The sequence below is a fragment of the Pseudomonas sp. PS01298 genome (assembly GCF_029959745.1).
Lineage (GTDB): Bacteria > Pseudomonadota > Gammaproteobacteria > Pseudomonadales > Pseudomonadaceae > Aquipseudomonas > Aquipseudomonas aylmerensis.
Genome location: NZ_JASCPP010000006.1, coordinates 1 through 56234, shown reverse-complemented (window position 1 = coordinate 56234; position 56234 = coordinate 1). Strand labels below are relative to the sequence as shown.

At 62.1% G+C, this 56234-nt stretch carries 52 protein-coding genes and 5 tRNA genes (1 of these 57 running past the window's edge); 38 read left to right on the top strand and 19 right to left on the bottom strand.

Annotated features, from left to right (window positions below; all coding sequences use genetic code 11):
• A protein-coding gene (gene cysN / locus QMX97_RS04605) for a sulfate adenylyltransferase subunit CysN (protein ID WP_282396216.1) crosses the window boundary here: on the top strand, positions 1-208 show its end. The gene continues 1691 nt to the left of window position 1, outside the view; 208 of the gene's 1899 nt are visible here — the last part of the coding sequence; its start codon lies beyond the left edge, outside the window; its stop codon occupies positions 206-208.
• A gap of 174 nt (positions 209-382) precedes the next feature.
• Here cysN and QMX97_RS04600 read toward each other — a convergent pair whose 3' ends face one another.
• The 3 genes from QMX97_RS04600 to QMX97_RS04590 all read right to left on the bottom strand — a co-directional run bounded on the left by QMX97_RS04600 (position 383) and on the right by QMX97_RS04590 (position 3752).
• Complete coding sequence (locus tag QMX97_RS04600; protein WP_282396215.1) at positions 383-1282, bottom strand: acyltransferase; 900 nt, start codon at positions 1280-1282, stop codon at positions 383-385.
• Entirely contained in the window at positions 1283-3382 is a 2100-nt protein-coding gene (pta, locus tag QMX97_RS04595; protein ID WP_065900536.1) for a phosphate acetyltransferase, read from the bottom strand.
• 79 nt (positions 3383-3461) lie between these two features.
• A complete protein-coding gene (locus QMX97_RS04590) occupies positions 3462-3752 on the bottom strand; it encodes a DUF3565 domain-containing protein (protein ID WP_282396283.1) in 291 nt (96 codons plus the stop codon).
• On the opposite strand from QMX97_RS04590, the gene QMX97_RS04585 reads away from it, so the two are divergent.
• The gene (locus QMX97_RS04585) at positions 3751-4236 is read left to right on the top strand and encodes a peptidylprolyl isomerase (RefSeq protein ID WP_003188398.1); all 486 of its coding nucleotides are present in this window, start codon (positions 3751-3753) and stop codon (positions 4234-4236) included. The genes QMX97_RS04590 and QMX97_RS04585 overlap by 2 nt on opposite strands.
• 364 nt (positions 4237-4600) lie before the next feature.
• Here the strand turns inward: QMX97_RS04585 and rpsT are convergent, their stop codons facing one another.
• The gene (gene rpsT / locus QMX97_RS04580; RefSeq protein WP_016976313.1) at positions 4601-4879 is read right to left on the bottom strand and encodes a 30S ribosomal protein S20; all 279 of its coding nucleotides are present in this window, start codon (positions 4877-4879) and stop codon (positions 4601-4603) included.
• 253 nt (positions 4880-5132) lie between these two features.
• Here rpsT and murJ point away from each other — a divergent pair, with 253 nt between their 5' ends.
• From murJ to ispH, 6 genes are all read left to right on the top strand, one after another.
• Positions 5133-6671 carry a murein biosynthesis integral membrane protein MurJ gene (murJ, locus tag QMX97_RS04575; protein ID WP_065900539.1) on the top strand — a complete coding sequence of 513 codons (1539 nt, stop codon included), beginning with the start codon at positions 5133-5135 and terminating at the stop codon, positions 6669-6671.
• A 119-nt stretch (positions 6672-6790) separates the two neighbouring features.
• Complete coding sequence (gene ribF, locus QMX97_RS04570; protein WP_065900541.1) at positions 6791-7729, top strand: bifunctional riboflavin kinase/FAD synthetase; 939 nt, start codon at positions 6791-6793, stop codon at positions 7727-7729.
• 14 nt (positions 7730-7743) lie between these two features.
• Complete coding sequence (gene ileS / locus QMX97_RS04565; RefSeq protein WP_282396211.1) at positions 7744-10575, top strand: isoleucine--tRNA ligase; 2832 nt, start codon at positions 7744-7746, stop codon at positions 10573-10575.
• Positions 10568-11077, top strand: a complete 510-nt coding sequence (gene lspA / locus QMX97_RS04560; RefSeq protein ID WP_065900545.1) for a signal peptidase II — start codon at positions 10568-10570, stop codon at positions 11075-11077. The genes ileS and lspA overlap by 8 nt, the downstream gene beginning before the upstream one ends.
• 7 nt (positions 11078-11084) lie before the next feature.
• Entirely contained in the window at positions 11085-11522 is a 438-nt protein-coding gene (gene fkpB, locus QMX97_RS04555; protein ID WP_173390393.1) for an FKBP-type peptidyl-prolyl cis-trans isomerase, read from the top strand.
• Between the two features lie 120 nt (positions 11523-11642).
• Positions 11643-12590, top strand: coding sequence for a 4-hydroxy-3-methylbut-2-enyl diphosphate reductase (ispH, locus tag QMX97_RS04550; protein ID WP_065900550.1), 948 nt, complete (start codon positions 11643-11645; stop codon positions 12588-12590).
• Here ispH and QMX97_RS04545 read toward each other — a convergent pair.
• Positions 12544-13125, bottom strand: a complete 582-nt coding sequence (locus QMX97_RS04545) for a GspH/FimT family pseudopilin (RefSeq protein WP_282396205.1) — start codon at positions 13123-13125, stop codon at positions 12544-12546. The genes ispH and QMX97_RS04545 overlap by 47 nt on opposite strands.
• A gap of 204 nt (positions 13126-13329) precedes the next feature.
• Between QMX97_RS04545 and pilV the strand changes: the two genes are divergently transcribed.
• From pilV to thiO, 5 genes are all read left to right on the top strand, one after another.
• A complete protein-coding gene (gene pilV / locus QMX97_RS04540; protein WP_065900554.1) occupies positions 13330-13803 on the top strand; it encodes a type IV pilus modification protein PilV in 474 nt (157 codons plus the stop codon).
• Entirely contained in the window at positions 13800-14501 is a 702-nt protein-coding gene (locus QMX97_RS04535) for a prepilin-type N-terminal cleavage/methylation domain-containing protein (RefSeq protein ID WP_282396204.1), read from the top strand. Before pilV ends, QMX97_RS04535 begins: the two co-directional genes overlap by 4 nt.
• Before the next feature lie 7 nt (positions 14502-14508).
• Positions 14509-15024, top strand: a complete 516-nt coding sequence (locus QMX97_RS04530; protein ID WP_282396203.1) for a PilX N-terminal domain-containing pilus assembly protein — start codon at positions 14509-14511, stop codon at positions 15022-15024.
• An 11-nt stretch (positions 15025-15035) separates the two neighbouring features.
• Positions 15036-15437, top strand: coding sequence for a type IV pilin protein (locus QMX97_RS04525; RefSeq protein WP_282396202.1), 402 nt, complete (start codon positions 15036-15038; stop codon positions 15435-15437).
• Between the two features lie 62 nt (positions 15438-15499).
• Positions 15500-16609, top strand: coding sequence for a glycine oxidase ThiO (thiO, locus tag QMX97_RS04520; RefSeq protein WP_065900560.1), 1110 nt, complete (start codon positions 15500-15502; stop codon positions 16607-16609).
• Here thiO and QMX97_RS04515 read toward each other — a convergent pair.
• A complete protein-coding gene (locus QMX97_RS04515; RefSeq protein ID WP_065900562.1) occupies positions 16596-16829 on the bottom strand; it encodes a PP0621 family protein in 234 nt (77 codons plus the stop codon). The genes thiO and QMX97_RS04515 overlap by 14 nt on opposite strands.
• A 126-nt stretch (positions 16830-16955) precedes the next feature.
• A complete protein-coding gene (locus tag QMX97_RS04510) occupies positions 16956-17981 on the bottom strand; it encodes an outer membrane protein assembly factor BamD (RefSeq protein ID WP_065900564.1) in 1026 nt (341 codons plus the stop codon).
• A 149-nt stretch (positions 17982-18130) separates the two neighbouring features.
• Here QMX97_RS04510 and rluD point away from each other — a divergent pair, with 149 nt between their 5' ends.
• The 7 genes from rluD (at position 18131) to QMX97_RS04475 (ending at position 23266) form a co-directional block, all read left to right on the top strand.
• Positions 18131-19093 (top strand): 23S rRNA pseudouridine(1911/1915/1917) synthase RluD, encoded by a 963-nt coding sequence (gene rluD, locus QMX97_RS04505; protein ID WP_010213248.1) that lies wholly within the window; start codon positions 18131-18133, stop codon positions 19091-19093.
• Entirely contained in the window at positions 19090-19815 is a 726-nt protein-coding gene (gene pgeF / locus QMX97_RS04500; protein WP_282396201.1) for a peptidoglycan editing factor PgeF, read from the top strand. Before rluD ends, pgeF begins: the two co-directional genes overlap by 4 nt.
• A gap of 170 nt (positions 19816-19985) precedes the next feature.
• Positions 19986-22550: an ATP-dependent chaperone ClpB gene (gene clpB / locus QMX97_RS04495; protein ID WP_065900568.1), complete on the top strand. Its 2565-nt coding sequence runs from the start codon at positions 19986-19988 to the stop codon at positions 22548-22550.
• A 302-nt stretch (positions 22551-22852) separates the two neighbouring features.
• Positions 22853-22928: transfer RNA gene (locus QMX97_RS04490), tRNA-Asn, on the top strand.
• Between the two features lie 9 nt (positions 22929-22937).
• Positions 22938-23014: transfer RNA gene (locus tag QMX97_RS04485), tRNA-Pro, on the top strand.
• A 5-nt stretch (positions 23015-23019) separates the two neighbouring features.
• Positions 23020-23095, top strand: a tRNA-Lys gene (locus QMX97_RS04480).
• A 94-nt stretch (positions 23096-23189) separates the two neighbouring features.
• Positions 23190-23266 (top strand) — tRNA-Pro (locus tag QMX97_RS04475).
• Between the two features lie 213 nt (positions 23267-23479).
• Here the strand turns inward: QMX97_RS04475 and QMX97_RS04470 are convergent.
• From QMX97_RS04470 to QMX97_RS04460, 3 genes are all read right to left on the bottom strand, one after another.
• The gene (locus QMX97_RS04470; RefSeq protein ID WP_065900570.1) at positions 23480-24778 is read right to left on the bottom strand and encodes an NAD(P)/FAD-dependent oxidoreductase; all 1299 of its coding nucleotides are present in this window, start codon (positions 24776-24778) and stop codon (positions 23480-23482) included.
• A 60-nt stretch (positions 24779-24838) separates the two neighbouring features.
• Entirely contained in the window at positions 24839-25012 is a 174-nt protein-coding gene (locus tag QMX97_RS04465; RefSeq protein WP_048724181.1) for a DUF3094 family protein, read from the bottom strand.
• 89 nt (positions 25013-25101) lie between these two features.
• On the bottom strand, positions 25102-25731 hold the full coding sequence (locus QMX97_RS04460; RefSeq protein ID WP_010213242.1) for a DUF1780 domain-containing protein: 630 nt from the start codon (positions 25729-25731) through the stop codon (positions 25102-25104).
• 102 nt (positions 25732-25833) lie between these two features.
• Here QMX97_RS04460 and QMX97_RS04455 point away from each other — a divergent pair, with 102 nt between their 5' ends.
• The 3 genes from QMX97_RS04455 (at position 25834) to QMX97_RS04445 (ending at position 27267) form a co-directional block, all read left to right on the top strand.
• Positions 25834-26301: an FAD/FMN-containing dehydrogenase gene (locus tag QMX97_RS04455; RefSeq protein WP_282396194.1), complete on the top strand. Its 468-nt coding sequence runs from the start codon at positions 25834-25836 to the stop codon at positions 26299-26301.
• Entirely contained in the window at positions 26298-26987 is a 690-nt protein-coding gene (locus QMX97_RS04450) for an energy-coupling factor ABC transporter permease (protein ID WP_065900572.1), read from the top strand. The genes QMX97_RS04455 and QMX97_RS04450 overlap by 4 nt, the downstream gene beginning before the upstream one ends.
• Positions 26988-27051: 64 nt before the next feature.
• On the top strand, positions 27052-27267 hold the full coding sequence (locus tag QMX97_RS04445) for a hypothetical protein (protein ID WP_003171680.1): 216 nt from the start codon (positions 27052-27054) through the stop codon (positions 27265-27267).
• Here the strand turns inward: QMX97_RS04445 and yacG are convergent.
• The 4 genes from yacG to QMX97_RS04425 are packed head-to-tail and all read right to left on the bottom strand — an operon-like array spanning position 27264 to position 30152.
• On the bottom strand, positions 27264-27464 hold the full coding sequence (gene yacG / locus QMX97_RS04440; protein WP_003188437.1) for a DNA gyrase inhibitor YacG: 201 nt from the start codon (positions 27462-27464) through the stop codon (positions 27264-27266). The genes QMX97_RS04445 and yacG overlap by 4 nt on opposite strands.
• A complete protein-coding gene (gene coaE / locus QMX97_RS04435; protein WP_065900573.1) occupies positions 27461-28084 on the bottom strand; it encodes a dephospho-CoA kinase in 624 nt (207 codons plus the stop codon). The genes yacG and coaE overlap by 4 nt, the downstream gene beginning before the upstream one ends.
• Complete coding sequence (locus QMX97_RS04430) at positions 28081-28947, bottom strand: A24 family peptidase (protein ID WP_282396191.1); 867 nt, start codon at positions 28945-28947, stop codon at positions 28081-28083. The genes coaE and QMX97_RS04430 overlap by 4 nt, the downstream gene beginning before the upstream one ends.
• Positions 28944-30152 carry a type II secretion system F family protein gene (locus QMX97_RS04425; RefSeq protein WP_120447610.1) on the bottom strand — a complete coding sequence of 403 codons (1209 nt, stop codon included), beginning with the start codon at positions 30150-30152 and terminating at the stop codon, positions 28944-28946. Before QMX97_RS04425 ends, QMX97_RS04430 begins: the two co-directional genes overlap by 4 nt.
• A gap of 202 nt (positions 30153-30354) precedes the next feature.
• On the opposite strand from QMX97_RS04425, the gene QMX97_RS04420 reads away from it, so the two are divergent.
• From QMX97_RS04420 to QMX97_RS04405, 4 genes are all read left to right on the top strand, one after another.
• Positions 30355-30768, top strand: a complete 414-nt coding sequence (locus tag QMX97_RS04420) for a pilin (RefSeq protein WP_065900578.1) — start codon at positions 30355-30357, stop codon at positions 30766-30768.
• A gap of 35 nt (positions 30769-30803) precedes the next feature.
• Positions 30804-32204 (top strand): O-antigen ligase family protein, encoded by a 1401-nt coding sequence (locus QMX97_RS04415; protein ID WP_282396189.1) that lies wholly within the window; start codon positions 30804-30806, stop codon positions 32202-32204.
• Positions 32205-32252: 48 nt separating this feature from the next.
• Positions 32253-32325: transfer RNA gene (locus QMX97_RS04410), tRNA-Thr, on the top strand.
• A 170-nt stretch (positions 32326-32495) separates the two neighbouring features.
• Complete coding sequence (locus QMX97_RS04405; RefSeq protein ID WP_065900582.1) at positions 32496-32801, top strand: DUF6388 family protein; 306 nt, start codon at positions 32496-32498, stop codon at positions 32799-32801.
• Positions 32802-32844: 43 nt separating this feature from the next.
• Here the strand turns inward: QMX97_RS04405 and nadC are convergent, their stop codons facing one another.
• Positions 32845-33693, bottom strand: a complete 849-nt coding sequence (gene nadC, locus QMX97_RS04400) for a carboxylating nicotinate-nucleotide diphosphorylase (protein WP_065900584.1) — start codon at positions 33691-33693, stop codon at positions 32845-32847.
• A gap of 246 nt (positions 33694-33939) precedes the next feature.
• On the opposite strand from nadC, the gene QMX97_RS04395 reads away from it, so the two are divergent.
• The 5 genes from QMX97_RS04395 (at position 33940) to QMX97_RS04375 (ending at position 40347) form a co-directional block, all read left to right on the top strand.
• Positions 33940-36090: a DUF1631 domain-containing protein gene (locus QMX97_RS04395; protein ID WP_282396187.1), complete on the top strand. Its 2151-nt coding sequence runs from the start codon at positions 33940-33942 to the stop codon at positions 36088-36090.
• Positions 36091-36151: 61 nt separating this feature from the next.
• Positions 36152-36715, top strand: coding sequence for a 1,6-anhydro-N-acetylmuramyl-L-alanine amidase AmpD (gene ampD, locus QMX97_RS04390; protein WP_106805180.1), 564 nt, complete (start codon positions 36152-36154; stop codon positions 36713-36715).
• Complete coding sequence (ampE, locus tag QMX97_RS04385; protein ID WP_282396185.1) at positions 36712-37548, top strand: regulatory signaling modulator protein AmpE; 837 nt, start codon at positions 36712-36714, stop codon at positions 37546-37548. The genes ampD and ampE overlap by 4 nt, the downstream gene beginning before the upstream one ends.
• 211 nt (positions 37549-37759) lie before the next feature.
• Entirely contained in the window at positions 37760-39790 is a 2031-nt protein-coding gene (locus QMX97_RS04380) for a methyl-accepting chemotaxis protein (RefSeq protein WP_282396184.1), read from the top strand.
• A 125-nt stretch (positions 39791-39915) separates the two neighbouring features.
• Positions 39916-40347, top strand: a complete 432-nt coding sequence (locus tag QMX97_RS04375; protein WP_065900596.1) for a hypothetical protein — start codon at positions 39916-39918, stop codon at positions 40345-40347.
• Here the strand turns inward: QMX97_RS04375 and QMX97_RS04370 are convergent.
• The gene (locus tag QMX97_RS04370; RefSeq protein WP_106805177.1) at positions 40294-41070 is read right to left on the bottom strand and encodes a TatD family hydrolase; all 777 of its coding nucleotides are present in this window, start codon (positions 41068-41070) and stop codon (positions 40294-40296) included. The two genes, QMX97_RS04375 and QMX97_RS04370, sit on opposite strands and share 54 nt — an antisense overlap.
• Positions 41071-41072: 2 nt before the next feature.
• Positions 41073-42068 (bottom strand): catabolite repressor/activator, encoded by a 996-nt coding sequence (gene cra, locus QMX97_RS04365; protein ID WP_065900599.1) that lies wholly within the window; start codon positions 42066-42068, stop codon positions 41073-41075.
• A 294-nt stretch (positions 42069-42362) separates the two neighbouring features.
• On the opposite strand from cra, the gene ptsP reads away from it, so the two are divergent.
• From ptsP to QMX97_RS04345, 4 genes are all read left to right on the top strand, one after another.
• Positions 42363-45221 carry a phosphoenolpyruvate--protein phosphotransferase gene (gene ptsP, locus QMX97_RS04360; RefSeq protein WP_282396181.1) on the top strand — a complete coding sequence of 953 codons (2859 nt, stop codon included), beginning with the start codon at positions 42363-42365 and terminating at the stop codon, positions 45219-45221.
• Positions 45222-46142 (top strand): 1-phosphofructokinase, encoded by a 921-nt coding sequence (pfkB, locus tag QMX97_RS04355; protein ID WP_282396179.1) that lies wholly within the window; start codon positions 45222-45224, stop codon positions 46140-46142.
• 11 nt (positions 46143-46153) lie between these two features.
• Positions 46154-47866 (top strand): PTS fructose-like transporter subunit IIB, encoded by a 1713-nt coding sequence (locus QMX97_RS04350; protein WP_282396177.1) that lies wholly within the window; start codon positions 46154-46156, stop codon positions 47864-47866.
• Between the two features lie 100 nt (positions 47867-47966).
• Positions 47967-49508 carry an alkaline phosphatase D family protein gene (locus QMX97_RS04345; RefSeq protein WP_282396176.1) on the top strand — a complete coding sequence of 514 codons (1542 nt, stop codon included), beginning with the start codon at positions 47967-47969 and terminating at the stop codon, positions 49506-49508.
• A 54-nt stretch (positions 49509-49562) separates the two neighbouring features.
• Here the strand turns inward: QMX97_RS04345 and QMX97_RS04340 are convergent, their stop codons facing one another.
• Together QMX97_RS04340 and QMX97_RS04335 are read right to left on the bottom strand one after the other, a co-directional pair.
• Positions 49563-52088, bottom strand: coding sequence for a sulfite reductase flavoprotein subunit alpha (locus QMX97_RS04340; RefSeq protein WP_282396175.1), 2526 nt, complete (start codon positions 52086-52088; stop codon positions 49563-49565).
• 136 nt (positions 52089-52224) lie between these two features.
• On the bottom strand, positions 52225-54528 hold the full coding sequence (locus QMX97_RS04335; RefSeq protein WP_282396174.1) for a TonB-dependent siderophore receptor: 2304 nt from the start codon (positions 54526-54528) through the stop codon (positions 52225-52227).
• A gap of 205 nt (positions 54529-54733) precedes the next feature.
• Here QMX97_RS04335 and QMX97_RS04330 point away from each other — a divergent pair, with 205 nt between their 5' ends.
• Both QMX97_RS04330 and QMX97_RS04325 read left to right on the top strand, forming a co-directional pair.
• Positions 54734-55414, top strand: coding sequence for a Fe2+-dependent dioxygenase (locus QMX97_RS04330; protein ID WP_065900613.1), 681 nt, complete (start codon positions 54734-54736; stop codon positions 55412-55414).
• A 1-nt stretch (position 55415) separates the two neighbouring features.
• Complete coding sequence (locus tag QMX97_RS04325; RefSeq protein WP_106805169.1) at positions 55416-56168, top strand: tetratricopeptide repeat protein; 753 nt, start codon at positions 55416-55418, stop codon at positions 56166-56168.
• Positions 56169-56234 lie beyond the last annotated feature (66 nt).

The window sequence follows — 56234 nt, the reverse complement described above, 5'->3', positions numbered from 1 at the left end:
CACGGTCTATGTGCAAGCCTCGCCGCTGGTGTGCGCCGAGCGTGATCCGCAAGGCCTGTACGCCGCGGGTGGGGATAACATCCCTGGCGAGTCTTTCCCGTACGACGTGCCGTTGAATGCCGACCTGGTGATCGACACCCAGGCCCTGTCGCTGGAAGACAGCGTCAAGCAAGTGCTGGAGCTGTTGCGTCAGCGCGGCGCGATCTAAACTTCGCCGCCACAAAAAAGCCCGCCACCGATGACTCGGTGACGGGCTTTTTTACATCTTCAAGATCAGGCTCAATCAATGTGGGAGCTGGCTTGCCTGCGATTGCTGACTGTCAGTTGATATATCAGTAATTGACCCACCGCTATCGCAGGCAAGCCAGCTCCCACAGGTTGATCATCTTTTGCCTGGGAATTCTGTGTGCAGTTTCTCCAACAACTGGTCCTTCTCTTCCCACAACCGGTTGATCCACCCCTGAAACGCCAACCGATACTCGCCATCCTGCTCATAATTCTTGCCAATGAACTCGGCCGGAATCTGCACTTCTTCGAACTGCACGACCACGTCTTTCACATTCCCGCAGAGTAAATCCCAATAGCCTGGGCGCCCGGCAGGGTAGTGAATGGTCACGTTGACCAGTGACTTCAGCTGCTCACCCATCGCATCCAGCACAAACGCGATACCACCAGCCTTGGGCTTGAGCAGGTAACGGAACGGCGATTTCTGCTGCGCATGCTTGCCGGGGGTAAAGCGCGTGCCTTCAGCGAAGTTGAAAATGCCCACCGGGTTGTCGCGAAACTTCGCACAGGTCTTGCGGGTGGTTTCCAGGTCCTTGCCTTTCTTCTCCGGGTGCTTTTCCAGGTACGCCTTGGTGTAGCGCTTCATGAACGGGAAGCCCAGCGACCACCAGGCGAGGCCGATCACCGGCACCCAGATCAGCTCCTGCTTGAGGAAGAACTTCAGCGGGCGAATCCGTCGATTGAGCACGTATTGCAGCACCATGATGTCGACCCAGCTCTGGTGGTTGCTCGTCACCAGGTACGAGTGCTGATAGTCCAGGCCCTCAAGGCCTTTGATGTGCCAGCGGGTGCGTCGCACCAGGGTCATCCAGGCGTTGTTGTTACTGATCCAGGCCTCGTGGGTCTGGTTCATCAGCCATTCGCTGAAGCGCTTGGCAAACGGCAGCGCCTTGAACAGCGCCACGATAAACAGGAACGAACACAGCAGGATCGTGTTCAGCGCCAACAGCAGGGACGCGATCACCCCGCGTACGGCGGCAGGTAGAAAATCCAGCATTTAGATATCCATAGGTCGGTTGGCGGCTTGGATCGCAGTCAGCGCGATGGTGTACACGATGTCGTCGACCTGGGCGCCGCGAGGCAGGTCGTTGACCGGTTTGCGCAGGCCCTGGAGCATCGGCCCCAGGCTGACGCAATCGGCGCTGCGTTGCACGGCCTTGTGGGTGGTGTTGCCGGTGTTGAGGTCCGGGAACACGAACACGGTGGCCTTGCCGGCGACCAGGCTGTCGGGCGCCAGTTGGCGGGCGACGTTTTCGTTGGCGGCGGCGTCGTACTGCAACGGGCCGTCGATCAGCAGCGAGCTTTGCTGTTCATGGGCGAGGAGGGTGGCTTCGCGGACCTTCTCCACTTCCTCACCGCTCGCCGAGTCGCCGCTGGAGTAGCTGATCATCGCCACGCGCGGAGTAATGCCAAAGGCGGCGGCCGAATCGGCGCTTTGCAGGGCGATTTCCGCCAGCTCGGCGGCGCTGGGGTGCGGGTTCATCACGCAGTCGCCGTACACCAGCACCTGCTCGGGGAACAGCATGAAGAATACCGACGACACCAGCGTGCAACCCGGTGCGGTCTTGATCAACTGCAGGGCGGGGCGGATGGTGTTGGCCGTGGAGTGGATAACCCCGGAAACCAGGCCGTCGACCTCATCCAATGCAAGCATCATGGTGGCGATCACCACGGTATCTTCCAGCTGCTGCTCGGCCATCGGCGCGTTGAGGCTCTTGCTCTTGCGCAGGGCAACCATCGGCTCGACGTAGCGTTGACGAATCAGATCCGGGTCGAGAATCTCCAGGCCTTCGGGCAATTCGATGCCCTGGGCGCGGGCGACGGCTTCCACATCCGCCGGCTTGGCCAGCAGCACGCAGCGTGCGATGCCACGCGCCTGGCAGATGGCCGCAGCCTGAACGGTCAGTGGTTCGCTGCCTTCGGGCAAGACGATGCGCTTGTTCGCGGCCTGGGCACGCTGGATCAACTGGTAGCGGAACACCGCCGGCGACAGGCGCATTTCCCGTGGCGTGCCGCAGCGCTGGTGCAGCCAGCGCGCATCGAGGTGGCTGGCGACGAAATCGGTGATGATTTCCGCGCGCTCGCGGTCATCGATGGGGATTTCCTTGTTCAGGCTGTTGAGCTGGTTGGCCGTGTCGTAGGAACCGGTGCTCACCGACAGCACCGGCAGCCCGGCCTGGAACGCGCCGCGGCACAGCTCCATGATGCGCGGGTCGGGCAGGGTGTCGCTGGTCAGCAGCAGGCCGGCCAGCGGCACGCCGTTGATCGCGGCCAGGCTCACGGCGAGGATGATGTCGTCACGGTCGCCCGGCGTTACCACCAGCACGCCCGGCTTGAGCAGCTCCACGGTGTTGCGCATGGTGCGCGCGCAGATGATGATCTTGGTCATGCGCCGGGTTTCGTAATCACCGGCATTGAGGATCTGCGCGCCCATCAGGTCGGCGACGTCGCGGGTACGCGGCGCGTTGAGTTCGGGTTGGTAGGGGATGCAGCCGAGCAGGCGGAAATCGCCGCTGCGCAACAACGGCGAATGCTCTTTCAGGCGTGCTGAAAAGGCCTCCATGCTTTCATCGGTGCGCACTTTGTTGAGGATCACGCCCAGCACTTTCGGGTCTTTCGGGCCGCCGAACAGCTGGGCCTGCAGTTCCACGCGGCCGGAGAGTTCGGTGAGCACTTCGTTTTCCGGGGCCGAGACCAGGATCACTTCCGCGTCCAGGCTCTTGGCCAGGTGCAGGTTGACCCGCGCGGCATAGCTGGCGCTGCGGGTCGGCACCATGCCTTCGACGATCAGCACGTCCTTACCGACGGCGGCCTGTTGATACAGGGTGATGATCTCTTCGAGCAGTTCGTCGAGTTGGCCGTCGCCGAGCATGCGCTCGACGTGGGCCAGGCCCAGCGGTTGCGGCGGCTTCAAGCCGTGGGTGCGGGCGATCAGTTCGGTGGAGCGTTCGGGCCCGGTGTCGCCGGGGTGTGGCTGGGCAATCGGCTTGAAGAAACCGACTTTCAGCCCGGCCCGCTCGAGGGTACGCACCAGCCCAAGGCTGATGGAGGTCAGACCCACACCAAAATCGGTGGGCGCGATAAAAAAAGTCTGCATGCGAATTCTCTGGAGGTGCATGGCTTCGGTGGCGCTCTATGCGTGAGTGCCTACCGGGAATCAGGCGCCAAGGTTATCGTTATTCGCGCACTTGCGCACACCAGCCGCAGGCAAAGGGCTGGCCTATTTTTTCCAGGCGTTGCGCGGGCTCCAGCACCCAGGCGCGGGACTGCCAGGGCGGCTGGTGGCGCAGGTGCTGGGTATGGCCACAAGACAGCTCGGCAACCCAGTGCTGGTCATCATCCTGGTGGAATCCGGTGATCGTCGCGACCGTTGATCGGTCCCGTCCGTCCGGGTTCTGTTCGCTTTCGGACAAATCCTTGTTTAGACTTGTCCGTTCTTCATTCTTATGCAAAAGGTCTCGCCCCATGACGATCGCCGCTAACAAGGCTGTCTCCATCGACTATACCCTGACCAACGACGCTGGTGAGGTCATCGACAGCTCCGCCGGCGGCGCGCCGCTGGTCTACCTGCAAGGCGCAGGTAACATCATCCCGGGCCTGGAAAAGGCGCTGGAAGGCAAGAACGTCGGTGATGAACTGACCGTTGCCGTAGAACCTGAAGATGCCTACGGCGAATACTCCGCCGAACTGGTCAGCACCCTGAGCCGCAGCATGTTCGAAGGTGTGGATGAGTTGGAAGTGGGCATGCAGTTCCACGCTTCCGCGCCGGACGGCCAAATGCAGATCGTCACCATCCGTGACCTGGACGGCGACGACGTAACCGTCGACGGCAACCACCCTCTGGCTGGCCAGCGCCTGAACTTCCAAGTGAAGATCGTTGCCATCCGCGACGCTTCCCAGGAAGAAGTGGCTCACGGCCACGTCCACGGTGAAGGCGGTCACCACCATTGATTGATGTTTGATCAATAGGTAGCAAAACGCCCCGACTGGTTCGGGGCGTTTTTTTTTGTGCCTGAAAATCCAGTCGAGCGCAGCTGTTTGCTCCAGCGGACTCTTTATGCACCAGGCTTTTGTGGTGAGCGGGCTTGCCCCGCGTTGGGCTGCGCAGCGGCCCCATTGAGATCACCGCATTCCTTCAGCGGGGCCGCGTCCTCTGGTTTTGGGGCCGCTACGCAACCCAACGCGGGGCAAGCCCGCTCACCACAAAAAGCCCGCACAAACAAAAAAACCGCACAAACAAAAATGCCCCGGACCTTTCGGTTCGGGGCATTTCTTAACTGTTTCGCAACCGGGGTTGCGTTGCAGTTGTTACCACTTAGGCTGCAGCAGCGACGCTCAGAGCCTTGATGTGGCCATTCAGGCGGCTCTTATGGCGAGCGGCCTTGTTCTTGTGGATGATGCCTTTATCGGCCATACGGTCGATAACTGGCACGGCCAGAACGTAAGCAGCTTGGGCTTTTTCAGCGTCTTTGGTGTCGATGGCCTTAACTACATTCTTGATGTAGGTACGAACCATGGAACGCAGGCTGGCGTTGTGGCTGCGACGCTTCTCAGCCTGTTTTGCACGTTTTTTGGCGGAAGGTGTGTTGGCCACCGTCGAGCTCCTCGAAAGACTTTTTAGGAAATAGCAAACAAAATAGGCCGCGAATCATGCCGATGACTTGATGGGTTGTCAAGGGCGGCTGATGCGAACTGCTGAGTGGTCGATCTGAAGAGGCGGGTGATTTATTTCCGGCGCTTGACCTGTAAACTCGCGAGCTTTGGCTCTGTGCTGTTGCAGGCGCGCAGTATCGCATAAGTAGGCGCACAGTTCGCCTGCTCTTTATCTATAGGCGCAAACTCTTTCAATGAATCTGCTCAAATCGTTGGCTGCCGTCAGCTCTATCACGATGATCTCCCGGGTATTGGGGTTTGTGCGTGACACCCTGCTGGCGCGCATTTTTGGCGCCAGCATGGCCACGGATGCCTTCTTTATTGCCTTCAAGTTGCCGAACCTGCTGCGGCGTATCTTCGCCGAAGGTGCGTTTTCCCAGGCATTCGTGCCGATCCTGGCCGAATACAAGACCCAGCAGGGCGAGGAGGCGACCCGCACCTTTATTGCCTACGTCTCGGGCCTGCTGACCCTGGTGCTGATGCTGGTGACGATCGCCGGCATGCTCGCCGCGCCCTGGGTGATCTGGGCTACCGCGCCGGGCTTCGCCAACACCCCGGAAAAATTCGCGCTGACCACCGATCTGCTGCGCGTGACCTTTCCTTATATATTGCTGATCTCGTTGTCGTCCCTGGCCGGGGCGATCCTCAATACCTGGAACCGCTTCTCGGTGCCGGCCTTTGTACCGACGTTGCTCAACGTCAGCATGATCATCTTCGCGCTGTTCCTCACGCCGTACTTCGATCCACCGGTGATGGCCCTCGGGTGGGCCGTACTGGCGGGTGGCCTGGCGCAATTGCTCTACCAGCTGCCACACCTGAAAAAAATCGGCATGCTCGTCTTGCCGCGCCTGAACCTCAAGGACACCGGCGTATGGCGGGTGATGCGCAACATGCTGCCGGCGATCCTCGGCGTGTCGGTCAGCCAGATCTCCTTGATCATCAACACCGCATTCGCCTCGCTGCTGGTCTCGGGCTCGGTATCCTGGATGTACTACGCCGACCGCCTGATGGAGCTGCCGTCCGGCGTACTTGGCGTGGCCCTTGGCACGATCCTGTTGCCCACGCTGGCGCGCACCTATGCGAGCAAGGACCGTCAGGAATACTCGCGGATCCTCGATTGGGGCCTGCGCCTGTGCTTTGTGCTGGTGCTGCCGTGCTCCCTGGCGCTGGGGATCCTGGCCGAGCCGCTCACCGTGTCGTTGTTCCAGTACGGTCAGTTCGATGCCCATGACGCCTTGATGACCCAGCGCGCGCTGATTGCCTACTCCGTCGGGCTGCTCGGGATCATTGTGATCAAGGTGCTGGCGCCGGGCTTCTATGCCCAGCAGAACATCCGCACGCCGGTGAAGATCGCGATTTTCACGCTGGTCGTCACGCAACTGCTCAACCTGGTGTTTATCGGCCCGCTGGCCCACGCCGGCCTCGCCCTGGCGATCAGCGCCGGCGCCTGCATCAATGCGGGCCTGCTGTTTTACCAGCTGCGCAAACAGCAGATGTTCCAACCACAGCCAGGCTGGGGCATGTTTGCCCTCAAGTTGCTGGTGGCAGTGGCGGCGATGTCGGCGGTGTTGCTCGGGCTGATGCACTTTATGCCGGCCTGGGACGAAGGCCATATGCTGGAGCGCTTCATGCGCCTGGGCGTTCTGGTGGTGGCGGGCGTGGTGGTGTACTTCGGGATGTTGCTGCTGCAGGGCTTCCGCCTGCGGGATTTCAATCGCAAGTCCCTCGGATAGAGCGTTTGCCGCGATAAAACGGTTGTTTTATCGATTCGATCCATTTGGCCTGCGCTGTTGCCTGTCGTCCGGGGCCGGGTGTGGTTATAATCGACCACTTTATGAGCAAGAAGCGCGTTATGCAGCTGGTTCGAGGTCTCCACAACCTGCGCCCCCAGCATCGGGGCTGCGTCGCCACTATTGGCAACTTTGACGGTGTTCACCGTGGCCACCAGGCTATCCTGGCCAGGCTGCGCGAGCGTGCGGTCGAGTTGGGCGTGCCCAGCTGCGTGGTGATTTTTGAGCCACAGCCGCGGGAATACTTTACCCCCGAAACGGCGCCGGCCCGTCTGGCCCGCCTGCGGGACAAACTGCAATTGCTGGCCGAAGAAGGCGTGGATCGCGTCCTGTGCCTGGCCTTCAACCAGCGTTTGCAGAGCCTCAGCGCTGCCGAGTTCGTCGACCGGATCCTTGTCGATGGCCTGGGCGTGCAGCACCTGGAGGTCGGTGACGACTTCCGTTTCGGCTGCGACCGCGTCGGCGATTTCGATTTCCTGCAACACGCCGGTATCACCCAGGGTTTCACCGTCGAAGCCGCGCAAACCGTCGAGTTGGACGGCCTGCGCGTGAGCAGCACCCAGGTGCGTAATGCCCTGGCCGCTGCCGACTTCGCCCTGGCCGAGCGTTTGCTCGGTCGCCCGTTCCGCATTGCCGGACGGGTACTGCACGGCCAGAAGCTGGCGCGCCAATTGGGCACGCCAACCGCCAACGTGCAACTCAAGCGCCGTCGTGTGCCGCTGACCGGGGTTTACCTGGTGAGCGTCGACATCGATGGCCAATCGTGGCCAGGAGTCGCCAACATAGGCGTCAGGCCCACGGTTGCAGGTGATGGCAAGGCCCACCTGGAAGTTCATCTTTTGGATTTTGCCGGTGATTTGTATGACCGGCGTTTGACGGTGGTTTTCCACCAGAAGCTGCGTGAAGAGCAGCGTTTCGCCTCGCTTGAGGCGTTGAAAACGGCGATCAATGCGGATGTCGCCGCCGCCCGTGCACTAGCCGCACCTAGCGCCCATCGCTAACCGAAGAGCCTTAAATGACCGACTATAAAGCCACGCTAAACCTTCCGGACACCGCCTTCCCAATGAAGGCCGGCCTGCCACAGCGCGAACCGCAGATCCTGCAGCGCTGGGACAGTATTGGCCTGTACGGAAAGTTGCGCGAAATTGGCAAGGATCGTCCGAAGTTCGTCCTGCACGACGGCCCTCCTTATGCCAACGGCACGATTCACATCGGTCATGCGCTGAACAAGATTCTCAAGGACATGATCCTGCGCTCGAAAACCCTTTCCGGTTTCGACGCGCCGTATGTCCCTGGCTGGGACTGCCACGGCCTGCCGATCGAACACAAAGTCGAAGTGACCTACGGCAAGAACCTGGGCGCGGATAAAACCCGCGAACTGTGCCGTGCCTACGCCACCGAGCAGATCGAAGGGCAGAAGTCCGAATTCATCCGCCTGGGCGTGCTCGGCGAGTGGGACAACCCGTACAAGACCATGAACTTCAAGAACGAGGCCGGTGAAATCCGTGCCTTGGCCGAAATCGTCAAGGGCGGTTTCGTGTTCAAGGGCCTCAAGCCGGTGAACTGGTGTTTCGACTGCGGCTCGGCCCTGGCTGAAGCGGAAGTCGAGTACGAAGACAAGAAGTCCTCGACCATCGACGTGGCCTTCCCGATTGCCGACGACGCCAAGCTGGCCGAGGCCTTTGGCCTGGCAAGCCTGAGCAAGCCCGCAGCCATCGTGATCTGGACCACCACGCCGTGGACCATCCCGGCCAACCAGGCGCTGAACGTGCACCCGGAATTCACCTACGCCCTGGTGGACGTCGGTGATCGCCTGCTGGTGCTGGCCGAGGAAATGGTCGAGGCCTGCCTGGCGCGTTATGAGCTGCAAGGTGCGGTGATCGCCACCACCACTGGCTCCGCGCTGGAGCTGATCAATTTCCGTCACCCGTTCTATGACCGCCTGTCGCCGGTGTACCTGGCTGACTACGTCGAACTGGGTTCGGGTACTGGCATTGTTCACTGCTCGCCAGCGTATGGCGTGGACGACTTTGTCATCTGCAAGAAATACGGCCTGGTCAACGACGACATCATCAACCCGGTGCAAAGCAACGGCGTCTACGTGCCTTCGCTCGAGTTCTTCGGCGGCCAGTTCATCTTCAAGGCCGACCAGCCGATCATCGACAAGCTGCGCGAAGTCGGTGCGCTGATGCAGACCGACACCATCAAGCACAGCTACATGCACTGCTGGCGCCACAAGACTCCGCTGATCTACCGCGCCACCGCGCAGTGGTTTATCGGCATGGACAAAGAGCCGACCAGCGGCGACACCCTGCGTGTGCGTTCGCTCAAAGCCATCGAAGACACCAAGTTCGTCCCGGCCTGGGGCCAGGCGCGCCTGCACTCGATGATCGCCAACCGCCCGGACTGGTGCATCTCCCGCCAGCGTAACTGGGGCGTGCCAATCCCGTTTTTCCTCAACAAGGAAAGCGGCGAGCTGCATCCGCGTACCGTCGAACTGATGGAAGAAGTGGCCCAGCGCGTTGAACAGGAAGGCATTGAAGCCTGGTTCAAGCTGGACGCTGCCGAACTGCTGGGCGACGAAGCGCCGCTGTACGACAAGATCAGCGACACCCTCGACGTCTGGTTCGATTCGGGTACCACCCACTGGCACGTGCTGCGCGGCTCGCACCCGATGGGCCACGCGAGCGGCCCGCGCGCCGACCTGTACCTGGAAGGCTCGGACCAACACCGTGGCTGGTTCCACTCCTCGTTGCTGACGGGTTGCGCCATCGACAACCACGCACCGTATCGCGAATTGCTGACCCACGGCTTCACCGTCGACGAGACGGGTCGCAAGATGTCCAAGTCGCTGAAGAACGTGATCGAGCCGAAAAAGATCAACGACACCCTGGGCGCCGACATCATGCGCCTGTGGGTCGCGTCGACCGACTACTCGGGCGAAATCGCCGTGTCGGACCAGATCCTGCAGCGTAGCGCCGATGCCTACCGCCGGATCCGTAATACCGCACGCTTCCTGCTGTCGAACCTGACCGGTTTCAACCCGGCCACCGACATCCTGCCGGCCGAGGACATGCTCGCCCTGGACCGTTGGGCCGTGGACCGTACCCTGTTGCTGCAACGCGAGTTGCAGGAGCACTACGGCGAATACCGCTTCTGGAACGTCTACTCGAAGATCCACAACTTCTGCGTGCAGGAGCTGGGTGGTTTCTACCTCGACATCATCAAGGACCGCCAGTACACCACCGGCGCCAACAGCAAGGCCCGCCGTTCGGCGCAGACCGCGCTGTATCACATCTCCGAAGCGCTGGTGCGCTGGATCGCACCGATCCTGGCCTTCACCGCCGACGAACTGTGGCAATACCTGCCGGGCGAGCGTAACGAATCGGTGATGCTCAACACCTGGTACGAAGGCCTGACCGAACTGCCGGCCGACTTCGAACTGGGCCGTGAGTACTGGGAAGGCGTGATGGCCGTGAAGGTTGCGGTGAACAAGGAGCTGGAAGTGCAGCGTGCGGCCAAGGCCGTGGGTGGCAACCTGCAAGCCGAAGTCACCCTGTTTGCCGAGGAAGGCCTGACCGCTGACCTGGCCAAACTGAGCAACGAGCTGCGCTTCGTGCTGATCACCTCGACCGCGAGCCTGGCACCTTTTGCCCAGGCGCCGGCCGATGCCGTGGCCACTGAAGTGCCGGGCCTCAAGCTCAAAGTCGTCAAGTCGGCCTTCCCCAAGTGCGCCCGTTGCTGGCACTGCCGTGAAGATGTCGGCGTGAACCCTGAGCATCCGGAAATCTGCGGCCGTTGCGTGGATAACATCAGCGGTACTGGCGAGGTTCGCCACTATGCCTAACGCCAGTCGTTTCGGACGTCTGGGCTGGCTCGTACTGAGCGTGCTGGTCCTGGTCATCGACCAAGTCAGCAAGGCTCATTTCGAAGGCTCGCTGGAGATGTTCCAGCAGATCGTGGTGATCCCGGATTACTTCAGCTGGACCTTGGCCTACAACACCGGCGCCGCTTTCAGCTTCCTGGCTGACAGTGGCGGCTGGCAGCGCTGGCTGTTTGCCCTGATCGCCGTGGTGGTCAGTGCGGTGCTGGTGGTCTGGCTCAAACGCCTTGGCCGCGATGACACCTGGCTCGCCATCGCCCTGGCGCTGGTGCTGGGTGGCGCGCTCGGCAACCTGTACGACCGCATTGCCCTGGGCCATGTGATCGACTTCATTCTGGTGCATTGGCAGAACCGCTGGTATTTCCCGGCATTCAACTTCGCCGACAGCGCCATCACCGTCGGTGCAATCATGCTGGCGTTGGATATGTTCAAGAGCAAGAAAACCGGAGAGACCGTCAATGACTGATCAGGTATTGGCTGAGCAACGCATCGGCCAGAACACGGAAGTCACTTTGCATTTCGCACTGCGCCTGGAGAATGGCGACACGGTCGACAGTACGTTCGACAAAGCCCCGGCGACCTTCAAGGTCGGCGACGGCAATCTGCTGCCGGGTTTTGAAGCCGCCCTGTTCGGTTTCAAGGCCGGCGACAAGCGCACCCTGCAGATCCTGCCGGAAAACGCTTTTGGCCAGCCCAACCCGCAAAACGTGCAGATCATCCCGCGTTCGCAGTTCCAGGACATGGACCTGTCGGAAGGCCTGTTGGTGATCTTCAACGACGCGGCGAATACCGAGCTGCCAGGTGTGGTCAAAACCTTCGATGACGCGCAAGTGACCATCGACTTCAACCACCCGTTGGCCGGTAAAACCTTGACGTTCGACGTTGAAATCATCGACGTTAAAGCAATCTGACCGACAAAACCGGTTCCTGTAGGAGCTGGTTTGCCTGCGATTGCATCCACTCGGTTTGCCTTCTACCCGAGTCGACTGCATCGCAGGCAAGCCAGCTCCTACAAAGACACGAGGCACAGCATGCAAATCAAACTCGCCAACCCGCGTGGCTTCTGCGCCGGCGTGGACCGGGCGATCGAAATCGTCAATCGCGCCCTGGAAGTCTTCGGGCCGCCGATTTACGTGCGCCATGAAGTCGTCCACAACAAATTCGTGGTCGAAGACCTGCGCGCGCGCGGTGCCATCTTCGTCGAAGAGCTGGACCAGGTGCCGGACGACGTTATCGTCATCTTCAGCGCCCACGGTGTTTCCCAGGCGGTGCGTACCGAAGCGGCAGGCCGTGGCCTGAAAGTATTCGATGCCACCTGCCCACTGGTCACCAAGGTGCATATCGAGGTCGCGCGCTACAGCCGTGACGGCCGTGAATGCATCCTCATCGGCCACGCCGGGCACCCTGAAGTCGAAGGCACCATGGGGCAGTACGACGCCAGCAACGGCGGCGCCATCTACCTGGTGGAAGACGAGAAAGACGTCGCCAACCTGCAGGTGCGCAACCCCGAGCGTTTGGCCTTCGTGACCCAGACCACCTTGTCCATGGACGATACCAGTCGCGTGATCGACGCGCTGCGCAGCCGCTTTCCGGCCATTGGCGGGCCACGCAAGGACGACATCTGCTACGCCACCCAGAATCGCCAGGATGCGGTCAAGCAACTGGCCAATGAGTGCGACGTCGTGCTGGTGGTCGGCAGCCCTAACAGCTCCAACTCCAACCGCCTGCGCGAGTTGGCTGAGCGCATGGCGACACCGGCGTACCTGATCGACGGTGCCGAGGACATGCAGCGCAGCTGGTTCGATGGCGTCGAGCGAATTGGTATCACTGCGGGCGCTTCGGCCCCGGAAGTGCTGGTGCGCGGAGTTATCCAGCAGTTGCACGCCTGGGGCGCTACCGGCGCGGATGAATTGGCTGGTCGTGAAGAGAACATCACTTTCTCCATGCCCAAGGAGCTGCGGGTTCGCTCGCTGCTCTGAATGCCAGGGTGCCGGAGTAGCTCCGGCACAACGCCTGCTCGGCCCTGTCGCTGCGCAGGCTGATGCGCCCGCTGGGGGCCAGCACTATCTGGTGCAGGCTCTGAACCTCGTCCGTGGCGCACACGTGCACGGTACCGGCGCGGAATCCCCCACCTGAAAATACCGGTTCACCCAACCCGCTGAAGCGAACCTGGCTCTTGACCGGCCCATTGCCCACGATCGCTACTTGCCCGCTGTCCTGGCGCTCCAGCAGCACCGGGTTGTCGTCGTCCAGATGGCCGCGTCCACTCACATCCACTATCACCCGCCAACCCTGGCTCCAGTCGTCTTCGCGTGCGTGAATCACCACCGCCTGGTTGCGTGCAATGGCTTGCGTGCGTGTAAAGCGCAGCGCGCTCGCCAGCGATTGTGCGGCACTTTGTCGTTGCTGGGACGCCAGCAGGTGCTTGAAATTGGGCACCGCCAGGTGCGCCAGGATGCTGCTCACGATCAGCCCGAGCAGCAGTTCGATCAGGGTAAAACCGCGTTGTCGCATGTGCTGTCCCTCCGTGGACCCGATTCAGTGTTGGGGTGCTGCCGTAGGTATAGCGCCACGTCGGCGGTAACGGATGATGGCCTTCATGTCCAAAGTATTTCCCTTTGTTCCCGCAGCAGCGCGGGCTGACAACCGACGCTAGTCTTGGGCCGCACAGCAGGATTTTCCTGCTTCCCTTGGCCTTCGACACGGATGACGACGGTAATGCTTGCCTGTCCGACTACCTGCTTTTTTAATGCCGCGCCCAGGCACCAGGGCGGCACTACATTGATCGAGGTGCTGATGGCGGTGCTGATTCTCGCCGTCGGCCTGCTGGGTGCGGCAGTGATCCAGTTGAACGCGCTCAAGTACACCGACAGTTCACGGATGACCAGCCAGGCCAGTTTCATCGCCTACGACATGCTCGACCGAATTCGCGCCAATGCCGGTGCCGATTACGCATGGCGCGCCGGGGCGAGCGTGCCGGCCAGTACCGCAAACGCCAGCGTGCGCGATCTGGATCTGCATGACTTCGAGGCGAATATTCGCGGTTTCGCCGGGGAGAGCGCGACGGGTTCGGTGGTGATCGGCGCCAATGAGGTGACTGTCAGCATCAGTTGGAACGATCAACGCGGCACGCATACCCCGGGTGCGCGCGAAACCTTCACCCTGACCAGTCGCATGGAGGCCGCACAGTGAGGAGGGACGCACGCGGTTTCAGCCTGGTGGAATTACTGTTGGCCCTGGCCGTCGGGCTGGTGCTGATCCTCGGCGTGAGCCAGGTGGCGATCAGCTCGCGAACGACCTCTGCCAGTCAGCAGGCGGCGATGTTGCTGCAGGATGATGCGCGGTTTGCCCTGGGCAAGTTGATCCAGGACATTCGCCAGGCCGGCATGTTTGGCTGCCTGGCGACAGCGGTTATCGAGAATGCCCCGCCGGCCTTTGACCGGCCTGTCGCCTGGAGTGCCGTGGGCGCCTCAAAGTCGCTGACGTTGATCACCGCTGATATCGCAGGTGGCAAACCCGACTGGACGGTGCTGTCCGACTGCACCGGCACTGCCCATGCCTACTCCGCCAGCGCACCTGCGCCAACGCCTGGGCAAATCTCTTTTGCGCTACGCCAGCTTACCTACACCTTTGAGGCGGGGCAGTTGAAGGTCAGCACGCCCGCTGCGCGGGCCAAGGCGGTGCTGGTGGATAACGTGCAGCGTTTCGAAATCAGTTTTGGCATGGCCGACAGGTTGGACTCATTGACGGTGGCGCGCTACGACGACAGCCCGGTCGACGCTGCCTTGATACGCAGCGTGCGCATCCTGATGACGCTGCAAGACCCGACAGGCCGGGTCAAGGATCAAACCTACAGCGTCGCGGCGGCGCTGAGAAACCGTGTGGGGTAGGGCGGCCATGGTGTTTTCTCGTCAAGGCGGCATGGTGCTGTTGATCAGCCTGGTGTTTCTGCTGCTGTTGTCGCTGGTCGGTTTGTCATCGATGCAAATGGCTGTGACGCAGCAAAAGATCGCCGCGAGCCTCTGGCATCGCAACCAGTCACTTCAGACGGCTGAAAGTGGCTTGAGGCTGGGTGAGTCAAGGGTGCGGCGGGAGTTTGCGGGGTTGGCGCCGTGCCAATCGTTCGTCACCTGTGCGCCACCGGGTGAGGCGTTCTCGGTGACAGGTGCTGGCGTGAATCCCGTGTCGGGCGTGAATTGGGCCGGCCTGAAAGGTGGTCTCTACGGTGTGCAATCCCTGGGGACTGGCGTGGGGGTGGCGCATTTGCCGGCGCAAACCCCGGCCACCTTGTACCGAGTGACCGCGGTCGGGTTCAGTGGCCAATCGCGTACGGTGCTGGAGAGTGTGTATGTGCGGGTAGAGGAGGACGGGCGGTCGTGGTTTCGGCGAGTGGCCTGGCGACAACTTCAATAAGGAGTAGAGGGATGGACATGGATAGCCAGGGTTTTACCCTGATCGAGTTACTGATCGCCGTGGCGATCATCGGGCTTCTGGCCGGTATCGCTTACCCCGGGTACGCCGGTCATGTGAAAAAAGTCTATCGCGCCGAGATCGTCGCGCTGTTGACCGAGCAGGCTCAGTACCTGGAGCGCTTTTATGCGAGGAACGGTACTTTTATTGACGCAAGCGGCGTCAGTACGGGCAATGATCGCTATAGAATCACCGCAGCATTGAACCCTCAGGATTACCGCCTGGTGGCTACGCCTGCCGTCGACTCTGGAATGGCCGGCGATCCCTGTGGTGACTTCAGCCTGACCAGCAGCGGTGCGCGGGCCAACCTTGGCGCCGCACCCGCCATGTCGCGCAAGACATGCTGGGGGCAATGATGAGAGTGCTGGATGATTGGGCGCCGGGTGCGCTTGTTCCTATTTATCGGCTGGATCAAATGATGGCTAAGCAACAGCAAGTGGTGATTGTCGGTGGCGGTGTTATCGGCTTGTTGACGGCGTACAACCTGGCGACGCAAGGGCAGGCGGTGGTGCTGCTGGAGCGCGCGGGCGTGGGGCAGGAGTCTTCCTGGGCCGGCGGTGGCATTGTTTCGCCCTTGTACCCATGGCGCTACAGCCCGGCGGTCACTGCGCTGGCCCATTGGTCCCAGGATTTTTATCCACAGCTGGCCGAGCGGCTGTTTGCGGCCACAGGCGTTGACCCGGAGGTGCATACCACCGGGTTGTACTGGCTCGATCTGGATGACGAAGCCGAGGCCCTGGCCTGGGCGGCACGTGAAGGCCGGCCGTTGAGCAAAGTGGATGTGTCCGCTGCCCACGATGCCGTCCCGGTACTGGGTGGCGGCTATGCCCGGGCGATCTACATGGCCAACGTGGCCAATGTGCGCAACCCGCGGTTGGTCAAATCGCTCAAGGCGGCACTGTTGGCGTTGCCGGGTGTGACGATTCACGAGCAATGCGAGGTAGCTGGTTTTGTCCTCGAGGATGGCAATGTCGTGGGCGTGAACACGGCGGATGGCCCGATCCATGGCGATCAGGTCGTGCTGGCGGCGGGGGCGTGGAGTGGTCAGCTGCTCGGTACGCTGGGGTTGGCGCTGCCGGTGGAGCCGGTCAAGGGACAGATGATTCTGTACAAATGTGCCTCGGATTTCCTCTCGAGCATGGTCCTGGCCAAGGGGCGCTATGCGATTCCCCGGCGCGACGGGCACATCCTGATCGGCAGCACCCTGGAGCATGAAGGCTTCGACAAGACGCCTACCGACACTGCGCTGGAAAGCTTGAAGGCGTCGGCGGTGGAGCTGATTCCAGCCTTGGCAGATGCCGAAGTGGTGGGGCACTGGGCCGGTTTACGCCCCGGCTCTCCGGAAGGTATTCCGTATATCGGCCAGGTGCCGGGCTTTAATGGGCTATGGCTCAACTGCGGGCATTACCGCAATGGCCTGGTGCTGGCGCCGGCGTCCTGCCAGCTGTTTGCGGATTTGTTGCTGGAGAGAGCGCCGATCATTGATCCAGCACCCTACGCGCCCGCTGGTCGCCTCAACGCTGGATAGACTTCGGCCCCTGTTCCAGATGCGCCTGCGTGCAATACCACTCCTGGCGTGAGCTGAGGGCGCGATCCTGCGGCAGATGCACGCCGCAATGTGCGCAGCGCACCATCAGGGCTGCGCCCGGTTCGCCGGGGCGTTGCTGTCTGGCGGTCGGGCTTTTGAATTTGCGCCAGAACCATACCGCGGCAGCAATGACGGCAATCCAGAACAGTAGACGAACCATGATGGGCAGTTTCTCGATAAGTAATGGGCCAGTTTAGCCAAGGACGCGACAGGCGCACAGCGCAATAATGCTGGCGCATAAAAAAGGGAGCCCCGTGGGGCTCCCTTTTGCGTTGCGTCGACTGAATCAGTCGAACACACCGAAGGTCATGTAGCTGAACCACGAGCGGTCCTGGTTGTTGCCCAGGGCCTGCGGCTCTTGCTCTTCGATCACGTCGCCGTTCTCGTCGTGTGGCTTGAGGTCCGAAGGGATCGCGTCCTTGGCGTCCTGGTACTGCTTGATCACGTCCTGGTTGGCGCGGGTTTCGCCCGGCGGCAGCGGCGGACGGGACTCGATCAGGCCCAGGGTGTACTTGCTCAGCCACGAACGGTTGTCGGCTTCGGCAACCTGAGGCACGAACTGGCCGTCCTTCAGGCTTGGGTGGTCAGGGTAGTTGAGCTTGAGGGTTTCCAGGCTGGTGCTGGCCAGTTCGTCCAGGTGCAGGCGCTGGTAAGCCTCGGTCATCACTGCCAGGCCATCACCGACCGAAGGCGTTTCCTGGAAGTTTTCCACGACATAACGACCACGGTTGGCTGCCGCTACATAAGCCTGACGGGTCAGGTAGTAGTGAGCCACGTGAATCTCGTAGGAAGCCAGCAGGTTGCGCAGGTAGATCATGCGCTGCTTGGCGTCCGGCGCGTAGCGGCTGTTGGGGAAGCGGCTGGTCAGCTGGGCGAACTCGTTGTAGGAGTCGCGGGCAGCGCCCGGGTCACGCTTGGTCATGTCCAGCGGCAGGAAGCGCGCCAGCAGGCCGACGTCCTGGTCGAACGAGGTCAGGCCCTTCATGTAGTAGGCGTAGTCGACGTTCGGGTGCTGCGGGTGCAGGCGGATGAAACGCTCGGCGGCGGACTTGGCAGCTTCCGGCTCGGCGTTCTTGTAGTTGGCGTAGATCAGCTCGAGCTGGGCCTGGTCGGCGTAGCGCCCGAACGGATAGCGCGACTCCAGTGCCTTCAGCTTCGCTGTGGCGCTGGTGTAGCTATTATTGTCCAAGTCTTTCTGAGCCAGTTGGTACAACTCGACTTCGCTCAGGTTTTCGTCGACGACTTCCTTTGTTGACGAGCAAGCAGCAGTCATGGCGAGGATGGCGATCAGCAGCAGGTGTTTCACTTGCATGGCGGCTTGCGTCCCTATGACGGCCGCTGTCTTGGGCGGGGCCGTCCTGTTATGATGAGCGCCCCGTTGAAAGCCTCGGGGCAAAAGACGCCGTATTTAACCACAAGCGCGCAGCCGAAACCAAAGGCTGTGCCACGCCTAGTCTGAGCATGTCCGATAAAATTGAACTTCGCGCAGAGGTGCCGTCCGAATTGGGCGGCCAACGCCTCGATCAAGTCGCCGCACAATTATTCGCTGAGCACTCGCGCTCGCGCCTTTCCGCCTGGATCAAAGACGGCCGCCTGACTGTGGATGGAGCGGTTATCCGCCCGCGAGACATAGTGCATGGCGGTGCGATTCTTGAGCTGACTGCCGAGCAGGAAGCCCAGGGAGAATGGGTCGCCCAGGACATCGAGCTGGATATCGTCTATGAAGACGACGACATCCTGGTCATCAACAAACCCGCAGGCCTGGTGGTTCACCCGGCGGCCGGGCACGCTGATGGCACCTTGCTCAATGCTCTGTTGCACCACGTGCCGGACATCATCAATGTCCCGCGTTGTGGCATCGTGCACCGCCTGGACAAGGACACCACCGGCCTGATGGTGGTGGCCAAGACCATCCAGGCGCAGACACAGCTGGTGACGCAATTGCAGAGCCGCAGTGTCAGCCGGATCTACGAGTGCATCGTGATCGGCGTGGTGGTGGCGGGTGGCAAGATCAACGCCCCAATTGGTCGCCACGGCCAGCAGCGCCAGCGTATGGCGGTAATGGAAGGTGGCAAGCAGGCCGTCAGCCACTACCGTGTGCTGGAGCGTTTCCGGTCCCACACCCATGTGCGGGTCAAGCTGGAAACCGGGCGTACCCACCAGATTCGTGTGCACATGGCCCACATCAACTTCCCGTTGGTCGGCGACCCGGCCTACGGTGGCCGCTTCCGCATTCCACCGGCGGCCAGTGCGACCATGGTTGATTCGCTGAAAAACTTCCCGCGCCAGGCACTGCATGCACGTTTCCTGGAGCTGGATCATCCGACGAGCGGTAAGCGGATGAGCTGGGAATCGCCTCTTCCAGACGATCTGGTCTGGTTGCTGTCGCTGCTCAAGCAGGATCGCGAGGCGTTTATCGGATGAGTGACTGGCTGATTCCTGACTGGCCCGCGCCGGCTCAGGTCAAGGCCTGCGTCACCACCCGTGCGGGCGGCGTCAGCCTGGCGCCGTTCGACAGTCTCAACCTGGGCGATCATGTCGAGGACAGCCTGGAGGCTGTACTCGAAAACCGCCGTCGCCTCACTGATGCCTTTGATATCCAGCCCGCCTGGCTGCGTCAGGTCCATGGGGTGAAGGTGGTCGAGGCGAATCCTGGAGTGACCGCCGAAGCCGATGGCAGTTGGAGCAGCACGCCCGGCATCGCCTGCACGTCCATGACCGCCGATTGCCTGCCCGCATTATTCTGCAACCGTGCCGGTACGCGTGTCGCAGCAGCCCATGCCGGCTGGCGTGGCCTTGCAGCGGGTGTGCTCGAAGCCGCCTTCGAAAGCCTGGATACCGATCCCGGTGAGGTGTTGGTGTGGCTGGGCCCGGCCATCGGTCCACAGGCTTTTGAAGTCGGCCCGGAAGTGCGTGAGGCCTTTATGCAGCAACTGCCGGTTGCCGCCGAGGCCTTTGTGCCGAGCCGCAATCCCGGCAAGTTCATGGCCGATATCTACCAGTTGGCCCGCCTGCGCCTGGCGGCACGTGGCATCACCGCGGTTTATGGTGGCGGCTTCTGCACCGTCACCGACCCGCGCTTCTTTTCTTACCGGCGCAGCCCCCGCACCGGTCGTTTTGCCTCCCTTATCTGGCTTGAACGCTAGACTCTGTTGATCTGGGTCAACGCTGATCCATATCAACCGTCGGTCGCTTGAATCTTCCAGAATCCACCCCATCTATAGGGGTATCTGGCAGGTTTCTTCATTCAGGATGTGTTTATCGCGAGCAAGCTCGCTCGCACATAGCTCCGGCCTGCTCAAAAGGAAGGTGACTAATGCGTATAGATCGTTTAACCAGCAAATTGCAGTTGGCCTTATCGGACTCTCAATCGTTGGCGGTGGGCCTCGACCACCCGGCCATCGAGCCTGCGCACTTGATGCAGGCGCTTCTGGATCAGCAAGGTGGTTCTATCAAGCCCTTGCTGATGCAGGTGGGCTTTGACGTCAACAGCCTGCGCAAGGAGTTGAGCAAAGAGCTCGACCAACTGCCGAAAATCCAAAACCCTACCGGCGACGTGAACATGTCGCAGGACCTGGCACGTCTGCTCAACCAGGCCGATCGCCTGGCCCAGCAGAAAGGTGACCAGTTCATTTCCAGCGAGCTGGTATTGCTCGCCGCCATGGACGACAACAGCAAGCTTGGCAAATTGTTGCTGGGGCAGGGCGTGAGCAAGAAAGCCCTGGAAAACGCCATCAACAACCTGCGCGGCGGCGAGGCGGTCAACGACCCCAACCATGAGGAGTCGCGCCAGGCCCTGGACAAGTACACCGTCGACCTGACCAAGCGCGCCGAAGAAGGCAAGCTGGATCCGGTGATCGGCCGTGACGATGAGATTCGTCGCACTATCCAGGTCCTGCAGCGTCGCACCAAGAACAACCCGGTGCTGATCGGCGAGCCTGGCGTGGGTAAGACCGCGATTGCCGAAGGCCTGGCCCAGCGCATCATCAACGGTGAAGTGCCGGACGGTCTCAAAGGCAAGCGCCTGTTGTCCCTGGACATGGGTTCGCTGATCGCCGGTGCCAAGTTCCGTGGTGAATTCGAAGAGCGCCTCAAATCCCTGTTGAACGAGCTGTCGAAGCAGGAAGGGCAGATCATTCTGTTTATCGACGAACTGCACACCATGGTCGGCGCCGGTAAAGGCGAAGGCTCGATGGACGCAGGCAACATGCTCAAGCCCGCATTGGCGCGGGGTGAGTTGCATTGCGTGGGTGCCACGACGCTCAACGAGTACCGCCAGTACATCGAGAAAGACGCAGCCCTGGAGCGGCGTTTCCAGAAAGTGCTGGTGGAAGAACCGAGCGAAGAAGACACCATCGCGATCCTGCGTGGCCTGAAAGAACGCTATGAGGTCCACCATAAGGTGGCGATTACCGACGGCGCGATCATTGCGGCGGCCAAATTGAGCCATCGCTATATCACTGACCGGCAGTTGCCGGACAAGGCCATCGACCTGATCGACGAAGCGGCCAGCCGCATCCGCATGGAGATCGACTCCAAGCCGGAAGTGCTCGACCGTCTGGATCGGCGCCTGATTCAACTGAAAGTCGAATCCCAGGCCCTGAAGAAAGAAGAGGACGATGCGGCGAAGAAACGCCTGGAAAAACTCCAGGAAGAAATCGTCCGCCTCGAACGCGAATACTCGGATCTCGAAGAAATCTGGACCTCGGAAAAGGCCGAAGTACAGGGCTCCGCCCAGATCCAGCAAAAGATCGAGCAGTCGCGTCAGGAGTTGGAAGCGGCGCGCCGTAAAGGCGACCTGAACCGCATGGCCGAGTTGCAGTACGGGGTAATCCCGGACCTGGAGCGCAGCCTGCAGATGGTCGACCAGCATGGCCACAGCGAGAACCAGCTGCTGCGCAGCAAGGTGACCGAGGAGGAAATCGCCGAGGTCGTCTCCAAGTGGACCGGCATCCCGGTGTCGAAGATGCTCGAAGGCGAGCGCGACAAGTTGCTGAAGATGGAGCACCTCTTGCACCAACGCGTCATCGGCCAGGAAGAGGCGGTGGTCGCGGTGTCCAACGCGGTGCGGCGTTCCCGGGCCGGCTTGTCCGACCCGAACCGCCCAAGCGGCTCGTTCATGTTCCTCGGCCCGACCGGCGTGGGCAAGACCGAGCTGTGCAAGGCCTTGGCCGAGTTCCTCTTTGATACCGAAGAGGCCATGGTGCGGATCGATATGTCCGAATTCATGGAGAAACACTCGGTGGCCCGCTTGATCGGTGCGCCACCAGGCTATGTGGGCTACGAGGAGGGCGGTTACCTGACCGAAGCCGTGCGGCGCAAGCCTTACTCGGTGATCCTGCTGGATGAGGTCGAGAAGGCCCACCCGGATGTGTTCAACATCCTGCTGCAGGTGCTGGAAGATGGCCGTCTGACGGACAGTCACGGGCGTACCGTGGACTTCCGCAATACGGTGATCGTGATGACCTCCAACCTGGGCTCGGCGCAGATCCAGGAGTTGGTGGGTGATCGCGAAGCGCAGCGTGCTGCGGTGATGGACGCACTGACCACGCACTTCCGTCCGGAATTTATCAACCGGGTCGATGAAGTGGTGATCTTCGAGCCTTTGGCGCGGGATCAGATCGCGGGCATTACCGAGATCCAGTTGGGTCGCCTGCGTGGCCGCCTGGCCGAGCGCGAGCTGTCGCTGGAGCTGAGCCGCGAGGCGTTGGACAAACTGATCGCGGTCGGTTACGACCCGGTGTATGGCGCACGGCCGTTGAAGCGTGCGATCCAGCGCTGGATCGAAAACCCGCTGGCGCAGTTGATCCTGTCGGGCAGCTTCATGCCAGGCACCAGCGTCACGGCGACGGTGGAAAACGACGAAATCGTCTTCCACTGAGCCCGGCCTGTATGGCGATAAGAGGAGGCCCCGCATTGCGGGGCCTTTTTTTTCGATAGGGCGTTGAACTGTAAGGCAAAGGCTTGTAAAGTGCGCCCCGCAGCAACGTCAGCCCACGGGTTTCTTCTCCCCAAGAAGAAATCAGAAAGAAGCGCAAATCATTGTCTTAAAAGCAATTTAAAGGGTTGACAGGGGTTTTTAAGATTGTAGAATAGCGCGCCTCAGAGACATGAACGTAGCGATACGGACGGGTCGAAGAGAAGGTTACACCGCAGCAAAAGTTGTACTTTGAAATATGTAGTTCCGTGATAGCTCAGTCGGTAGAGCAAATGACTGTTAATCATTGGGTCCCAGGTTCGAGTCCTGGTCACGGAGCCAATTTCAAACCGGGGTATAGCGCAGTCCGGTAGCGCGCCTGCTTTGGGAGCAGGATGTCGGGAGTTCGAATCCCCCTACCCCGACCATATTTGGGTCGTTAGCTCAGTTGGTAGAGCAGTTGGCTTTTAACCAATTGGTCGTAGGTTCGAATCCCACACGACCCACCATTTTTGAGACCAGTTAACGCTGGAATCGAATCTTAAGATCAGAGGCCAAAAGCGCTGATCGAAGAAGGCGACTGAAAGGTCGCCTTTTTTTTACCGGGGTATAGCGCAGTCCGGTAGCGCGCCTGCTTTGGGAGCAGGATGTCAGGAGTTCGAATCCCCTTACCCCGACCATATTAAAAATCCCCGTATCGAAAGATACGGGGATTTTTTTTGCCCGAAATTCAACCTCTGTAGAAGCCAGCGCAATTCCAATGTGGGAACTGGCAGCCAGCGCAGTTCCCCTGTGGGAGCGGGCTTGCCCGCGAAAGCGTTGTATCAGCGACACTTTCGTCGGCTGACCCACCACCATCGCCAGCAAGCCAGCGCCCACAGGGTTGTGCGGTATCAGTGCAGCTTGAGGCGCGGCTCGGTCCCGCGTCCGATCTTGCTGCCCAGCATCAGCATCGCCGTGCGGAAGAAGCCATACAGCGCCATCTGGTGCATGCGGTACAGCGACACATAGAACATCCGCGCCAGCCAGCCTTCGAGCATCACGCTGCCGGTGAGGTTGCCCATCAGGTTACCTACCGCCGAGAACCGCGACAGCGAGATCAGCGAGCCGTAGTCGGTGTACTTGTAAGACGGCAGGTCCTTGCCCTCGATCCGCAGCTTCAGCGACTTGGCCAGCAACGAGGCCTGCTGGTGAGCCGCCTGGGCGCGTGGCGGTACATTACGGTCAGTGCCCGGTTGCGGGCAGGCGGCACAATCGCCAAAGGCGAAGATATTTTCGTCGCGGGTGGTCTGCAGCGTCGGCAGCACTTGCAGCTGATTAATGCGGTTGGTTTCCAGGCCATCGATATCCTTGAGGAAGCCAGGCGCGCGAATACCGGCTGCCCACACCTTGAGGCTGGCAGGAATCACCTGGCCGCTGCTGGTGATCAGCGCGTCGGCCGTCACTTCGCTGACCGCCGAGTTGGTCAGCACGGTCACCCCAAGTTTCTCCAGGGTTTTATGCACAGGTCCGCCAATGCGCTCCGGCAGCGCGGGCAATACCCGTGGGCCGGCTTCGATCAGGGTGATGTGCATGTTTTCCGGCTTGATGCGGTCCAGGCCGTACGCTGCCAGTTCGTGGGCGGCGTTATGCAGCTCGGCAGCCAGCTCCACGCCGGTGGCACCGGCGCCAACGATGGCAACGCTGATCTGTTCAATGGTATCGGTCTGCCCGGCATGGGCGCGCAGGTAGTGGTTGAGCAATTGCTGATGGAAGCGCTCGGCCTGCTTGCGGGTGTCGAGGAACAGACAGTGCTGTGCGGCGCCTTCGGTACCGAAGTCGTTGGTGGTGCTACCGACCGCAATCACCAGGCTGTCATAGCCCAGCACGCGCGCGGGCACCAGCTCACGGCCCTCTTCATCGAGGGTGGCGGCCAGCTGGATTTTCTTCTGCTCACGGTCGAGTCCGCTCATGCGTCCCAGTTGGAACTCGAAGTGGTTCCATTTGGCCTGGGCGACGTAATTGAGTTCGTCTTCCGAAGAGTTCAGCGAGCCGGCAGCCACTTCGTGCAGCAACGGCTTCCAGATATGGGTCAGGTTGGCGTCTACCAGCGTGATGCTGGCGGTGCCGCGCTTGCCCAGAGTCTTACCCAGGCGGGTAGCCAACTCCAGGCCGCCGGCGCCGCCGCCGACGATAATAATACGATGGGTCATGGGGATATCTCGCAAGGCTAAAAGAAATCGGAGCAGTTACCCCCGCGAGCGCCAGGCAGCTCATAGCGTCAGGTAACTCAAAAGGCGGCTCAGCAACCCGAGCCCGATCACCACCACCAGCACCACACCAAGGAGCAGCCACGGCCGGAAAGGCTTGCGCTCGACTTGGTTCTGGGAGAGTTGCAGGTACTCTTCGACATGCTGTTGGTCATCGGGGTTCAGGCGGCTGGTCATAAAGGCCTCGTCAGGTAGACGTTGCAAAAGGGCGCCACGTTACAGTCGGGAAGTGGGCGGTCTCGCCACAAGCGTAGCCTGTGCCTGCGTCACAGGCTGATGCCCACGTCGAACACTATGCTGCGCCCCAGGTTGTTGCGCAAGAAATCCGGTGCATCCGGATGCGCGAACAATACCCGCGCAAATGTCGGCCCAACCAGCGACAGCGAGCGCCAGCCCTGGCGCAGGTATTCGGTAGGCGGCGGGAAGTGGCTGTTGAGGTCCAGCACTTCGCGCTTGAGGCTGGTGAAGGCGACGATGTCCAACTCGCCCAGGTCCATCCCGCGTTCCTTGTAGTTATGGGCCTTCTTGCGCAGGGTCGGCGCCAGGCGCAGCAGGAATTCGTGGGCGGGAATGCGCCGAGGCTTGGCTTCGCGCCGCACCAGTTGGCTGAGGGAAAACGCACTGCGCCGGCGCAGCAATTCGTCGCGCCATTCGTCGTTCAGGCGCCGTCCCTCATCCAATACGAAAAACACTTCGAAACTGGCATCGCGAAACAGCACGTCCGGCGGTTCCTGCCCGGCGGCGTGAAACTCCTCGGCCCGATAAGGCACATTCAAGCCTTGCAACAGGCGCTGGCAGACCCAACGCTCACGCTCCCATTTGCGGGCATTGGACAGAAAAGCATTGGCTTGTTCGGCCGCTACGGTGAGCAGGCGCAAATAATCTGAGTCATCCATGCTTGCAGCTTAGCGTCCAAATGATGACCGCAGGAAGTCCCGCTGCAAAAGGTCGGTGTAGACTGGCTACTCGACCGCTATGCCGAGGATGAGGAGTCCGCTGTGAAGTTTTTTCTGCTGCTGTTGCTTGGCCTGCTGCCCTTGTGCGCCCAGGCCGTCGAGGTGGGAGAGCGCCTGGCGCCGTGGACCCTGCTGGATCAATTTGACCAGGCCTACACCCTGAATGATCAGGCGCAGATTCTGCTGGTCGCGCGCAGCATGGACGCCGCCAAGCAGGTGGACGCAGCGCTGCAAGGCCAGCCCAAAGGTTACCTGGAAGCACGGCATGCGGTGTTTGTCGCGGACATACAGCGCATGCCCCGGCTGATCGCCAAGCTGTTCGCGGTACCCGCCATGCAGGCCTACAACTACCGGGTCATGCTCGATCGGGAGGCGCGCATCACCCCGCGCTACCCGGGCGCCGTGGATAAAGTGCTGTGGCTGCAGTTGGATAAAGGCCAATTGATTGAGCAACGCGAATACGCCTCCGCCACGGAACTGCGCCAGGCCCTGGAGCAGGTGAAGCCGTGATCAGCGCCGCCGTGCTGGCACCGACGACGCTCGGCATCGGTTGGTTGTTGTACGCGCCGGTGTTGCTGTGGGCGATCCTGCGCTCGCCGTGGGTCGAGTTGTTTGCCGACCGGCGGCGCCAGCATTTGCTGTTCGGCACGGTATTCGCGCTGTTCATGCTGTGGCTGGTACGGCGTGATTTCGATACCGGGGTTTCCTACCACTTTATCGGCATGACTGCCGTGACCCTGTTGCTGGATTGGCCGTTAGCCATTGTCGGTGGGTTTGCCGCCCAGCTGGGCCTGATGGCACTGGGGCGCCAGGATCTCGCAGCCCTCGGCGTCAATGGCATGCTGCTGATTGTGTTGCCGGTGCTGGTTACTGAAGGCTGCGCACTGCTGGTGGAGCGGGCGCAACCGCGCAATCCCTTCGTGTACATCTTCTGTTCCGGTTTCTTCGCTGCTGCGTTGTCGGCGTTGCTCTGCCTGCTGGCCGCATTGGGCCTGCTGTGGTTGGACGGGCGTTTTGCCATGCCGGAATGGCTGGAAGATTTCATCGGCTACCTGTGGCTGATCATCTTCCCCGAGGCCTTTATCAACGGCATGGTCATCAGCGCCCTGGTGGTGTTTTGCCCGGAGTGGTTGGAGACGTTCAATCGCACGCGCTACCTGTCGGCACCCTGGAAGGATGACGATTCGCGGCGTTGATCCAGATCAAATCCCGCGGGGTCGCGCAGGCCCATGCTCTGCAAAATTTTCCAGGAGCACGGACATGAGTGTGTACGAATGGGCACGGCAGGAGTTGCGCAGAAGCCAGGACGCGGCACAGGAAATCGGTTTCGATCCGGGCTTGACCCTGCGCGCCATGCTCAGCGCGGTGGTGCAGCAGAGCAAGGGGGTGCGCAGTTTCGAAGACCTGGCCGACGAGCTGCAATACCTTGCAGAGAATCTCGACGACCAGCAGGAATATGCCTTTATGCGCCCTTAATGGCGCGGCGGCAGGTCCTCGGAGAACAGCTCGTCCTCAGCGTCCGGAGCTACCGGGATCTTGTGCTCCTCAGCGGCCCACGCGCCGAGGTCGATGAGTTTGCAACGGTCCGAGCAGAACGGCCGGTTGAGGTTGGTCGCTTTCCATTCCACGGGGGCGCCGCAGGTTGGGCAATCGACGGTCAAGGGTTGGCTCATGATCGGCCTCCACGCAAAGTAAGGTAAAAGTGGTGCAGTCGCTCGACCTCGCTGTGCAGCCAGGCCAGGTCCTGGTCATTGACCAGTACGTCATCGGCATGGTTCAGGCGGTCTTCGCGGCTGGACTGGGCCTTGAGGATCGCCTGCACCTGCTGTTCGCTGATGCCATCGCGCTGCAGGGTACGCTGAATCTGCAGCGATTGCGGCACGTCGATCACCAGGATGCGCTGGGTCATGCTGTACTGGCCGGATTCGATCAGCAGCGGCGACACCAGAATCGCGTAGGGTGACTGCGCGCGCGCCAAGTGGCTGCGAATCTCTTCGCCAATCAGCGGATGCAGCAAGGCTTCGAGCCAGCGTCGCTCTTCAGGTACTTCAAAGATCAGCTTACGCAGTGCGGCGCGGTCCAGCTGGCCGTCAGGTTGCAGCACGCCGTCGCCGAAATGCTCGGCGATGCATGCCAGTGCCGGTCGCCCAGGTTCGACCACCCAGCGCGCGGCGTGATCGGCGTCCACCAGGTCGATGCCCAGGTCGACAAAGTGCTGGGCTGCTGCGCTCTTGCCACTGCCGATACCGCCAGTCAGGCCAAGAATCCAGGGTGTTGCAACAGAATTGGTCATCTGAAACCGACAGACTGCAAATAGAAGTCGGTTATTTGACCACCCCAGAGCAATGCAATCCAGCCGGCAATCGCCAGATATGGACCAAATGGCATGGGTGTCGACGCCTGGGCCTTGCGCATTCGCATCAGGATCAAGCCACAAAATACCCCCACCAGCGATGACATCAGCAGTGTCATCGGCAGGATCTGCCAGCCGCCCCAGGCCCCGAGCAGGGCGAGCAACTTGAAGTCGCCGTGGCCCATGCCGTCCTTGCCGGTGGCCAGTTTGAACAGCCAGAACACGCTCCACAGGCTCAGGTAGCCGATCACGGCGCCCCACAGGGCATCGGGCAACGTGGTGAACAGCCCGAAGCTATTGACGATCAGCCCCAGCCACAGCAGCGGAAATACCAGCACATCCGGCAGCAGTTGGTGGTCGGCATCGATCAGGCTCATCGCCAATAACCCACAGCTCAACAGCATCAGCGCTGCGGCTTGCCAACCGAAACCGAAATGCCAGGCCACCAGCGCGCAGAGCAACCCGCTCGCCAGTTCGGTGAGTGGGTAGCGCGCACTGATCGCTCCCCGGCAGTGAGCGCAGCGGCCCTTGAGCAACAGATAACTGAGCAGGGGAATGTTTTCCCACGGGCGGATCGGGTGATTGCAGTGGGGGCAGCATGAGTGGGGCAGTATCAGGTTGTAGGTCGGCCCTGCAGGTTCGGCGGGCAAGCCGAGCACTTCATGGGCCTGGGCTCGCCATTCCCGTTCGAGCATTTTTGGCAGGCGCCACACCAGTACGTTGAGAAAACTGCCGACGATCACCCCCAGCACCAAGGCCATCGACACAAAAAACCAGGCGTGCTCGCTCAGCAGCAGGCTCAAAATGCGCTCCCCAATTGGAAAACCGGCAGGTACATGGCGACGACCAGTGCCCCGACAATTCCGCCCAATACCACCATGATCAGCGGTTCCATCAAACTCGTGAGGTTATCGACCTGATCGTCCACTGCGGCCTCGTAATGACTGGCGACTTTTTCCAGCATGCGGTCCAGGGTGCCCGACTCTTCGCCGATCGCCGTCATCTGGATCGCCATGCCGGGAAACAGCCCGCTGGCGGCCATGGATTGATTCAATTGCATACCGGTGGATACATCGTGTCGCATAAGCTCGATTGCCTGTTTGAACGGTTCTGAACCAGCAGCGCCGGCCACCGACCCCAGCGCCTGCACCAGCGGAACGCCGGCAGCAAACGTCGTGGAGAGCGTACGGGCGAAGCGGGCTACTGCCGATTTCTGCAGCAGTTTGCCTGCCAGGGGCGTTTTCAACAAACCGGCGTCCAGCCAGCGACGAACCTCTACTGAAGCGCGATAGGCGTGACGCAACCCCATGGCTGCAGACCCCAGGCCCAGCGCCACGATCCACCAGGCGCGTTGCATGAACTCGGACAGCGCGATCACGTGGAGGGTGAAATCCGGCAGCTTGCCGTCGACCCCGGCAAACAACGTCTGGAATTGCGGCACCACGTGGATCAACAGCACGCCGGTGACGACGCTCGCGACCACCAGCACTGCGATCGGGTAGGTCATGGCCTTTTTGATTCTGGCTTTGAGCCGTTCGCTCTTTTCCCGGTGGACCGCCACGCGCTCCAGCAAGGTCTCAAGTGCCCCCGCTTGTTCACCGGCAGCCACCAGGTTGCAGTACAGCTCATCGAAATAGCGCGGTTGTTTGCGCAACGCTTCACTCAGGTTGGTGCCGGCGGCGACCTCCTGCTTCAGGCGCTGCACCCGCTCGCGCACCGAGGGGTTGTCGAAGCCTTCGCTGATGATGTCGAAGGCCTGCAGCAGTGCGATCCCGGCTTTGAGCAGCGTGGCCAGTTGGCGCGTGAACAAGGTGATGTCCGCCGGTTTAACGGGCGGGGTGAAGCTCGGCAGCCAATGCGATCGTTCGCGCACGCGACCGGGGCTGATGCCTTGCTGGCGCAGCTGCGCCTTTACCAGGGCCGGGTTGTGCGCCGTGGCATGCCCGCAGACCTTGCGTCCTTTGCGGTTGATGCCTTCCCAGGCGTAAATCGTCGAGGCGTTGTTCATGTCACGGTTCCGCACACAAGTCGTCGAAGATTTATAGCTTAGTCAGGTGACGGATTCGGGCTGGCGGGGAACCACCGATAAAATGTCAGAATGTGCGTCTTGTGCGCGATTGACCGCTTGCGGATGAGTACACTGGCGCCGCTGCAAAATACGGGGCGCAGGACGCGCCTTGTCATGAGTTTTATTCTGGAGAGTGAATGTGATGCGTCAGAAAGGTTTTACCCTGATCGAGTTACTGATCGTCGTGGCAATCATCGGCATTTTGGCCACCATCGGCCTGCCGATGTACACCACCCACCAGGCCAAGGCTAAATTCACTGCCGGCCTGGCTGAAATCACGGCGTTGAAAGCCGGGTACGAAGACACCCTCAATCAAGGGACCGTGCCCACCCTGGCATTGATCGGCGGCACCAGCCCCACGGCCAACTGCAAGATCGACGTCTCCGGCGACGTTGCCACGGGGGCCGGTTCCATCAGTTGCGAAATACTCGACGCACCGGCACCGGTGCTGGGCAAGAGCATCAACCTCACGCGCAATGCCACCACGGGCTGGAAGTGCAGTACGACCGCCGATGCCAAATATGCAGCCAAAGGTTGCGGCGCCGACGGTGCCTGACTGCTAAACCATCCACATGGACGTAGAGGTGGCCGATGTCGTTATCTGTACAGCAGCGCGGCAGTATTTTCCTGGTAGTGACGGTGTGTTTGCTGGTTGTGGGGATATGCGTGCCCTTCAGTGGGCATGATCTACAGCGGACATTGCAGATTGCCATTGCCGTCTGCGCGGTGCTGTATGGGCTGTCGGTGACTTCGCAGGAGCGGTTGGTGGATCGGTTCACGGCCCTCGGGCTTGCGCTGATCATCGTGCTGGGGCTGGTGTCCTCGGCGCTGGCCCGACAGCCGCTCTGGGCGTTTACCGAAGTGGCGTTGTTTGTCGGTTGCGCGGCGATCACCGTGGCGTTTGCCGTGCTGCGTCGCCGCGAAGGTGAGCCTCTGGACCGTTTGCTGGTCATGGTCGTGGTGTTGCTGTGCCTGATCAAATCCATCCAATACCTGTACGCCGGCGCGGTGGCCTTCAGCAGTGGTGCGCTGACGCTGGACCCTGACCTGTTGCTGTCGAGCTTTTCCAACAAGCGCTTTTACGGCCAGTTCCAGACCTTTACCTTGCCGCTGCTGGCGCTCCCCCTGTTACTGCCCAAGGCCTCTCGAACCCAGCGAGGCCTGGTATTTGCGTTGCTGTGTGTCTGGTGGTTGATCGCGATCAGCGGCGGCACGCGCGGTACATGGCTTGGCCTCGGCGTGGCCGGGGCGGCGCTGGCGATGTTGGGGCCCTGGGGGCGGCGCTGGCTCGGCTGGCAATTGGCTGCAGTGTCATGCGGCTTGTTGCTGTACTGGCTGTTGTTCACGGTGTTGGCGGATTACCTGGGAATCGAGATTACCAATGCTGCGCGTGATCGCCTCACCACCTCGCTGTCGGGGCGTGGCCCGATCTGGTGGCAGGCGTGGCATATGCTCGTCGAGCGCCCCTGGCTGGGCTTCGGGCCGATGCATTTTGCCGATATTGCCAACAAGATTGCCGCTCACCCCCACCAGGCTATCCTGCAATGGGCCAGTGAATGGGGAGTGCCATCCGCCGTGTGCGTTGCGGCCTTGGCGTGGCGAGGTGGCTGGGCCACGTTGGCTGTGCTGCGTGAGCGCGCGCTGTCCGCCGAACGTGCGGACCTGCTGAGGCTATGCCTGTTTGCGGCATTGGTTGGCGCGTTGGTGCAGTCCATGGTCGACGGCGTGATTGTGATGCCAGTCTCCCAGGTGTGGCTGGCGCTGGTCGTGGGCTGGCTGCTGGCACTGCATGAGTGGCGGTTGCCGGCCTTCGCAGCGGTGCCATGGTTGCGGGGGGCGTGGAAAACCCTGAGTGTATTGGCCGTTGGTCTGTTGATCTTCATCGCAGCGCGCGACATCCCGCACATCACCCAAGCCCAGCGGCAGTACCTGGACAGCCATGACAATTTGCTGCGACCCCGCTTTTGGACCCAGGGCGTGATTGCCCGTTGAGGGCCGCAAGTTGCCGGACGCCCGATGCGGTGCTAGCTTTAGCCCACCGCCCGTGTAGCTCAGCCGGTAGAGCAGCGCACTCGTAACGCGAAGGTCGCAGGTTCGATTCCTGTCTCGGGCAAAAGGGCACTACTGCTTCAAAGGCAACACTGTCTCAAAGGCAACACTGTTTTCAGATGATCCCAGAATGGTTCTGAAGGCCAGACGAGCTGGCATTTGCGCCCGCTCTTTTGTATCTGCGCAACCTTGATGACCCAGATGCATCCCCATTCCTCGATCTAAGAGAACAACATGACCACAACTGAAATGACCCAGGAAGTTCGGCATCAAGCAGCCCTCGAAAAATACCTCGAGGAATCGCCGCAGCTTAAAGAAGAGATCAAGGACCTGAGCGCCGATGATCAGCGCGACCAGATTCAGTGGGCATTCGAGGACGAGGCCGAGAGCCGGGGCTACCAGCCCTGGGAGCTGACCCTCTATTACACGTCGACACCGGAAGAATTCGAAGCCGCCAGGCTCGCCTTGCACAAGGAGGCATCTGAGGTACTGGGCGTCGACTGGGAAGAATATTGCGAGATGAACGGCCTGGTTGTTTGAATCAGCCTGCAGGAGCCGGCAACCCGGCTCCTGCAGATTTTCCTCAGATGCTGAGACGCATCGACAGATCCACCGCTTTTACATCCTTGGTCATCGCGCCAATGGAGATGTAGTCCACCCCGGTCTCGGCGATAGGCAGCAGCGTGCTTTCATTGATCCCGCCGCTGGCCTCCAGCTTGGCCTTGCCGCCATTCAGGCGCACGGCTTCACGCATGTCTTCCAGGCTCAGCTCATCGAGCATGATGATATCGGCGCCCGCCGCCAGCGCTTCGCGCAGTTCCTGCAGGCTTTCCACTTCGATTTCCACCGGTTTGCCGGGGGCGATCTTGTGCGCGGCGGTGATGGCTTGGGCGATGCCACCACAGGCGGCAATATGGTTTTCCTTGATCAGGAACGCGTCGTACAAACCGATACGGTGGTTGTGGCAGCCGCCGCAGGTCACCGCGTACTTCTGCGCCAGGCGCAGGCCCGGCAGGGTTTTGCGGGTGTCCAACAGCTTGACCTGAGTGCTCGCGACAAAATCCGCCAGGTACTGCGCGCGGGTAGCGACCCCGGAGAGCAATTGCAGGAAATTCAGCGCACAGCGTTCGCCGCTGAGCAGCGAGCGTGCTGGTCCTTCAAGGCGGAACAGCACCTGATTGGGGCTGACGCGCTCACCGTCGGCCACCTGCCAATGCACGGCGACGCGTGGGTCCAACTGGCGGAACACTGCATCGACCCAGGCCGTACCGGAAATGACTGCGTTGTCGCGGGTAATGATGGCGGCCGTGGCCAGCCGTTCGGCCGGGATCAACTGTGCGGTGATGTCGCCGCTGCCGATGTCTTCCAGCAGTGCGCGGCGCACGTTGGCTTCGATTTCGGCGGTGAGGTCGGCAAGACGGAGATTCGGCATAACAGGCTCCACAAACAAAGTGCCCCGATTATAGGGGCAGTGCGCGTCCGAACCCACACTCGCTGCTCATTTACCGCGCCGTCGCAGAGTTTGCTGGCGCAACCCCCCTCATTTGCAAGATAATCTCGCGCCTTTCAATTGGCGTCATAGCTTTGACGTCATGGTAATCACCGGCTATCCAGTGTGCCCACGCGGGCCTGTAGCCGATCTTTGCCCCACTCAATACCGCCGTTTCAGGAGGCCAGGATGCACAATGACGGAAAGGTGGTGCCAATCAACAAGGCACACGCCACGCCATCTCCGCTCGCCCGGTTGCCGGTGGTGTTGCTGCAGGTTCGCGACAAGGCGGCGCAACAGCTGCAGCAGGGGCTGCAGGAACTGTTCGATAACGCCGATGACACGTTGTTCGAAATGGCCGACAAGGCCCGTAACAACGTCGATCACCATATTTTCTTCGAAGCCATGCGCGACCTGCGCCTCAAGCGCAAGAATTTCGAGCGCGTGTTCATGGAGCGGCTGTTCGAAGCCTTTGCCAACCTGGGCGACGCGGGGCGGGGGGCGTTGAAGTGGGTGCCGGTGATGTCCTACGACGCCGCACCCGGTACCTCCAGGGATCAACTGGAAAAAGCCGTGGCGCTGGAGGCCATGCTGGGCCGGGTGCATCACCGCGACGGACTGGCGCTGGGGCAACTGACCGCCCGTTTGAGTGCATTGCTCGGCAATCGCCTGGACGATCGGGAGAACCCGCTCGGTCCGGCGCTGCTCTGCGAGTTTTTCCTGCGGGCGGGGCGCAGCCTCGGCGTGGAAATTCGCGTCAAGCTGATCATGCTCAAGCTCTTCGAAAAATACGTGCTCAGCGATGCCGACCAGTTGTACGGCGAAGCCAACCAATTGCTGGTCGCGACGGGGGTGTTGCCGGAACTCAAGGCCGCCCCCTCGCGCCGCGCCGGTGGGCGTGCCGCCCGTGAACAACCCAGCCCGGATGCGCAGCCGGGCGCCGAGCAGCCTGTCGATGACAGCGGCCAGCAAGCGTTCGCCGTCCTGCAGGAGCTGCTCAAAGCCGTGCGCGGCAGCGTGGCCCCCACCCTCGAAGCCAGCGCCGAGCCCCAGCCAATCGCCACCCGTGACCTGCTCAGGCTGCTGTCCCATTTGCAGCAGTATGTGCCGGAGCCGGAGCTTGAAGACGACTTCGACCTGCGCAACCAGCTTGAACAACTGCTCACGCGTGTCAGCGTCAAGAGTGGCAAGTCGCGGGTGGTGGAGGATGCGGACGAAGACGTGATCAACCTGGTCGCGCTGTTGTTCGAGTTCATCCTCAATGACCGCACGGTGCCCGATGCCTTCAAGGCCTTGATCGGCCGATTGCAGATCCCGATGCTCAAAGTCGCAGTGTTGGACAAGAGCTTTTTCACCCGCGCCAACCACCCCGCGCGGCGCCTGCTCAATGAAGTCGCGGCGGCGGCCATGGGCTGGAGCCCGTGTGATGACTATCAGCGCGACCACCTGTACCTGCGTATCGAACAAGTGGTGCAGCGCCTGCTCAACGACTATGTCGAAGACCCGGCGATTTTTTCCGGGTTGTTGACCGAGTTCAGTGCGTTTACCGCCGGTGAGCGGCACCGCAGCGAATTGCTCGAACAGCACACCCGCGAAGCCGAGGAAGCTCGCGTACGCACCGAGGCGGCCCGTCAGCGAGTGGCTGATGTGCTCAACCGGCGGCTGCTGGGTAAGGTCCTGCCACGCACGGTGGTGCAGTTCCTGCAGCAGGCCTGGAGCCAGGTGCTGTTGCTGGCCAGCCTCAAGCACGGTGAGCAGTCGGTGCAATGGCAAGCGGGGCTGCGCACCCTCGACGAACTGATCTGGAGTGTCAGCCTGCAGCAAGACACCGAAGCCGGGCGCCACTTGCTGGAACAGTTGCCGGGATTGCTCAAGGCGTTGCGTGACGGATTGACCAGCGCTGCGTTCGACCCATTCAGCACGCGTGATTTTTTTGTGCGGCTGCAGGCCCTGCATAGGCAGGCGACTGACGACCTCGATGAGCTGATCGAGGTGAGTGAGCCCTTTGTACTTGGGGCGGTCTCGCATGAGCCGGATGAAGACCTGCCGGACAACGATCCCGACCTGCTCCAGGCTCGGCAATTGCGGATGGGGCAGTGGGTGGAGTTCCAACGCGAGACTGCCAGCAGCCTGCGATGCAAGCTCACGATGATCATGGCGCCGGCCAATCGCTACATCTTTGTCAGTCGCACGGGGCTCAAGGTCCTGGAGCAAAGCGCCGGCCAACTGGCGGCGGCATTCAAGGCTGGCACGCTGCATAGGCTCGACGATGGGCCCTTGTTCGAGCGCGCGCTGGCGGCGGTAGTGGGCAAGCTGCGACAACTCAATCGCGGCAAGTGATCGCAACCACAGGGGCGAACGCGGCATACTGGTAACACTTTGTCTCGTTCAAGGAACCGGTATGCAGTTGGACTCCGCCAGCGGTTGGTGCAAGGGTATTCGTCATTGCCCTTCGCCCAACTTCAACGAGCGCCCCGCAGGCGAAATCTCACTGTTGGTGGTGCATAACATCAGCCTGCCGCCCGCGCAGTTCGCTACCGGCAAGGTGCAGGAGTTTTTCCAGAACCGCCTGGATGTCACGGAACATCCCTACTTTGAAGGGATTGCTGACCTACGGGTGTCCGCGCATTTTCTGATTGAGCGCGACGGCGCGGTGACGCAGTTTGTGTCCTGCATCGACCGCGCCTGGCATGCCGGGGTCTCGTGCTTCGAAGGGCGAGAGACGTGCAATGATTTTTCCCTGGGAATCGAGCTGGAAGGCACCGATGACCTGCCGTTCACCGACGCCCAGTATGTGTCGCTGATCGACCTGGCCCGCCAGTTGCTGGCGGCCTACCCCGGGATCACGCCGCAGCGGATTTGTGGCCACAGCGATATCGCGCCGGGACGCAAGACCGATCCCGGCCCCGCTTTTGATTGGACGCGCTTTCGCAGCGCCCTGCTGGATGGAGGACACGCACAATGAGTTTTCTGGTGTTGGTGCTGGCGGTCTGGATCGAGAAATTCTCGGCCCTGCGCCGGCGTGTGCAGCGCGATGGCGGCTGGTTGCGCGAGCTGGCCAAGCTGGAATCCAGCCCGCGCATGGGCAAGCAGCCCTGGCTGATTCTGACCGTGATGGTGTTGCTGCCGGTGGCGTTGCTGGCGCTGTTGCTTCTGGTGCTGGAGCCGGTGGCCTACGGGTTGTTGGCACTGCCGGTGCACCTGGTGGTGGTGATCTACAGCCTGGGGCGTGGCGATCTACTGGCCGGGCTGGGCCCGTTTCGCGATGCCTGGCGGCGCGGCGACCTGCAAGCCGCAGAGCACGTGGCCGAGCGCGACCTGAGCCTGAGTGCCGACAGCGGCGAACAGCTGCTCGAACGCGTCCAGGGGCATCTGCTGTGGCAGGCCTACCAGAGCTTTTTCGCGGTGATTTTCTGGTACTTCCTGCTGGGCCCGGTGGCCGCCCTGGCGTATCGCCTGCTGGCGCTGGCCAGCGAACACAGCAAGAATCCGCTGGTGGCCGAGCGTGCCGGGCAATTGCGGCATGCATTTGACTGGTTGCCGGTTCGCCTGCTGGCAGCCAGCTTCGCCCTGGTAGGCAATTTCGTCGCGGTCAGCCGCGTGATGCTGCACGAACTGTTGAACTGGGATATCAGCGCCGCCCATCTGGTGGAAAAGGTGGGCCTGGTTGCCGCCGAAATCCCGCCGCCAGTGGTCGGTGCCGATGGCATCAACAGCCTGGACCGCCTGTGGGAGCTGCTGCTGCGCGCGGCGGTGCTGTGGTATGCCGGGTTCGCTATCTGGACCGTGTTGCCCTGATCCTTACAGACCCCCGGTTCGCTGGCGATACGAGCACTTTGGTGGTTACATCACCCGAGTTGCGTCGATCGCCGGCAAGCGGGCGCCTATCTCGTTAACTTTACGTTACAAAACTCCCTTTCAAATTGAGCTATACAGACAGAGCGCCAAATAGTGGCTTTCTGCCGCCGCCCTGCGCCTCAAATAAAAATAATAGAAAGGGAGTTCACCTGTGAAGAGCTTGCTCTATCCCGCCGTCGCGCTGATGAACCGTCTGAGTTTCGGCATGAAGTTCAGCCTGATCAGCGTGCTGTTCCTGCTGCCGATGCTGGCAACCAACTATTACCTGGTACGTGATTCCTGGCGTGAGTTCCAGGGCACGCGTATCGAACTGCAAAGCCTGGATCTACTCGGCAGCAGCCTGGCGCTGCGCCGCGACCTGGAAACCCTCAACAACCAGGTGCAGATCAACGCGACACTGGGGCAGGCCGGCAAAGCTGGTGACCTGGAGGGCAAGATCACTGCCTTGGAGCAAAGCGTGCTGACCCGCCTGCAAGGCCTCAGCGCGATGGCCACCGACCCAGAGCAAATCGCCGTCTTTGACGCCAAGCGCGACGAGCTGGTCGCGGCCTTCAAGGCCCAGCAACAGGAAACCTCGCTGCTGAGTAAAAGTGCGTTGATCGGCAAATTGCTCAACAAGGCGCAGATGCTCAGCCAGATCATCGCCAGCCAATCCGGCTTGAGCCGCGACCCCCAGAGCGATTTGCGCCAACTCAGCGAACTCATCACCAGCGTGACCCCGCAGGTCACGCAAACCCTGGGGGAGGGCCGGGCGATGGGCGCGTATTCGCTGGGCCAGGGGTTCCTCAATTCATCCTCCAGCACGCGCTTTGACGAGTTGTTGCAGCAGTTGGAAAAGCTCCAGGCCGAATACGGCTTGAAGTTGCAGGACGCGTTGGGTTCCAGCAAGACCGCGCACACCGCGCTCGACAGTTTGGCCAAGGCCAGCAACGCCAGTCTCAAGCAAGGCAGCGAGCTGTTTGAAGAACAGGTGGTGATGGCCGAGACCCTCGACGCGCCCTGGCAGGCGTTCTATGACAACGTCACCCAACTGATGGCGCAGACGTATCAATTGGATGAAGCGACCCTGAGCTTCATCGGCCAGCAACTGGAGCAGCGCCTGGCGCAGAACCGCACACACATGGTGGTGCTGGTGTCGGCCCTCAGCGCGGTGTTCCTGCTGATCTTTTACTTGTATGCAGGTTTCTACGCCTCCACGCGTACCACGCTGCGGCGTTTGGGGGCGATGATGGACAAGGTCGCCGCCGGTGATATGACCGTCACTTTTGTCGCCCACAGCCGCGATGAATTGGGCGACCTGGGCCAGGTGTTCAACGGCACCGTGGCAAAAATCCATGACTTGATCGAACGCGTCGGTCACACCGTCAGCCAGGTTGAACTGCAGGCCGGCCAGGTGGAAGCGGTCTCGGCGCAGAGCAACCAGGCGGTCTCCGGCCAGCGCACTCAGATCGAGCAGGTCGCAACGGCCATGAACCAGATGTCGTCTACTGCCCAGGAAGTCGCGCGCAGTGCGGCGGCGGCGGTCAGCAGTGCCCACAGTGTCAATGATGAAACTGTCAGCGGCCGTGGCCTGGTGCAATCCCAGCAGGGCAGCATCGCCCGGCTGGCCTCGGAGATCGATGAGTCGGTGCGGGTCATCAACCAGCTGGCCACCGACAGCCAGTCGATCAGCAGCGTGTTGGAAGTGATCAAGAGCATCGCCGAGCAAACCAACCTGCTCGCGCTCAATGCTGCCATCGAGGCGGCGCGGGCGGGTGAGCAGGGGCGCGGGTTTGCGGTGGTGGCCGATGAAGTGCGCACGTTGGCCCGGCGCACCCAGCATTCCACCGAAGAAATCGAGCAGATGATCAGTCGTTTGCACAGCGGGGTGGCAGCCGCGGTGAAGGCCATGGGCACCAGCCATGAAATGGCGAATGGCACGGTAGGGCAGTCGGAAAAAGTCCAGCAGGCCCTGGAAAACATCCTCGGGGCCGTGGGCATGATCGTCGATCAGAACCAGCAGATTGCCGCCGCGGTGGAGCAACAGACCGCCGTCGCCCACGATATCGACCAGAACATCGTCCAAATCAATCGTGCCGGCGAGCATGCAGCCGAGGGCGCACATCAGACCGAAGCGGCGAGCCGGCAGCTGTCGATGCAGGTGATCGAATTGAAGCAACTGATCGGGGCGTTTCGTGTGTAAGGCGCAAGAGTAGGAATTGTCTACTTATGACGTAGTTCGTGTCTTGATTCGCCGCTCGCTCTTCTGTGGCTGTGTGAATGGGTGAGAATTTGTTTCACACACTCAAGGTACTGGGGAGCACGGCGATGGCCACGGCAATCGGCATCAAAGGGCACTGCGCCCATTGCGACATCACGTTTGAGCTCAAGCCTTGGCAGTTGAATGCCATCGCCATCGAAGAGCCCTTCGATTGCCCGTATTGTCATCGGGTGTTGCAGCTGAGCTGTCCGCGGCAACTGCGTCAGTTCAAGGCGCTCGACCACTGGGCGCTGGTGCATCCGAGCATGGCGGTCCTGACGTGTGTGGTGCTGATCGTGGCACTGGTGGCGGAGTGGGTGGGATTGATCAGTGTGATCGGCCAGCTCAACGTGTCATTGGTGGTGCTGCTGGTGCACTTCCTGGCATTGCGTTATGCCCGTTCGCGGCAGCGGATCACCCTGGACCTGCAAGCGGTCATGCCGGCACTACCAGTTGAACACCTCGCACGCATTGCGTGTGCTCGCCTCAGCCAGCAATAAGGGCGTGGTCCCCATGCGCGCGGCCAGGTCGGTGCAGATCGCCGGCAAATGCTGCGGGCTATTGCGTTGGCCAGGGTACATGGCGGGCGCCATGTCCGGTGAGTCGGTTTCCAGCACCACCGCGTCCAACGGCAATTGCGCCAGTACCTTGTGCATACGCAAGGCCTGGGGCCAGGTGGCGGCGCCGCCCAGTCCCAGTTTGAAGCCGAGCTTGATGTACTCGCGGGCTTCTTCCCGGCTACCGGCAAATGCATGGATGATGCCGCCCCGTGGCAGGCGGATGCGCTTGAGAGTGGCGATCACCGCCGCGTGACTGCGGCGTACGTGCAGCAATGCCGGCAGTTGGCAGTCCACGGCGAGCTTGAGCTGGGCTTCAAACAGGTGTTGCTGGCGTTCGCGGTCCAGGGTTTCGAGGAAATAATCCAGGCCGATCTCGCCCACGGCGCACAGTTGCCGATGGCCCTGCAGGCGGGTCAGCCAGTCGCCCAGCTCGGTCAGGTCGGCAGGTCGATGATCATCGAGGTACACCGGGTGCAGGCCGAAGGCGGCGAACAGGCTTTCGTCTGCTTGCACCAGGTCCCACAGCCGCTGCCAATTCTGCTGATACACGCCCAATACCACCATGCGCCGAACGCCCAGCGCGCGGCTGTGGGCGAGGACTTCGCGGCGATCGCTGTCGAAGTCCGGGAAGTCCAGGTGGGTGTGGGTGTCGATCAGCTCCACGCTCAAGCCTCGTGAATACGCTGCTTGAACGTGCGGCCGATGGCGTGCACGCCGGGCTGGTACTGCTCGTCTTCGATGGCGGCCAGGGCCAGGCGCAGGGCGGTGTCGGCGATCAGTTGATGCTGCTGGGCCATGGCGTTGACCGGCAACGGCAGGAAGTCCAGCAGTTGGGTGTCACCAAAGGTGCCGAGGCTCAGGGGCCGCGACTTCAACGGGAAGTCATGCAGCGCATCGAACACGCCTTGCAGCAGCACGTAGGACGTGGTCACCAGCGCGTCAGGCAAATGCCCCAGGCGTTGCAGTAATTGCTCCATCAGTTGTCGGCCACAGTCACGGCTGAAGGCTTCGCCGTGTTCGACCAATACCTCGCCCTTGAAGCCTTGCAGCGCCTCATGGAAACCTGCCGCGCGCTCCTGGCTGATGCTCAGCTCGGGGCGCGCGCCGATCAGCACGATCTGCTTGGGCAGCGGTTGCAGCAGGCTGCTGGTCAATTGCTGGCAGGCCTGGCGGTCGTCGCTGACCACCGAGCAGAACTGCCCAGGCTCCATTACCCGGTCGATGGCGATCACCGGCAAGCCCTTGGCTTGCAACTCGCGGTAACTGTCATCGCTGGCGGGCAGGCAGCTGGCGACGAACAGCGCGTCACAACGGCGCGCGCGGAACAGCTGCAGCAGTTGGCGCTCGCTGTCGGCCTCGTCATCGGAACTGGCGATCAGCAACTGATAGCCACGTGCTCGTGCGCCTTGCTCCAGCAGCTTGGCGATGCGCGCGTAACTGGGGTTTTCCAGATCCGGCAGGATAAACCCCAAGGTACGCGTGTGCCGGCTGCGCAGCCCGGCGGCCTGGGGGTTGGGGGTGAAGCCATGGGCTTCGACCACGGCACGCACCCGTTCGACGGTGGCGTTGCTGATCCGTTGCTGTTCAGCCTTGCCATTGATGACATAGCTGGCGGTGGTCACGGACACACCGGCGAGACGCGCGATATCACTGAGTTTCAAACCGGGATTTCCTTGTTTTTTGGAGCTTGCCCCGACATTTTGTCCAATCGTAACCGATTACGGCACGCGACCAATGTCTCAGCGCAAGTGCCGAGTGGTCCTTCAAGGATGCGCAATTAACGCGTAATCTGCCATAAATTCTAGATTAAACGTTTCAGCCAGCGTATTTTTACGACGTTCGCGACTGAGTACCTACTGCCAATTGACTGCTCAGTCAGTTATCCCGAAACGCCCTTACACTGTTTTATTCAAAACAATACCTAGTGCGGCCCCCGCACTAACTAGGAGAACGGCATGCTTGAGCTCACTGTAGAGCAGATTTCCATGGGCCAGACGGCTGTGGATAAATCTGCCGCCCTGCACCTGCTCGCTGACAAACTGGTGGCTGACGGCCTGGTCGCCGAGGGGTATCTCAGTGGCTTGCAAGCCCGTGAAGCCCAAGGCTCGACCTTTCTCGGCCAAGGTATTGCCATCCCCCACGGCACCCCCGAAACCCGCGACCAGGTGTTCTCCACCGGCGTGCGCCTGCTGCAGTTCCCCGAAGGGGTGGACTGGGGCGACGGCCAGATCGTCTACCTGGCGATCGGCATCGCGGCCAAGTCCGATGAACACCTGCGCCTGTTGCAACTGCTCACCCGTGCCCTCGGTGAAACCGACCTGGGCCAGGCGCTGCGGCGTGCCGGCAGTGCCGAAGCGCTGCTGAAACTGTTGCAGGGTGCGCCACAGGAGTTGGCGCTGGACGCGCAGATGATCAGCCTGGGCGTGTCCGCCGATGATTTTGAAGAGCTGGTATGGCGCGGCGCCCGCCTGTTGCGTCAGGCCGATTGTGTGAGCAATGGTTTCGCCGCCGTCTTGCAACAGGTCGATGCGCTGCCCCTGGGCGATGGCCTGTGGTGGTTGCACAGCGAGCAGACCGTCAAGCGCCCGGGCCTGGCGTTTGTCACCCCGGACAAACCCATGCGCTACCTTGGCCAGCCGCTCAACGGCCTGTTCTGCCTGGCCAGCCTGGGCGAAGCGCACCAGGCCCTGCTGGAGCGCCTGTGTGCATTGCTGATCGAAGGGCGCGGCCAGGAGTTGGGCCGCGCCACCAGCAGCCGCGCGGTGCTCGAAGTGTTGGGTGGCGAACTGCCGCCAGACTGGCCCAGCGTGCGCGTCACCCTCGCCAATGCCCATGGCCTGCACGCGCGGCCGGCGAAAATCCTCGCGCAGTTGGCGAAAAGTTTCGACGGCGATATCCGCCTGCGCATTGTCGACGGCCCGGTAGGCGCTGTGTCGGTAAAGAGCCTGAGCAAGTTGCTCAGCCTCGGCGCCCGACGTGGCCAGGTGCTGGAGTTTGTCGCTGAACCGGCGATTGCCGGTGATGCGCTGCCCGCGCTGTTGGCTGCCGTTGAAGCCGGCCTCGGCGAAGAAGTCGAGCCGCTGCCGACCGTGAGTGCCCAGCCTGCCACTCTGGATAGCGCACCGGTGCTCAGCGCACCGCTGGCCGGCAGCCAGCTCCAGGCCATCGCCGCCGCCCCCGGCATCGCGATTGGCCCGGCGCATGTCCAGGTTCAACAGGTGTTCGACTACCCGCTGCGCGGCGAGTCCTCGGTCATCGAGCGCCAGCGCCTGCAGGCCGCATTGACCGATGTGCGCGGTGATATCCAGGGCCTGATCGAACGCAGCCAGGCCAAGGCAATCCGCGAAATTTTCATCACCCACCAGGAAATGCTCGACGACCCGGAACTCACCGACGAAGTCGACACCCGCCTCAAGCAAGGCGAAAGCGCCGAAGCGGCTTGGATGAGCGTGATCGAAGCCGCCGCCAGACAGCAGGAGTCGTTGCAGGACGCCTTGCTCGCCGAGCGCGCGGCCGATTTGCGCGACATTGGTCGCCGCGTGCTGGCGCAACTGTGCGGCGTCGAAACCGCCCAGGAGCCGAGCGAACCCTACATCCTGGTGATGGACGAAGTGGGCCCCTCGGACGTCGCGCGGCTGGACCCGGCGCGCGTCGCCGGCATCCTCACCGCGCGTGGCGGCGCCACGGCCCACAGCGCCATCGTCGCTCGCGCCCTGGGGATTCCCGCGCTGGTGGGCGCCGGTCCGACGGTGTTGCTGCTGGCTGCCGGCACCGCGTTGTTGCTGGATGGCCAGCGCGGCCGCCTGCATGTCGACCCCGATGCCGCCACCCTGCAACGGGCCACCGTCGAGCGCGATACCCGCGAACAACGCCTGCAAGCCGCCTCGGCCCAGCGTCATGAACCGGCCCTGACCCGTGACGGCCACGCGGTGGAAGTGTTCGCCAATATCGGCGAAAGCGCCGGTGTGGCCAGCGCGGTGGAGCAGGGCGCCGAAGGCATTGGCTTGCTGCGCACCGAATTGATTTTCATGGCCCATCCGCAAGCGCCGGATGAAGCCACCCAGGAAGCCGAATACCGCCGCGTGCTCGACGGCCTGGGCGGTCGCCCGCTGGTGGTGCGCACCCTCGATGTGGGCGGCGACAAACCGCTGCCGTATTGGCCGATCGCCGAGGAAGAAAACCCCTTCCTGGGCGTGCGCGGCATTCGCCTGACCTTGCAACGTCCGCAGATCATGGAGGCGCAATTGCGCGCGCTGCTGCGCTCGGCGGACAACCGCCCGTTGCGCATCATGTTCCCCATGGTCGGCAGCGTGGATGAATGGCGCGCGGCTCGCGACATGACCGAGCGCCTGCGCCTGGAAATCCCGGTGGCCGACCTGCAACTGGGGATCATGATCGAGGTGCCATCTGCGGCATTGCTCGCGCCGGTGCTGGCCAAGGAAGTGGATTTCTTCAGCGTCGGCACCAATGACCTGACCCAGTACACCCTGGCCATCGACCGTGGCCACCCGACCCTGTCGGCCCAGGCCGACGGCCTGCATCCGGCCGTGCTGCAACTGATCGACATCACCGTGCGCGCCGCCCATGCCCAGGGCAAATGGGTGGGCGTGTGCGGTGAGCTGGCGGCAGACCCGCTGGCAGTGCCGGTGCTGGTCGGCCTGGGGGTGGATGAGCTGAGCGTGTCGGCCCGCAGCATTCCTGAGGTGAAGGCGCGCGTGCGTGAATTCAGTCTGAGCGAGGCCCAGGGCCTGGCGCAAAAAGCACTCGCGGTGGGTTCGCCCGCCGAAGTGCGTGCCCTTGTGGAGGCCGTGTAGATGGCAATGATTCTGACCCTGACGCTGAACCCGGCGTTGGACCTGACGGTACGCCTGGGGCGCCTGGAGCCGGGTGAAGTCAACCGCAGCGAAACCCTGCTGACCCACGCGGCCGGCAAGGGCGTGAATGTGGCGCAGGTGCTGGCCGACCTCGGCCATCAGGTGAGCGTGGGCGGCTTTCTCGGTGCGGCCAACCCCGAGGCATTCGAGGCGCTGATCGCCAGCCGAGGGTTTGGCGACGCGTTCATTCGCGTGCCGGGCGAAACCCGCAGCAATATCAAGATTGCCGAACAGGACGGTCGGGTCACCGACATCAACGCGCCGGGGCCGCTGGTGAGCGAGCAGGCACAACAAGCCTTGCTCAAGCTGCTCGCCGTGATCGGCCCAGAGTTCGATGCTGTGGTGGTGGCTGGCAGCTTGCCGCGCGGCGTCAGTGCGCAGTGGTTCCAAGGCATGCTGGCGCAACTCAAGGACCTGGGTTTGAAAGTCGCCCTGGATACCAGCGGCGAGGCCCTGCGCGCCGGCCTGAAGGCCAGCCCATGGCTGGTCAAGCCCAATACCGAGGAGCTGGCCGATGCCCTGGGGCATTCCACTGACGTCATCCACCAACTGCATCAGCAAGGGGTGGAACACGTGGTCGTCTCCGACGGTGCCGCAGGCGTGACCTGGTACAGCCCGCAGGGAGCCCTGCATGCCACGCCGCCCAAGGTGACGGTCGCCAGTACGGTCGGCGCCGGTGACTCGCTGCTGGCCGGGATGCTTCACGGTCTGCTCAGTGGCGATACACCGGAGCACACCCTGCGCCGCGCGACGGCGATTGCCGCGATGGCGGTGACGCAGATCGGTTTCGGCATCAGCGATGACGCGCAGTTGGCGCACCTGCAAAACGGCGTCGACGTCCGCACGCTGACAGAACAATAAGAGGGATTGTGATGAAGTTAGCCATTGTTACTGCCTGCCCGAACGGCATGGTCACCAGTGTGCTGTGCGCCCGCTTGTTGGACGCAGCCGCGCAGCGTCAAGGCTGGAGCACCAGCGTCGAAGTGGTCGACGTGCAACGTCCGGAGCGCCAGCTGTCCCAGGCGACGCTCGACGCGGCCGAATGGGTGTTGCTGGTCAGCAGCACCGCGGTGGACATGCAGCGGTTTGTCGGCAAGCGCGTGTTCCAGAGCACCCCGGCCCAGGCGCTGGCGGATGTCGAGGCGGTCTTGCGCCGCGGTGCGCAAGAGGCGCAGGTGTATGTCGCGACGGACCCCGTCGCCGCGAAAAACGTCCCGCGCATCGTTGCCGTCACGGCTTGCCCCACCGGCGTGGCCCACACCTTCATGGCTGCCGAGGCCTTGCAGCAAACGGCCAAGCGCCTGGGGTATGACTTGCAGGTCGAGACCCAAGGCTCAGTCGGCGCCCGCACGCCGTTGAGCCCGCAGGCCATCGCCGACGCCGATGTGGTGTTGCTGGCGGCCGACATTGAAGTCGCCACCGAGCGCTTCGCCGGCAAGAAAATTTACCGCTGCGGCACCGGTATTGCGCTCAAGCAGTCCGAAGCGACCCTCAACAAGGCCCTGGCCGAAGGTGCGGTGGAAAGCGCGGCCGGCAGTGCGGCGACCAAGAAGCCGGAAAAAACCGGCGTCTACAAACACCTGCTCACTGGCGTGTCGTTCATGTTGCCGATGGTGGTGGCGGGCGGCTTGCTGATCGCCTTGTCATTCGTGTTCGGCATCCACGCATTCGAACAGGAAGGCACCTTGGCGGCGGCGCTGAAAACCGTCGGCGACCGCGCCTTCATGCTGATGGTGCCGTTGCTGGCGGGCTATATCGCCTACTCGATTGCCGACCGTCCGGGCATTGCGCCCGGCATGATCGGCGGCCTGCTCGCGGGGACGCTGGGCGCCGGGTTTATCGGCGGGATCTTCGCCGGTTTCCTCGCCGGCTATTGCGTCAAGCTGATCACCCGCGCGGTGAAGTTGCCGCAAAGCCTGGAAGCGCTCAAGCCGATCCTGATCATCCCGTTGCTGGCGAGCCTGTTCACCGGCCTGGCGATGATCTACCTGGTCGGCCCACCGGTGGCGCGCATGCTCACCGGGCTGACGGATTTTCTCAGCACCATGGGCACCACCAATGCGGTGCTGCTGGGCATCCTGCTGGGCGGCATGATGTGCGTGGATCTCGGCGGGCCGATCAACAAGGCCGCGTATGCGTTTTCCGTCGGCCTGTTGGCTGCGCAGAGTGGCGCACCGATGGCCGCGACCATGGCCGCCGGCATGGTGCCGCCGATCGGCATGGGCATCGCCACGTTCCTGGCGCGGCGCAAGTTCGCCCAGACCGAACGCGAGGCCGGCAAGGCCGCGATGATCCTGGGCCTGTGCTTTATCTCCGAAGGCGCGATCCCGTTTGCCGCCAAGGACCCGCTGCGCGTGATCCCGGCCAGCATCGCCGGCGGCGCGTTGACCGGCGCGCTGTCGATGTACTTCGGCTGCAAACTGGCGGCGCCCCATGGCGGCCTGTTTGTGCTGGTGATCCCGAATGCGATGAACCATGCGTTGCTGTACTTGCTGGCGATTGTCGCGGGTAGCCTGCTGACCGGGTTGGTGTACGCGCTGATCAAGCGCCCGGAAGCGGTGGAGCTGGCCGTCGCCCCTGCCTGACCCTGTAGGGGCCGGCTTGCCGGCGCCTACACTGGGGTGTCATCTGGCTTTCATCCCGGCGTGGTTAAGTTGCCCTTTTGATACTCAAGAGGGCACCTGCATGAGCCACTTCGACCTCGGCCGTCGCCGCGTGATGCAAGCCGCCGGCGCCGGCCTGTTGCTGCCGGGCCTGGCCCCGGCGGTGATCGCTTCGGTGAAAGATCGCCCGCAACTCACCGATGGCGTGCAGTCCGGCGACCTGCTGGGCGATCGCGCGATGATCTGGAGCCGCAGCGACCGCCCGGCGAAGATGGTGGTGGAGTGGGACACCCGCAGCGTGTTCAGCAACCCGCGCAAATTCGTCTCGCCGCTGGCCGACAGCCGCACCGACTTTACCGCCCGCGTCGAACTCACCGGGCTCCCCGTCGACCAGGCGATCTTCTATCGCGTGCACTTCGAAGACGCCCAGACCGGCGTGGCCAGCGAGCCCTGGTTCGGCCACCTGCGCAGTGTGCCGCAACAGCGCCGTGACATCCGGTTTGTGTGGAGCGGCGACACCGTGGGCCAAGGCTTTGGCATCAACCCGGACATCGGCGGCATGCGCATCTACGAAGCCATGCGCCTGCGCCTGCCGGATTTTTTTATCCACAGCGGCGACACCATCTACGCTGACGGCCCGGTGCCCGCGCAACTGGCCACCGAAGGCGGGCGCATCTGGCGCAATATCACCACCGAGGCCAAGAGCAAAGTCGCCGAAACCCTGGATGAATATCGCGGCAATTACCGCTACAACCTGCTGGATGAAAACGTGCGCCGCTTCAATGCCGAAGTGCCGCAGATCTGGCAGTGGGACGACCATGAAGTGGTGAACAACTGGTCGCCGAGCAAGCAACTCGACGAGCGCTACCAGACCAAGGACATCAACACCCTGGTCGGCCGCGCGCGTCAGGCCTGGCTGGAATATTCGCCGATGCGCCGGCAAAGCGCCGACGGTGGCGGGCGCATTTATCGCAAGCTCAGCTATGGGCCGCTACTGGATGTGTTCGTGCTCGATATGCGCAGCTATCGCGGCCCCAACGACGACAACCTGGGCGCGGAAAAGCCCTTCCTCGGCCGCGAGCAACTGGACTGGCTCAAGCGCGAACTCAAGGCTTCCCAGGCGCAGTGGAAGGTCATCGCCGCCGACATGCCCATCGGCCTCGGCGTGCCCGACGGCGAAGTCAGCCCCGGCGTGCCGCGTTGGGAAGCCATCGCCAACAATGACCCGGGCCCGGCCCAGGGCCGCGAGCTGGAAATCGCCGAGCTGCTTGGGTTCCTGCGTGCACAGCAGGTGCGCAACCATGTCTGGCTGACGGCAGACGTGCATTATTGCGCGGCGCATCACTATCACCCGGATCGTGCGGCGTTCCAGGATTTCGAGCCGTTCTGGGAGTTTGTCGCCGGGCCATTGAATGCGGGGAGCTTCGGGCCTAATCCGCTGGACAAGACCTTTGGCCCCGAGGTGGTGTTCGAGAAGGCCCCACCGGCGCAGAACACGTCGCCGTTTGCGGGTTTCCAGTTTTTTGGCGAGGTGCAGATCGATGGGCAGACTGCGGAGTTGACCGTGATCCTGCGTGACCTGGATGGCGTCTCGGTATTCGAGCAAAAGCTGCAACCCGCCTGATTGGCCTGCGCTCAAGACTGTGGGAGCAGGCAAGCCAGCGCCCACAGTTGATCATCAGTAGACGTCGCGGCGGTAGCGGCCTTGTTCGATCAAGCGCTCCACCGCGTCACTGCCGAGTATGTCCACCAACGCCTGATCCACCCCGGCCGCCATCCCCTGCAGGCTCCCGCACACATAAATCGCCGCGCCTTCTGCCAGCCACCTGCGCAGTACCTCGGCCGATTCACGCAGGCGATCCTGCACGTAGATTTTTTCCTCCTGGTCGCGTGAAAACGCCAGGTCCAGCAACGCCAGGTCACCGCTGGCGAGCCAGCCTTGCAGCTCGTCCTGGCACAGGAAGTCATGCTTGATATTGCGTTCGCCGAACAACAGCCAGTTGCGCTGCTGGCCATCGGCAATGCGCGCCTTGAGCAAACTGCGCAGGCCAGCCAGGCCCGTGCCATTGCCCAGCAGGATCAACGGCACGGGCGCGTCCGGCAGGTGGAAGCCACTGTTGCGGCGCAGGCGCAGGCTGATTGCGGCACCGATGACCGCATGCTCGGTGAGCCAACCCGAGCCGACGCCCAGGCCGCCATCCGGGTGGCGTTCCTGGCGCACGATGAGTTCCAGCACGCCGTCGCTGGCGATCGAGGCGATGGAGTATTCGCGCATGCCCAGCGGCGCCAGTGCATTCACCAGTGCCTGGGCATGCAGGCCCACCAGGTGCGCGCGGTTGTCCGGCAATTGGCGCGTGGCCAGGGCCTGGTTGAGGGTTTGCGCCAGGCCGTCGATCAGTACGCCGTCGCTGCCGGCCAGGCCCAGTCCTTCCAGAAAGTGCTCGATGGCCCATGGGCAGTTGCGCGGCAGGACTTCGACCAGGTCGCCGGCCTCCCAGCGCTGTGGCGACGTGCTGGTGAGGCCGAGCAGGTAGACATCCGAGCCGCTGCTGTCGCGGTTGAGCAGGGTGCGCTGGCTCAGCGTCCAGTTTTCGTATTGGGCGGTCGGCCAGGCGGCGGCCGGTGCGTGCCCTGTCAGCTGTCCCAGTTGTTGTTGCCAATTGAGCAGCGCGGCGCTGTCGCCACTGTCCACTTCGACCGGGGCGAACAATGGGTTGCCGCCCTGGTTGGTCAGCCAGAAATGCAGGCGGCGGGCAAAGCCGCAGAAGTGTTCGTACTGTCGGTCACCCAGGGCCAATACCGAGTAGTTCAGGCCCTTGAGGGACATGTCCTGGCCGAGCACGCTGCGCTCGAAACCCCGCGCGCTGTCGGGCGCTTCGCCGTCACCGAAGGTGCTGACTACAAACAGCGCATTCTGCGACTGGCGCAGGTCGTCCTGGCTGACACTGCCCAAGGGCTGCACCTTCACCGGCAAGCCGGCAGCCTGCAATTGCCCGGCCGTCTGCCAGGCCAACTGCTCGGCGAAGCCGCTCTGGCTGGCAAAGCCGATCAACCAGGCCGGGGCATCGCTGTGGTTGGCGCCGAGGCCTTTGCGTGCATCGCGCACCTGGCGTTTTTTACGCCGGCGGTCCAGGTACAGCAGCCAACCGGTGATGAAGAACAACGGCATCAGCAGTGAGCTGACGGTGAGGATGATGCGCCCCGCCAGGCCGAAGTAACTGCCGGTGTGCAGCGCGTAAATACTGGTCAGCAGCTGCGACTTGAGGCTCTTGCTCGCGTACTGGTCGTGGGATTTGACCTCGCCGGTGGCCGGGTCCAGGTTGATCTGGTTCAGCGCACGGTCATGGGGCGAGTCTTTCAACAGGTAGTAGACGGTGGCCGGCTGCCCCGCGACGGCGGGCATGCGGATGTTGTAGGCGCTGAGGCCGGGACCGGCATTGCTGTAGATGCTGCTCCAGATCGCGTCATAGTTGGCCACCGGCAAAGGGCCTTCGGGCGCCGGGCCACGTTTGCGCACCCGCTCATTTTGCGGGGCATCGGACAGCAGCTTGGTCAGGCCCTGGCTGTACCAGTCGTAGGACCACGACAGGCCGGTCAGCGCCGACAACAGGTAGGCCAGCAGGCACCAGGTGCCGAACACCGAATGCAGGTCCCAGTTGAAGCTGCGGCCTTTTTTGCGCCAGTCCAGTGTCAGCCAGGCACGCCAGCTTGCCACCTGGCGTGGCCAGCGCAGGTACAGGCCGGAGAGGCAGAAGAACACCAGGATCAGCGTGCACGCACCGGTAATCTGCCGGCCGGTTTCACCAATGACCAGGAAGCGGTGCAGTTGCAGGATAAAGCCGAACACATCCTGGCCGACAGCGTCGCCCATATAGTCGCCGGTGTAGGGATCGAAGTAGCGCATCTGGCCACGGCGCTCGCCGGGCGGCGGGGTGAAGAACACGCGCGCAGCGTTGCCGCTTTCGCCTTCGACCCACAGCATCGACACGGTCTTGCCTTCGGTGGCTTCGAGCTTGCGCACCAATTCGGCGGGCGGCAGTACCCCGGCCTCGCGTTTTTGCACGCTGAGCACCGTCGGGTTGAGCGCCCGCAGTATTTCATCCTGAAACGAGACCGCAGCCCCGGTGATCCCCATCAAGGCCAGCACCAGCCCGGCAGTGATGCCGAAGAACCAGTGCAACTGGAACAGGGTTTTCTTCAACACGTCGGACCGCCTCGCTCATCTGTCTGTAAATGCCACGGCGCGCATTATGCCGTGAGTTGTCGAGAAACATTCTGTTTTACACGCAAAAGCCCCACGCATCCGATGCGTGGGGCTCCTGGTTGCGCGTCGAGCGCGTTTAGAAGTGGAAACTGGTGGTCAACAACGCAGTACGCCCGGCCGCCTGGTTGGCGAAGTGTGAAGCGTAGGCCTTGTCGTAGTAAGTCTTGTCGGTCAGGTTTTGCACGTTCAATTGCAGGTCGACGTTCTTGGTCAGCTTGTAGCTGGCCATGGCGTCGTAGCGGGTATAGGACGGCACGTACAGAGTGTTGGCCGCATCGCCATAAACCTGGTCGACGTAGAACGCGCCGCCGCCGATGGTCAGCTTCGGGGTCACGTCATAGGTGGTCCAGAGGCTGAACGAGTTTTCTGGCGTGTTGGGCATCTGGTTGCCTTTGTTGGAACCGGCCTGCACGACGCCCAGGCGGTTGCCGTTCTTCCCGGGATCAACCAGCTCGGCTTTCAAGTAGCTATAGCCGGCGAACACTTGCCATTGCTCGGTGATTTTGCCACTGGCCGACAGCTCCAGGCCGTCGACACGGGATTCACCCGCGGTTTCGTAGGTGTTGGAATCCACCAGGATGCGCGTGTTTTTCTTCTCGGTACGGAACACTGCCGCCGACAGGGACAGGCGGTTGTGGAACAGGTCCCATTTGGTGCCCAGCTCGTAGTTGACGGTTTCTTCCGGCTTGAGGTCGCTGGTGTTGATGCCGGTCGGGATCGAGTTGTTGTCCACGCCTTCACCCACCAGCCCGCCTGCGGGCGAGGCAGAGGTAGCGTAGGACGTGTAGATGCTGCCGTTGTCCAGCGGCTTCCAGACCAGGCCGGCTTGCCAGTTGAAGAATTGGCTGTCGTCCTTGACCTTGCTGCGGGCCTGGACGGTGGAGCTTGGTACGGCGTTGGTGTTGGCTTCGGTGTCGAAAGTGTCGTAACGCAGGCCGACGTTCAACAGCCATTTCGGGTCGAGTTCAATGGTGTCGAACACATAAGCGGCGCGGCTGGTGGCTTTGGTATTGGTGCCGTTGTAATTGCGTGCGATGGTGCCGTTCCAGGCGTCGTCCGGGTTCGGGTTGCTCAGCGAGGTGCACTGACCACCTCGACCGCCACCAGCCACCGTGCAGGTCGGGTTGGTGTTAGGTGTGACGGTGTAGCCGCTGACACGGGTTTCTTCGCCGGTGAACTCCAGGCCGGTCGAGTAGCTGTGCTTGAAGCCCAGGGCTTGGAAGCTGCCGAACAGATCGGTCTGGTTGGTGGTGGTCGTGGTAGTGGAGACCCGCGTGTTCGCGCGACGCCACACCGTGCCGAAACGGCTGACGTTACGCTGGCTGTCATCCGGCTGAGTGAGCACGTAGTCCTGGCCGGTGCTGCCATGACGCAGGGTGTTTTTCAGCGTCATGGTGTCGCTCAGGTCGTGCTCGATGGAGATCGTGCTGATATCGGCGCGGGTCTTGCGGAAATCACGGTCCTTCAAGCCATAGAAGTTCGTGCTGTCGCCACCATCGTTGGGTTTGTCATGCACGTGGGCGGTGGCCGTCGAGGAGCCGTAGCCATACGGAATGCCCGAATCCGGCAGGTCGTCGCTTTCCATGTGGTAGTAGCTGAGGTTGACGCGGGTCGGCGTGCCCAGGCCGAAGGTCAGCGACGGCGCCACGCCCCAGCGGTCATAGTTGATCGCATCGCGACCGGCCACGTTTTGCTCGTGGCTCATCAGGTTCAGGCGGAACGCGGCGCTGTCGTCGAGGAACTGGCGGTTGACGTCGAGCACATAGCGGCGAGTCTGGTCGGAACCGTAGGTGAAGCCGCCGTTGGTGAAGTCCCGCGCTTGTGGGGTCTTGCTCACCAGGTTGAGGCTGCCACCGGCCGAGCCACGGCCGCCGAACGAGGAGTTCGGGCCTTTGCTGACCTCAATGGATTCAATGTCGAAGATCTCACGGCTCTGGCCGCCGGTGTCACGCACGCCGTCCAGGTAGGTGTCGCCCTGGGCGTCGAAACCGCGGATGAATGGGCGGTCGCCCTGGGGGTTGCCGCCTTCGCCGGCGCCGAAGGTGATCCCCGGGACGGTGCGCAAGGCATCCTGCAACGAAGTGGCGGCGGTGTCCTTGAGCACTTGTTGCGGCACCACGGTGACCGAGCGCGGCGTGTCCACCAGCGGGGCGGTGTATTTCTGCGAAGAGGCTTTTTCGACCTGGTAGGACGTGGTGTCCTGCTCTTCCCCGGTAATGCTGGTGGCGCCCAGGGAGATGCTGTTGCGCTGGCCTTTTTGTTCAGTGTCTTCGGCCGCCTGCGCCAGATGGGCAACAGAGCCGGCGCTGAGGGCGACGCCGATGGCCGAAGCCAGCATGCGTCGTGAACTGGCAGGTATTTTTGTAGTGGTGCGCGACATGACGTGTCCTTTCCCCAAGGATGTGAGGCCGCGGAATATAGGGTCAACAAGACTTTCTATCAATTGCGATACATTGCTATTCGCACTGAATTTACATTCTTTACACTTTTTGCTTACGGTTTTTACGAAGTCGTTCGTCTGGCATGTTTTACAGCGTGGATAAGAATCAATATCATTGATGTCTCTTCGATATCAGGTACTGCCCATGCTGCTGCACATTCCCGGCCTGTTCTCTCGTGAGGAAGTGCAGCGCATTCGCCAAGCCCTGGAAAACACCGAGTGGGCCGACGGAAAAATCACCGCCGGGCACCAATCCGCCAAGGCCAAGCACAACCTGCAATTGCCCGAAGGTCATCCATTGGCCAAGGAAATCGGTGCGGCGATGCTTGAGCGCTTGTGGAAAAATCCGCTGTTTATGTCAGCGGCGTTACCGCACAAAGTTTTCCCGCCGTTGTTCAACTGCTACACCGCGGGTGGCAGCTTCGACTTCCATATCGACAATGCCGTGCGCCAGGCCCGGGGCAGTCACGAGCGGGTGCGCACCGACCTGTCGTCGACGCTGTTCTTCAGCGACCCGGAGGAATACGACGGCGGCGAACTGGAGATCCAGGACACCTTCGGCCTGCAGCGCGTGAAGTTGCCGGCCGGCGACATGGTGCTGTACCCCGGCTCCAGCCTGCACAAAGTCAACGCCGTGAGCCGTGGCGCGCGCTATGCCTCGTTTTTCTGGACGCAGAGCCTGGTGCGCGAAGACAGCCAGCGCACCCTGCTGTTCGAGATGGACGGCGCGATCCAGCAACTGACCCGCGATGTGCCTGACCATCCGGCCCTGATCCAGCTCACCGGCACGTATCACAACCTGCTGCGCCGCTGGGTCGAGGTCTGACATGGGCTTTTTGTTGCGTCGTGAAGAAGTGCTCAACGTCGAGCAGTTGCAGAGCATGCTCGACGACTCCCCGGTGCGCGCGGCCCAGGCGATCCTGATGGCGGCGAAAGAGGGCGTGGTGGATGCCCAGGCCCTGCTCGGGCAAATCCTGCTGGAAGGCCGTGGCATTGCCCGCGATGAAGCCTTGGCGCTGCGCTGGTTCCAGATTGCGGCGAAGGGCGGCCACTTGATGGCGCGCAATATGACTGGTCGCTGCCTCGAGCATGGCTGGGGCTGCGCGGTGGATGAGGCCGCCGCGGCGCGTGAATACCGCGTGGCAGCCGAGGCCGGACTGGATTGGGCGCAGTACAACTATGCCAATCTGTTGGCGACCGGGCGAGGCGTCGCTGAAGACCAACCGCAGGCACTGGCGTTATACCGCCAGGCGGCGGAGCAGGGGCATGCCAAGTCGATGAACCTGTTGGGGCGCTATCTGGAAGACGGCCGGTGTTGCCCCAGGGATCTGGAGACGGCCGTGACGTGGTATCGCCGCTCAGCCGAAGCCGGGGATTTTCGTGGGCAGTTCAGTTATGCAGCGGTGTTGGCCGACGGAGGCCAGATCGAGGCGGCGCTGGAGTGGCTGCGCAAGGCGCTGGCCGGCGGCAACCTGAAGTTCCTGCGCACGGCGCACAAGGCACTGGCGGCGGCGAATGACCCGCAGATCCGGGCGATGGCCGAGGCTTACAAAGAGCGCGCCACACACCTGAACCCGTAGGAGCCGGGGGGGGGGGGCCGGGGGGCGGGGGTGAGCGCCGGCCCCCCCCCCCGCCGCCCCGCGACG

Coding starts and splice junctions, on each gene's coding strand:
- thiO (WP_065900560.1), top strand. CDS start 15,500: ATGGCTAAGCAACAGCAAGTGGTGATTGTCGGTGGCGGTGTTATCGGC.
- QMX97_RS04600 (WP_282396215.1), bottom strand. CDS start 1,282: ATGCTGGATTTTCTACCTGCCGCCGTACGCGGGGTGATCGCGTCCCTG.
- QMX97_RS04345 (WP_282396176.1), top strand. CDS start 47,967: ATGAGCCACTTCGACCTCGGCCGTCGCCGCGTGATGCAAGCCGCCGGC.
- nadC (WP_065900584.1), bottom strand. CDS start 33,693: ATGCCGAATCTCCGTCTTGCCGACCTCACCGCCGAAATCGAAGCCAAC.
- ptsP (WP_282396181.1), top strand. CDS start 42,363: ATGCTTGAGCTCACTGTAGAGCAGATTTCCATGGGCCAGACGGCTGTG.
- ribF (WP_065900541.1), top strand. CDS start 6,791: ATGCAGCTGGTTCGAGGTCTCCACAACCTGCGCCCCCAGCATCGGGGC.
- QMX97_RS04590 (WP_282396283.1), bottom strand. CDS start 3,752: ATGGGGCGAGACCTTTTGCATAAGAATGAAGAACGGACAAGTCTAAAC.
- ileS (WP_282396211.1), top strand. CDS start 7,744: ATGACCGACTATAAAGCCACGCTAAACCTTCCGGACACCGCCTTCCCA.
- pilV (WP_065900554.1), top strand. CDS start 13,330: ATGCTTGCCTGTCCGACTACCTGCTTTTTTAATGCCGCGCCCAGGCAC.
- ampE (WP_282396185.1), top strand. CDS start 36,712: ATGAGTTTTCTGGTGTTGGTGCTGGCGGTCTGGATCGAGAAATTCTCG.
- ispH (WP_065900550.1), top strand. CDS start 11,643: ATGCAAATCAAACTCGCCAACCCGCGTGGCTTCTGCGCCGGCGTGGAC.
- yacG (WP_003188437.1), bottom strand. CDS start 27,464: ATGAGCCAACCCTTGACCGTCGATTGCCCAACCTGCGGCGCCCCCGTG.
- QMX97_RS04405 (WP_065900582.1), top strand. CDS start 32,496: ATGACCACAACTGAAATGACCCAGGAAGTTCGGCATCAAGCAGCCCTC.
- QMX97_RS04415 (WP_282396189.1), top strand. CDS start 30,804: ATGTCGTTATCTGTACAGCAGCGCGGCAGTATTTTCCTGGTAGTGACG.
- QMX97_RS04420 (WP_065900578.1), top strand. CDS start 30,355: ATGCGTCAGAAAGGTTTTACCCTGATCGAGTTACTGATCGTCGTGGCA.
- QMX97_RS04525 (WP_282396202.1), top strand. CDS start 15,036: ATGGACATGGATAGCCAGGGTTTTACCCTGATCGAGTTACTGATCGCC.
- QMX97_RS04465 (WP_048724181.1), bottom strand. CDS start 25,012: ATGACCAGCCGCCTGAACCCCGATGACCAACAGCATGTCGAAGAGTAC.
- QMX97_RS04330 (WP_065900613.1), top strand. CDS start 54,734: ATGCTGCTGCACATTCCCGGCCTGTTCTCTCGTGAGGAAGTGCAGCGC.
- QMX97_RS04375 (WP_065900596.1), top strand. CDS start 39,916: ATGGCCACGGCAATCGGCATCAAAGGGCACTGCGCCCATTGCGACATC.
- pfkB (WP_282396179.1), top strand. CDS start 45,222: ATGGCAATGATTCTGACCCTGACGCTGAACCCGGCGTTGGACCTGACG.
- QMX97_RS04515 (WP_065900562.1), bottom strand. CDS start 16,829: ATGGTTCGTCTACTGTTCTGGATTGCCGTCATTGCTGCCGCGGTATGG.
- clpB (WP_065900568.1), top strand. CDS start 19,986: ATGCGTATAGATCGTTTAACCAGCAAATTGCAGTTGGCCTTATCGGAC.
- QMX97_RS04395 (WP_282396187.1), top strand. CDS start 33,940: ATGCACAATGACGGAAAGGTGGTGCCAATCAACAAGGCACACGCCACG.
- QMX97_RS04325 (WP_106805169.1), top strand. CDS start 55,416: ATGGGCTTTTTGTTGCGTCGTGAAGAAGTGCTCAACGTCGAGCAGTTG.
- pta (WP_065900536.1), bottom strand. CDS start 3,382: ATGCAGACTTTTTTTATCGCGCCCACCGATTTTGGTGTGGGTCTGACC.
- QMX97_RS04585 (WP_003188398.1), top strand. CDS start 3,751: ATGACGATCGCCGCTAACAAGGCTGTCTCCATCGACTATACCCTGACC.
- QMX97_RS04350 (WP_282396177.1), top strand. CDS start 46,154: ATGAAGTTAGCCATTGTTACTGCCTGCCCGAACGGCATGGTCACCAGT.
- pgeF (WP_282396201.1), top strand. CDS start 19,090: ATGAGTGACTGGCTGATTCCTGACTGGCCCGCGCCGGCTCAGGTCAAG.
- QMX97_RS04470 (WP_065900570.1), bottom strand. CDS start 24,778: ATGACCCATCGTATTATTATCGTCGGCGGCGGCGCCGGCGGCCTGGAG.
- murJ (WP_065900539.1), top strand. CDS start 5,133: ATGAATCTGCTCAAATCGTTGGCTGCCGTCAGCTCTATCACGATGATC.
- ampD (WP_106805180.1), top strand. CDS start 36,152: ATGCAGTTGGACTCCGCCAGCGGTTGGTGCAAGGGTATTCGTCATTGC.
- QMX97_RS04530 (WP_282396203.1), top strand. CDS start 14,509: ATGGTGTTTTCTCGTCAAGGCGGCATGGTGCTGTTGATCAGCCTGGTG.
- coaE (WP_065900573.1), bottom strand. CDS start 28,084: ATGACCAATTCTGTTGCAACACCCTGGATTCTTGGCCTGACTGGCGGT.
- QMX97_RS04545 (WP_282396205.1), bottom strand. CDS start 13,125: ATGCGACAACGCGGTTTTACCCTGATCGAACTGCTGCTCGGGCTGATC.
- QMX97_RS04425 (WP_120447610.1), bottom strand. CDS start 30,152: ATGAACAACGCCTCGACGATTTACGCCTGGGAAGGCATCAACCGCAAA.
- lspA (WP_065900545.1), top strand. CDS start 10,568: ATGCCTAACGCCAGTCGTTTCGGACGTCTGGGCTGGCTCGTACTGAGC.
- QMX97_RS04445 (WP_003171680.1), top strand. CDS start 27,052: ATGAGTGTGTACGAATGGGCACGGCAGGAGTTGCGCAGAAGCCAGGAC.
- rluD (WP_010213248.1), top strand. CDS start 18,131: ATGTCCGATAAAATTGAACTTCGCGCAGAGGTGCCGTCCGAATTGGGC.
- QMX97_RS04460 (WP_010213242.1), bottom strand. CDS start 25,731: ATGGATGACTCAGATTATTTGCGCCTGCTCACCGTAGCGGCCGAACAA.
- QMX97_RS04335 (WP_282396174.1), bottom strand. CDS start 54,528: ATGTCGCGCACCACTACAAAAATACCTGCCAGTTCACGACGCATGCTG.
- QMX97_RS04510 (WP_065900564.1), bottom strand. CDS start 17,981: ATGCAAGTGAAACACCTGCTGCTGATCGCCATCCTCGCCATGACTGCT.